The following is a 57,671-nucleotide window of genomic DNA, read 5'->3' as shown; positions in this document are numbered from 1 at the left end:
ACGTTGGCGGCGCCCTCCGCACCCATGACCGCGATCTCGTTGGTCGGCCAGGCGAACGTCAGGTCGGCGCCGATGGACTGGGAGTCCATGACGATGTACGCACCGCCGTACGCCTTGCGCAGGATGAGCGAGATCCGCGGGACGGTGGCGTTGCAGTACGCGTACAGGAGCTTCGCGCCGTGCCGGATGATCCCGCCGTGCTCCTGGTCCACGCCCGGCAGGAAGCCGGGGACGTCCAGCAGCGTGATGATCGGGATGTTGAACGCGTCGCACATCTGCACGAAGCGGGCGGCCTTCTCGGAGGCCTCGATGTCCAGCACGCCGGCCAGGGACTGCGGCTGGTTCGCCACGATGCCCACGACCTGGCCGTCCATCCGGGCCAGCGCGCAGATGATGTTCCGCGCCCAGCGCTCGTGGATCTCCAGGACGTCGCCGTCGTCGACGAGCTCCTCGATCACCTTGTGCATGTCGTACGGACGGTTGCCGTCGGCCGGGACCAGGTCGAGCAGCACGTCGGAGCGGCGGTCGGCCGGGTCGTCGGACTCGTGGACCGGCGGGTTCTCCCGGTTGTTCGACGGCAGCATCGAGATCAGGTAGCGGACCTCGGCGATGCAGGTCTCCTCGTCGTCGTACGCGAAGTGCGCGACGCCGGAGGTCTCGGCGTGCACGTCCGCGCCACCGAGGCCGTTCTGGGAGATCTCCTCACCGGTGACGGCGCGGACGACGTCGGGGCCGGTGATGAACATCTGCGAGGTCTCGCGGACCATGAACACGAAGTCCGTGAGGGCCGGGGAGTACGCGGCGCCGCCGGCGCAGGGGCCGAGCATCACGGAGATCTGCGGGATGACCCCGGAGGCCTTCGTGTTGCGCTGGAAGATGCCGCCGTAGCCGGCGAGCGCGGAGACGCCCTCCTGGATACGGGCGCCGGCGCCGTCGTTGAGGGAGACCAGCGGGGCACCGGCCGCGATGGCCATGTCCATGATCTTGTGGATCTTGGTGGCGTGGGCCTCGCCCAGGGCGCCGCCGAAGATCCGGAAGTCGTGCGCGTAGACGAAGACCGTGCGGCCGTCGACCGTGCCCCAGCCGGTGATCACACCGTCGGTGTACGGCTTGCGGGCCTCCAGGCCGAAGCCGGTCGCCCGGTGCCGGCGCAGCTGCTCGACCTCCCGGAAGGAGCCGGCGTCCAGCAGCAGCTCGATGCGCTCACGGGCGGTGAGCTTGCCCTTGGCGTGCTGGGCCTCGGTGGCGCGCTCACTGGGTCCGCGCCGCGCCTGCTCACGCAGGGCCAGCAGCTCGGCCACACGGCCGCGAGCGTCCGTCGGCTCGCCGGGGGTCTCATCCACAACGGTCATGTACTGACCTTACGAAAACGACCTAGAGAATCCCTCCGTCGACTCTGAACAGTCTCCGGCCCCGTCCGCTGTCCGGGCCGGACAGAACCCGCGGTCGGGACATGTGACCCGCCAGTTGGGACGGAGGTCCTTTGTGCGCCTCCGACAAATCTCGCGACACGCCGAACCAGAAGGTTGAAATTTGAACGGAATGGTTCTACTGTCGTTCTCGTTGAACATTCAACAACAGCGGTCCACCCCCCTCCGGACCGCCCACCCCACCAGGAGAACGTCATGGGCCTCTTCACCCGCCGCAGCAACGCCACCACCACCGCCACCACGGCCCCGGCCGCCGGCGCCGTCGCCACCCTGGAGGCGGACCCGGCGCTCGCCGCCCTGACCGGCGACTACACCATCGACGCCGCCCACAGCAGCATCGGCTTCACCGTGCGGCACGCGATGGTCACCAACGTCCGCGGCTCCTTCGGCGAGCACGAGGGCCTGCTGCACCTCGACGGCTCCGACCCGTCCCGCTCCACCGCCGCCATCGACCTGAAGATCGCCTCGATCGACACCGGCATCGCGGACCGCGACAACCACCTGCGCAGCGGCGACTTCTTCGACGCCGAGCAGTTCCCGGTGATGCGCTTCCGCTCCACCGAGGCCGCGCAGCTCGGCGGCACCGCGTACCGGGTCACCGGCGAGCTGACCATCAAGGACGTCACCCGCCCGCTCTCCATCGACCTGGAGTTCAACGGTTCCGCCAAGGACGTCTACGGCAACGAGCGCGTCGGCTTCGAGGGCAGCACCGAGATCCTGCGCTCCGACTGGGGCCTGACCTGGAACGCCGCGCTGGAGACCGGCGGCGTGATGGTCAGCGACAAGGTCAAGCTGACCTTCGACATCTCGGCCGTCAAGCAGGCCTGACCCGCACGGCACCGGCCCGGGGGCGGCTAGAAGCCGCCCCCGCCGTCGAAGCCGCCACCGCCGAGGTCACCGCCGCCGCCGAAGCCGCCGTCCCCGCCGAAACCGCCGTCGAAGCCGGACGTGTCGTAGTCGGCGCCGGAGAAGTCGCCGCCCTCGAACTCCGTCCCGGCCGCGCCGAAGTCCGACGCGTAGGCCGGGGTGCTCATCATCGAACCGAGCATCGTGCCCACCAGCAGCCCGGGCAGGATGCCGCCGCCGAAGTAGCCGCCGGCCCACGGGCCGTACGCCGGGCCCGCGTCGTAGTACGGGCGCGGCCCGTTCTCGGTGGCCACCGTGCGCACCAGCGGCTCGCCGCCCTCGCGCAGCCGCACCGCGTCCGCCGCGCACACCGGCACCGTACGGGCGGACCCGCCGGCCGGGGACCACGTCGCGTCCTCGGTGCCGGGACCGTGCCGTGGGTCGAAGAAGCAGGGCACGCGCCGCTCGGGCAACGGCCGGCCCTCCCGGCGGGCGGCCAGCACCGCGAGCGCGAAGCGGCCGTCCTCGAGCGCCTGGGTCACCCCCGTCACCTCGTCGGGCCGGGTCACCCGCCCCATCATCTGCTTGGCCCGGTCGTACGAGTCCAGGGCCCGCTCGTAGTCGGCGCGCATGGCGTCGTCCGCACCCGGCTCACCGGGGTGGAAGTCCAGCCGCTCCAGCTCCTCGCCGAAGGCCGTGATGTCCTCGTCGACGACCACCCGCAGCCGGTCCACGGCCTCCCGGGCCGCCTCCTCCTTCTGCCGCCGGCTGCGGCGCACCAGCAGGTACGCCCCGCCGCCGCCCACCGCGGCCACCGCGCCGAGCGCCACCAGGCCGCCGACCGGCACCCCGCTGCCCGGACCGTCGCCGCCGGTGGTGCCCCAGGAGGCCGGGGCGCCGCCCTCGGCCTGGGCGAGGGCCTGGTCGACGAAGGTGTTCAGCTGGGCCGGGGCGTCCTGCGGCGGGCCGGCCTTCACGGCGTCGGTCAGGTTCCGCACCGCGTTCACCGGCATCACGGCCGGGTCGGCGCCGGCATTGAAGCGGTCCCCGAGCCGGATCGCGTACACGCCGCTGATCCCGGTCTCGGTCCGCAGCGTCCGCAGGATGCTCGCGGCCGGGTACTCGGGCACGGCCGGCAGCACCGCGACGAACACCGGCTTGCCGGCGTCCTTGATCTTCCGGGCCAGTGCGTCCGCCTGCGCCGGGGGCAGCTGCGCCTCCGCGCGCGGATCGACGTAGACCGGGCCCTCCTTGAGGGCCTCGGCCACGGCGGCGGGCCCGGTGGCCGCCTGCGCCTGCGGCGCCGCCGTGAAGGCGGCCGCCGACAGGGCCAGCAGCAGACCGGCCAGTACGGACATCAGCCTGGTCCCCGTCCTCATGACCCCGCTCCTGCCCTCGCTCATACCTTCGACGCTACCCGAACCAGAACTTTCCGGGAGTGAAAGGGGCATAAGGGTCGACAGGGGGATCCGGGCGGCTACTCCAGCGCGTCCACGCCCGCGTGCAGCAGCCCGTACGTAAAGGCGTCCACGATGGCCTCCCAGGAGGCCGCGATGACGTTGCCCGCCACCCCCACCGTCGACCACTCGCGGTGGCCGTCCGTCGTGGAGATCAGGACCCGGGTGGTGGAGTCCGTGCCCTGCTTGCCTTCGAGGATGCGGACCCGGTAGTCCACCAGCTCGAACTTGGCGAGCTGCGGGTAGAACCGGTCCAGCGCCGTGCGCAGGGCCCGGTCGAGGGCGTTCACCGGGCCGTTGCCCTCGGCCGTGGCGACGATCCGCTCGCCCTTGGCCCACAGCTTCACGGTGGCCTCGTTGGCGTGCGTGCCGTCGGGCCGGGTCTCGGCGATGGTCCGCCAGGACTCCGAACGGAAGTACCGGCGCGCCCGGCCCTCCGCCTCGGCGCGCAGCAGCAGCTCGAAGGAGGCGTCGGCGGCTTCGTAGGTGTAGCCCTTGAGCTCGCGCTCCTTGACCCGCTCGACGACGCGCGAGATCAGTGCGCGGTCGCCGCCGAGGTCGACGCCCAGTTCCCGGCCCTTGAGCTCGATCGAGGCGCGGCCGGCCATGTCGGACACCAGCATCCGCATGGTGTTGCCGACCTTCTCCGGGTCGATGTGCTGGTAGAGGTCCGGGTCGACCTTGATCGCGGAGGCGTGCAGGCCGGCCTTGTGGGCGAAGGCGGAGACGCCGACGTACGGCTGGTGGGTGGAGGGGGTCAGGTTCACGACCTCGGCGATCGCGTGCGAGATGCGGGTCATCTCGGCCAGCGAGCCGGCGGGCAGCACCTTGCGGCCGTACTTGAGCTCCAGGGCCGCGACCACCGGGAAGAGGTTGGCGTTGCCGACCCGCTCGCCGTAGCCGTTGGCGGTGCACTGGACGTGGGTGGCGCCGGCGTCGACGGCGGCCAGGGTGTTGGCGACGGCGCAGCCGGTGTCGTCCTGGGCGTGGATGCCGAGGCGGGCGCCGGTGTCGGCGATGACGGTGGAGACGACGGCCTGGATCTGGGCGGGGAGCATGCCGCCGTTGGTGTCGCAGAGGATGACCACGTCGGCGCCGGCCTCGTGGGCGGTGCGTACGACGGACTTCGCGTACTCGGGGTTGGCCCGGTAGCCGTCGAAGAAGTGCTCGCAGTCGACGAACACCCGGCGGCCCTGCTCGCGCAGGTGGCTCACGGTGTCCCGGACCATGTCCAGGTTCTCTTCGAGGGTGGTCCGCAGGGCCAGCTCGACGTGCCGGTCGTGGGATTTGGCAACCAGGGTGATGACCGGGGCGCCGGATGCCAGGAGGGCCTTGACCTGCGGGTCCTCAGCGGCGGTGGCACCGGCCCGGCGGGTCGCACCGAAGGCCACGAGCTGGGCGTTCTTGAAGTCGATCTCGGCGCGCGCACGGGCGAAGAACTCGGTGTCGCGGGGGTTGGCACCCGGCCAGCCGCCCTCGATGAACCCGACCCCGAAGTCGTCCAGGTGACGGGCGATCGTCAGCTTGTCCGCGACCGTGAGGTTGATGCCTTCGCGCTGGGCGCCGTCGCGCAGCGTGGTGTCGAAGACATGGAAGCTGTCGTCGATGACCTCTGTCGTCATGCTGATCTGACTCCTGTCGGATGAGTGGCTCCGGATGCCCGGGATCCACCTGCCCCCATCATCTCCGCGCTCCCCGCCCCCGGCAGGATGGGCCGGGAAACGAAAAAACCCCTCGCGGGTGCGAGAGGTCTGCGCGCGGGTCTGGAGGCACGGTGGCCGCTGCCGCGGGGATCTTCCGCGGATCAGCGGTCACTGCGGACCGGCGCGCTGCTTCCCATAATCATGGTGAACGCATGCACGGTCCGCAGTCTGCCACACCGTCCACGGCGAACAGGGGCCGTCTCAGCATCCGGTCTCGCCATCCGGACTCAGGGGGCCGGCGGCGCGGTGTCCGGGCCGAGCGCCTCGGCGAGGAACTCCCGTACGTGGCCCAGGATCTGGTCCCGGCGCAGGCCCGGCAGGCCGACGGCGAGCTGGATGCTGAAGCCGTCGAGCAGGGCCCGGATCCGGGTGGCGCAGCGGTCCGCGTCCACGGGACGCAGTTCACCCTGTGAGATGCCCTCGGCGAGGAGGGCGACCAGGTCGCGGTGCCAGGCGCCTTCGATGGCGGACTGCCGGTCGCGTTCCTCGGGGCCGGCGTTCTGCGAGCGGTTCCAGACCTCCAGCCAGAGGGTCCAGTGCGGGTCGCGGGGGCCGTCGGGCACGTAGAGGTCGACGTAGGCGGCGAGGCGCTCCCGGACGGGGGCGCGGCGGGAGAGCAGGGCGCCCCGCTCGGCGCCGAGCCGGCCCTCGCTCCATTCCAGGGTCTGGAGGAGGAGTTCGTCCTTGCTGCGGAAGTAGTAGAGGAGGTGGCCGCTGCTCATGCCGACCTCGCGGCCCAGACCGGCCATGGTGAGCCCGTCGAGGCCGCGCTCGGCGATGGTGGCCATGGCGGCCGCGAGCACGTCCTCGCGCGGCGGCGCGTTCTTCCGCGCCCGCACGCCACCCGCCATGGCCTTCTCCTCCGTCTGTCAGACCTTCGGCTGCTGCTGGGTGATGCAGTGGATACCGCCACCCCCGGCAAAGATCGTACGTGCGTCCACGAGGGTCACCGTCCGGTCGGGGAACAGGCCGCGGAAGATCTCGGCGGCTTCCTCGTCGCGCGGGTCGTCGAAGGCGCACAGCACGACGCCGTCGTTGCACAGCAGGTGGTTGATGTACGAGTAGTCGACCCACTCGCCGTCCTCTTCGAGCACGGTCGGTGCGGGGATCTCGACGACCTCCAGCCGGCGGCCCTGCGCGTCGGTGGCGGCGCGCAGCAGGGCGGCGATGGACTTGCAGCGCTCGTGGTCGGGGTGGGCGGGGTCGGGCTGGGTGTGGACCATGACCACGCCGGGGCGGGCGAAGGCGGCGACGATGTCGACGTGGCCCTGGGTGCCGTAGGTGCCGTAGTCGCCGGCGAGGCCGTACGGGAGCCAGATGGCCTTGGTGGTGCCGAGGTGGGCGTGGATCTCGGCCTCGACCTGCCGGCGGGTCCAGCCGGGGTTGCGGCCTTCGCCGAGCTGGACGGTGTCGGTGAGGAGGACGGTGCCCTCGCCGTCGACGTGGATGGCGCCGCCCTCGTTGACCAGGCGGGTGCTGAAGGTGCGGGTGCCGACGAGGTCGGAGACGTGCCGGGCGATCTTGGAGTCGTTCTCCCAGCGGGCCCATTCCTGGGCGCCCCAGCCGTTGAAGGTCCAGTCGACGGCGGCCAGGCCGCCCTGTCCGTCGGTGACGAAGGTGGGGCCGATGTCGCGCATCCAGGCGTCGTCGAGTTCGCGTTCGACGACGGTGAGCGGGTGGCCGTCGCCGGCGCCGGCGAGGGCGCGGGCGCCGTCGGCGTCGCCGGGCGAGACGACCAGGGTGACCGGCTCGAAGGTGCGGACGGCGCGGGCGACGGCGGCCCAGGCCTCGCGGGCGGCGGCGAGTTCGGCGTCGTCGGTGAAGGTGGGGTTGGGGCTGGGCCAGGCCATCCAGGTGCGCTCGTGGGGAGCCCACTCGGGGGGCATGCGGAAGCCTTCGGCGGCGGGGGTGCCGGCGGGGTGGGTCATGGTCGCGGTCCTTACGGGATTCACAGGAAGTACAGGCGGTTCAGGCCATGTGCCCGGCGTGCCCGGGCCGGCTGGGCAGCACTGAAGAGCAGGAGCCGGTCGCGCTCCGTGGGGTCGGCCGCACGACGATCCACCACTCTTCCCGTCATCTGGTTAGAGCATCACTCTAACTCTTCATTTCCTTGCACGGAACGATTGACCGGGACCACCAGAACAGGTCACATTGAGTGTCACTCAAATCCCCGTTGCCCGGTAGGAGCCCCCTGTGCCCAGAGAACAGCGCGGAGTCGACGCGATCCCCGAGGCGGAGCGGACCAGCGGTCCGCGTGACCTGATATCGATCCTCCTCGGCTCCAACCTCTGTCTCGGAGTGATCGTCTTCGGCTGGCTGCCGCCCTCCTTCGGGCTCGGCCTGTGGCCCTCGGTCACCGCGATCGTCGCCGGAACGGTGGCGGGAATCGCGTTCACCGCGCCGCTCGCCCTCGTCTCCCTGCGCACGGCCACCAACCTCTCCACGTCCAGCGGAGCCCAGTTCGGCGTCCGCGGCCGGCTCGTCGGCTCGGTCGTCGGCCTGCTGCTCTCCCTCGGCTACACCGCGCTCACCTTGTGGATCGGCGGCGACGTGATGGCCGGCGTGCTGTCCCGGCTCACCGGCCTGCCGGACGACGCCACCACCCGCGGCGTGACGTACGGGCTGCTGGCGGCGTGCACCGTGGTCGGGGCGGTCTTCGGGTACGGGCTGCTGCTGCGGATGAGCCGGCTGCTGTCGGTGGCCATGCTGGTGCTGCTCGCCGTAGGCGTCTTCGCGTACGCCGGGGACTTCACCACGGCCGCCCCGCCGGACACCGGCGGCTACCTGCTCGGCTCGTTCTGGCCGACCTGGTTCCTCGCGGCCGTGGCCGCCGGGCTCAGCGGGCCGGTGGCGTTCATCACCCTGCTCGGCGACTACACGCGGTACGTCTCCCCGAAGGTGCACAGCCCCCGGAAGGTCTACCGGGCCACCTGCCTGGGCCTGCTGGTCGGCCTGCTGGTCCCGCAGCTGTTCGGCACGTACACCGCACTGGCCGCCGGCGCCGGGGCGGACTACGCGGGTCCGCTGGTGGCGGCCTCCCCCGGCTGGTACCTGCTGCCGCTGTTCCTCGCGGCCGCGGCCGGGTCGGTCGGCAACGCCGGGCTGATGCTCTACTCCATGGGCCTGGACCTGGACGCGATCCTCCCGCGCACCACCCGGACCCGTGCCACCGTCATCGCCGCCGCCGTGGCCACGGCGTTCGTCTTCCTCGGCTCGTTCGCCTGGGACGCCCAGTCGGCGATGACCTCGTTCGTGCTGCTGCTGACGGCCGTCGGCACCCCGTGGGCGGTCATCACCCTGATCGGGTACGTGCGCTGCGGCGGGAATTACGACGCGGAAGCGCTCCAGGTGTTCAACCGGAGGGCCCGCGGCGGCGTCTACTGGTACAGAGCCGGGTGGAACCTCCGCGCGACCGCGTCCTGGACGCTGGGCGCCGCGGTGGGCCTGGCCGCCGTGTCGACACCGCTGTACGAGGGGCCGCTGCTGGCCCTGACCGGCGGAGTGGACTGCAGCTTCATCCTGTCGGGGCTGTCGGGCGGTCTGGTCTACGCGGCACTGACCATCCGGCGGGGGGCGGCCACGGCTGCGGGGCCCACCGGGAAGATCGCGGCCGCCGTCGACTGACGCGGCCGGCACGGGGAGTGGAGTGGCATGGAAGAGGCAGCGTTGGTCCTGGGCAAGGTCGTGCGGGGGATCGCAGGCGTGATGTACCTGTGCAGCGACGCCGTGATGTCGGTGCTGACGGACGGCAGCGGCCGGGGCGGCGCCCGCAAGCGCCGCGACCGCAGGCGCTGAGCGGTCCGGCGCACGGCGCCGGCAGGCCTCGGGCCACGAACGGGAAGGGCCCCGCGCACGGTGCGCGGGGCCCTTCCCGTCGTCGTCGGTGCCGCAGGGGCTCAGCCCAGCGGGTGCATCCAGCCGTGGGCGTCCTCGGAGCGGCCGGTCTGGAGGTCGAGGAGCGCCTTGCGGAGCTTCATGGTGACCTCGCCGGGCTCGCCGTTGCCCTGGGTCCAGTCGGCGCCCTTGGACTTGACCGAGCCGACCGGGGTGATGACGGCGGCGGTGCCGCAGGCGAAGACCTCGGTCAGGGTGCCGTTCTCGTTGTCGCGCTTCCAGTCCTCGGTGGAGATGCGGCCCTCCTCGGCGGTGTAGCCGAGGTCGCGGGCGATCGTCAGCAGCGAGTCGCGGGTGATGCCGGGGAGCAGCGAGCCGGTGAGGGACGGGGTGACGATGCGGTCGCCGTACACGAAGTACAGGTTCATGCCGCCCATCTCCTCGATCCAGCGGTGCTCGACGGCGTCCAGCCAGACGACCTGGTCGCAGCCGTGCGAGGCGGCCTCGGCCTGGGCGACCAGGGAGGCCGCGTAGTTGCCGCCGGTCTTGGCCGCGCCGGTGCCGCCCTTGACCGCGCGGACGTAGTCCTCGGACAGCCAGACGGAGACCGGCTTGACGCCACCCGGGAAGTACGCTCCGGCCGGGGAGGCGATCACCATGAAGAGGAACTCGTTGGCCGGGCGGACGCCCAGGCCGACCTCGCTGGCGAACATGAAGGGCCGCAGGTAGAGGGAGGCCTCGCCGGAGGAGGGCACCCAGGCGCGGTCCTGCTCGACCAGGGCGTCGCAGGCGGCGATGAACAGCTCGGTGGGCAGCTCGGGCATCGCCATCCGGCGGGCGGAGGCCTGGAAGCGCTCGGCGTTGGCCTCGGGGCGGAAGGTCGCGACCGTGCCGTCGGGCTGGCGGTACGCCTTGAGGCCCTCGAAGATCGTCTGCGAGTAGTGCAGGGTCATGTTCGCCGGGTCGATCGACAGCGGCGCGTAGGGGACCAGCTCGGCGTCGTGCCAGCCGCGGCCCTCGGTCCACTTGATCGTGACCATGTGGTCGGTGAAGTGGCGGCCGAATCCCGGGCTGGTCAGGATCGCCTCGCGCTCCGCGGCGGCGAGCGGGTTCGCGGACGGCTTGAGCTCGATCGTGGGCGTCGTCATGAGTGCATGTCCTTCACCGGTTGTGTGGAGTGGACCGCGCTCGACGGCGTGCGTACCGGGACGTCCGAGCTTCCCCGCATTCCGCGGCCCCGCGTTCGATTATCGCGCGGGAGCGGGCTCCGGAGAAACGGGGGCGGGGTGCGGCCCACGGAGATGGTGGCACCCGGGAGCCGCACAAGAGAAGCCGCCGGGTACCCGAAGGGGCAGAGCCGGCGGCTTTCCGGGATGAACCGGGAGGAGCTGCCGGGGTCAGCCGGCCACCCGCGCGGCGAGCGCGTCGCCGATCTGGTCGGTGCTGCGGAACGTACCGTCGCGCTCGGCGAGGTCGGCGGAGACCGCGTCCTCGATCCGGGCGGCCTGCTCCTCGTAGCCGAGGTGGCGCAGCAGCAGGGCGACCGAGAGGACCGTCGCGGTCGGGTCGGCCTTGCCGGTGCCCGCGATGTCCGGGGCCGAGCCGTGGACCGGCTCGAACATGGACGGGAAGGCGCCGGTCGGGTTGATGTTGCCCGAGGCGGCCAGGCCGATGCCGCCGGTCACAGCCGCGGCGAGGTCGGTGAGGATGTCGCCGAACAGGTTGTCGGTGACGATGACGTCGAAGCGCTCGGGCTGGGTGACGAAGAAGATCGTCGCCGCGTCGACGTGCAGGTAGTCGGTGGTGACCTCGGGGTACTCCTGGCCGACCCGGTCGAAGATGTTCTTCCACAGGTGGCCCGCGTACACGAGCACGTTGTTCTTGTGGACGAGCGTCAGCTTCTTGCGGCGGCGGGCGTTGGCCCGCTCGAACGCGTCGCGGACCACGCGCTCGACGCCGTAGGCGGTGTTGACGCTGACCTCGGTGGCCACCTCGGCCGGGGTGCCGGTGCGCAGCGAGCCGCCGTTGCCGGTGTAGGGGCCTTCGGTGCCTTCGCGTACGACGACGAAGTCGATGTCCGGACGGCCGGCGAGCGGGGTGGCCGTGTTCGGGAACAGCTTCGACGGGCGCAGGTTGATGAAGTGGTCGAAGGCGAAGCGGAGCTTCAGCAGCAGGCCGCGCTCCAGGACGCCGGAGGGCACCGACGGGTCGCCGATGGCGCCGAGCAGGATCGCGTCGTGCTGCTTGAGCGCGTCCAGGTCCGCGTCCGGGAGGGTCTCCCCGGTCCGGTGCCAGCGGCGGGCGCCGAGGTCGTATTCCTTGGTCTCCAGCTTCACGTCCTGGGGCAGGACCGCGGTCAGGACCTTGAGGCCCTGTGCCACGACTTCCCGACCGATGCCGTCACCGGGGATCACTGCGAGATTGATGCTGGTCGACATGACGGCACCGTACTCCCTGTCCCATCCGTTGACACGTCCCGTCCAATATCCGGACAGGACGTGTCAGCGGGACGTCAGCGTGGCTCAGCGGCCGCGCGCTCAGTGGCCGGTGGCGCCGCCGTTGTCGCGGCGGTCCAGGGCGCGCTGCAGGGCGGCGGCGGCGTTCTTGCGCTCGGCTCCCGCGGAGTGGGCGGAGCGGCGGACACGGCGGGCGGGGGCGTTCTTGGTCATGGTGATCGACTCCTTGAGATCACGGGCGGCCGCGCACGGGAGGGCGCGGCTGCTGATGAGAGGGGTTCTTCAAGGCGCCGGAAGGGGCGGGGAGCGAGGGCCCGCAGGGGTTGCCTGCACGGGGGCGCATGCTCACGGCCGCCATTCGCCGGATCGGCGAGACGTTCGGCTCCTACAAAGCTAGGCCAGTTCCCGCTGTATGTCTCCGCAATTACTCGGACTTCCTAGTATCTGAGACGCCCTTCACCCGCCCGGGGTCGCCGGGCTTGCCGCAGTTCCCTTACGAGGGCCTGCACGGACCGGGTGGCGGCCTGCTCCGGGGTGGTGACGTATCCCACGGAGCGGACGGGTCCGCCGGGGCCCAGCCGGGTGACGCCCACGGTGTCGGGCGCGCCGGTCAGCGAGAGGGCCGGCAGCACCGCCATGCCGAGGCCGCGCCCGACCATCGTGACCACCATCGCGTCGTCCTCGGCCTGCACGGTGGCCCGCGGGATCCAGTCCTGGGCCCGCCACCAGTCGCGGGTGTACGAGCCGCAGTTCTCGTCCCAGTCCAGCAGCGGCAGGCTGCGCGGGTCGAGGTGCCCGGCCGGGTGCACCAGGGCGTACTCCTCCTCCAGGAGGGCGCCGCCGACCAGGCCGGGCGGGATGCCGTCGGGCCCGTCGAGGGTGGCGATGCCGAGGTCGGCGCGGCCGGCCAGCACCTCCCCCGCGGTGCCCGCGCCGAGTTCGCGCACCACCCGGACCTCCGGCCGCAGGGCGGGGTGGCGGGTCCGCAGCCGTTCCAGGACCGGGGGCAGCAGGTGCAGGGCCGCGCTGCGGAAGGCGGCGATGCGGACCGTCCCGTCGACGGGACACCCGTCGCCCCCTTCGGCGCGGCCCGCCGCGCGGGCCTCCTCGGCCATGACGGCGAGCAGGCGCAGGATCCGGCGGGCGTGCCCGACGGCCCGCTCGCCGGCGGGGGTGGGCCGGGCGCCGCGACGGCCGCGGTCGAAGAGGACCGCGCCGATCCGGGCCTCGCTGGCGCGGACCGAGTGCGAGACGGCCGACTGGGTCAGGCCCAGCCTCCCGGCCGCGGCGGAGAAGCCGCCGGCATCCGCCACGGCCACCAGGATCCTCAGTTCCTGCGGTCCCAGATCCGCCATCGGACCCTCCCACCTCGTCGTATGAGCAGCATTCATGGAACGGCCGCCGCCATGAACCCAACCCTCTGCCGGGCCGCCGGATTCCCTCCTAGCGTCCTGGCCATGAGCACGCAGACCGGCTACGCCGTCCACCAGACCGCCCGCCCCACCGGCTTCCCCACCGAGGACCTGTTCCGCTGCGTCGAGGTGCCGGTCCCCGCCCCGGCCCCCGGCACCGCCCTGGTGGAGAACCTCTACCTGTCCGTCGACCCGTACCACCGGCAGCTGATGGACGGCGGCCCGGACGGCTTCGCGCTGCACGCGCCGCTGGAGGGCCGGGCGCTGGGGCGCGTGGTGCGGTCCGCGGACCCGGGACTGGCCGAGGGGGACCTGGTCTTCCACCGGCAGGGCTGGCGGACCCATGCGCTGGTCACGGCCGGCACGGACGGGGCCCGCCGGGTGCGCGCGTACGACGGGGTGCCGCTCGCCGCCCACCTGGGGATCCTCGGCGGGACCGGGCTGACGGCGTACGCGGCGCTGACCCGTACGGCCGGGCTGCGGACGGGCGAGGACGTGTTCGTGTCGGCGGCCGCGGGCGGGGTGGGGACCGCCACCGCGCGGATCGCCCGGCTGCTCGGGGCCCGCCGGATCGTCGGCAGCACCGGCTCGGCGGCCAAGGCGGCCCACCTGACCGCGCACGTCGGCTTCGACGCGGCCTTCGACTACCACGACGGGCCGGTGGCCGAGCAGCTGGCCGCGGCGGCGCCCGACGGGATCGACGTGTACGTGGACAACGTCGGCGGCGACCACCTGGAGGGCGCGCTGGCGAACCTGCGGGAGCGCGGGCGGGTCGCCGCCGTCGGGGCGGTCGCCTCGTACCACCGGGGCGGCAGCGCGCCGGGCCCGCGGAACCTGCTGGAGATCGTGGAGAAGTCCCTGCGCCTGGAAGGGGTATTGGTCCGCCACCACACCAATCTCCAGGCGGAGCTGGAGGAGTTCCTGGTGCCGCATCTGCGCAGCGGGGCGATCGTCTCGGACGACACCGTGATCACGGGTTTCGGCAGGACTGTCGAGGCCTTCCTCACCATGATGCGCGGCGGCAACACCGGCAAAATGCTCGTCCGGGTACAGGACTGACCGAAGTCCCGTTGCACCAACAGAAGTTGACCGGTGCCTTACTGCACGGATCTAGACCTTTGAGCTCCGCTCCCCCACCCTGTCCACGTCGTGCCGCCGGGGCACGGACGGGACTGGAGAGGCGGGGCATGACTCCCATCAGCCGCAGGGGATTCGTCGGCATCGGGGCCGGGCTGGTGGCGGGGGCGGCCCTCCCGGCCGCCCCGGCCTCCGCGGCGGCGGCCGCCGCGACCGGCACCCTCGCCGACGTACGGCACGTCGTGGTCCTCATGCAGGAGAACCGCAGCTTCGACCACTACTTCGGCCGCCTCAAGGGGGTCCGCGGCTTCGGCGACCGGGCCGCGGGCAACCTCCCCGGCGGCTGGGGCATGTTCCACCAGCCCCACCTCGCCGCCCGGCAGTACCCGTGGAAGCTCAGCGACACCCCGCCCGCGGGCGGCGCCGACGGCAGGACGCTGGCCCAGTGCACCGGCGACCTGCCGCACAGCTGGACCTCCCAGCACGCCGCCTGGAACAAGGGCCGCATGGACAACTGGGTCACCGGCGTCGGCAGCGTCCGCACCCTCGGCCACCTCGACCGCGAGGACATCCCGTTCCACTACGCGCTCGCCGACCACTACACGGTCTGCGACGCCTACTTCTGCTCCGCGCTCAGCGCCACCGGCCCCAACCGCACCTTCCTGTGGAGCGGGAAGATCGACGCGGCCAGCAAGGACGGCGGGGAGGAGTCCGGGCTCACCTGGGAGACGTACGCGGAGGCCCTCCAGCGGGCCGGCGTGACCTGGAAGGTCTACCAGAACGCGCAGGACAACTACGGGGACAACGGGCTCGCCTACTTCAGGAAGTTCACCGAAGCCCGCCCCGGCGACCCCCTGTACGACCGGGGCATGGCCTCGGTGCCCCGGGTCACCGGCTCCACCCCCGACGACATCGCGGCCGCCATCCGGGCCGACGCCGTCGCCGGCACCCTCCCCCAGGTGTCCTGGGTGGTGGCGAACGAGGCCTTCTCCGAGCACCCGTACGCCCCGCCCGGCGACGGCGCGCACTTCGTCGACCTCGTCCACCGGGCACTCGCCGCGAATCCGGAGGTCTTCGACTCCACCGTCCTCTTCCTCAACTACGACGAGAACGACGGGTTCTTCGACCACGTGCCGCCGCCCGTGGCGCCGCCCGGAACACCCGGCGAGTACCTCGACGGGGTGCCGATCGGGCTCGGCTTCCGGGTGCCGATGCTGGTCATGTCCCCCTGGACGCGCGGCGGCTGGGTCAGCTCCGAGGTCTTCGACCACACGAGCGTGCTGCGCTTCCTGGAGAAGTGGACGGAGGCCATCGGCACGCCGGCCGCCTGCCCGCACATCAGCGCCTGGCGGCGGAAGGTGACCGGCGACCTGACCGGCGTCTTCGACTTCGCCAACCCGGTGTACGGGGTGCCGGCGGGCCTCCCGTCGACCGCGAAGGTGATCGGTCAGGCCACCTGCGCACCGCTGCCCAACCCGGCCCCGCAGGACAACGCCCTGCCGGCGCAGGAGCCCGGCACCCGGCCGGCCCGTGCGCTGCCGTACCAGCCGAACGGCAACCTGACCCGGCTGGAGTTCGGCCCCGCAGGCAAGATCCTCGCCTGGTTCGACATGAGCAACCTGGGGACGGAGGCCCGGCAGGCGGCCCACTTCTCGATCCACCCGCACCAGCACCGCAACACCGAGGCCTGGCAGTACACGGTCGACCCGGGCACCACGGCCTCCGACTGGTTCAGCATCGGCCTGGGCGCCGGCGCCGGCAGGTACGACATCTCCATGCACGGCCCCAACCGGTTCCTGCGGCGCTTCACCGGGGATGCGACCAAGCCCGGCAAGTCCCTCGAGGTGTCGGCCCGTTACGCCGTCGAACCGGGCACGGGCAAGGTGGCGGTCTGGTTCAGGATGACCAACTCCTCCGCCGCCCCGGCCACGTTCACCATCCGCTCCAACGCCTACCGCACCGACGGCCCCTGGACGTACGCCGTTCCCGCGAACTCCTCCCGCGAGGACTTCTTCAACGCCGTCGCCTACACCAAGGGCTGGTACGACTTCACCGTCCTCACCGCGGCCGACCCGACCTGGTCCCGCCGCTACACGGGCCACATCGAAACGGGCGCCCCGAGCGTCACCGGCTGAACAGGCTCCCGCCACCGGCCCGGCAGCGGAAAGGCCGGAACCGGGCGGGTGTTCCGGCAGCCGGAGCGCCCGCCGCCCGCCCCGGCCGCCCCCCGTACCCGGGGCGGCCCCGGTCCACTCGCAGGTGGCGGCCCGCACCCCGGCGCGGGCCGCCTTCCCGGCCCGGCCCCGGCTTCCCCGCACCCCGGAAACCGAAACCCGTCCGCCGCGCAAGGAATCGGCTGGCATGCGCGTCGGTCATAGTCCCCCTGTCGGTACACACCGGACACCCCCCGAGGACCCGCGGGTGGTCAACGGGGTTGCAGGACGGAAGACTTCGGCATATGTCGTCTCCCACTCAGCCGTGGGCCCCGGTTCACGGCCAGCCCTACCGCCCCGTCCCCTACCGGCCCGTGCGGATGCCGGCGCAGGAGTCGCTCGACCGCTCCGCCGAGCTGCGCGCCCGCATGGACGAGCGGCGCACGGTGCGCCGCTTCGCCACCGACCCGGTGCCCGAGCAGGTGATCCTCGACGCGGTGGCCTGCGCCGCCACCGCCCCCTCCGGCGCCCACCAGCAGCCGTGGACGTTCGTCCTGGTGAAGGACCCGGAGATCCGGCAGCAGATCCGGGCCGCCGCCGAGCAGGAGGAGCAGATCTCCTACGACGGCCGGCTCGGCGACGAGTGGCTCGCCGCACTGCGCCCGCTGGGCACGGACTCCGTGAAGACGCACCTGACGGACGCGCCCGCCCTGCTGGTGGTCTTCCAGCAGCGCTACTGGCTCGGCCCGGACGGCACCAAGCGCAAGCACTACTACGTCGACGAGTCCGTCGGCATCGCGGTCGGCATGCTGCTCAGCGCCCTGCACCTGAGCGGGCTGGCGGCCCTGGTGCACACGCCGAGCCCGATGCGCTTCCTGGGCCACGTGCTGAACCGGCCGGAGAACGAGAAGGCCTTCGCCGTGATCCCGGTCGGCTATCCGGCCGCCGACTGCGAGGTCCCGGACCTGGTCCGCAAGTCCCTCGACCAGGTGATCGTCGAGGTCTGAGCCGGCGGCCCCGGACACGGGCCCGCAATGGAGACCGCCCCCGCTCCGGACTTGGGGGTACCGGAACGGGGGCGGGGTTCACAGGGGCCCGCGGCGGGCCCGTGGGCGTCAGCCCATGTGCGGGTAGCCGTACTCGGTCGGCGGGACCAGCGTCTCCTTGATGGAGCGGGTCGAGGTCCAGCGCAGCAGGTTGGACGCGGCACCGGCCTTGTCGTTGGTGCCGGAGGCGCGGCCGCCGCCGAAGGGCTGCTGGCCGACGACGGCGCCGGTCGACTTGTCGTTGATGTAGAAGTTGCCCGCGGCGAAGCGGAGCTTCTCCATCGTGTGCGCGGCCGCGTAGCGGTCGGCGGCGATGACCGAGCCGGTCAGGGCGTACGCCGAGACGGACTCCATCTGCTCCAGCATCTCGTCGTACTTCTCGTCCTCGTAGACGTACACGGCGAGGATCGGGCCGAAGTACTCGGTCGTGAAGACCTCGTTCTCCGGGTCGGTGCACGCGATGACGGTCGGGCGCACGAAGTAGCCCTCGGAGTCGTCGTACGTGCCGCCGGCGACGATCGTGCAGGTCGGGTCGGCCTTGGCGCGGTCGATCGCGGCCTTGTTCTTCGCGAACGACCGCTCGTCGATGACGGCGCCGATGAAGTTCGACAGGTCGGTGACCGGGCCCATGGTGATGCCGTCGACCTCGGCCGCGAACTGCTCCTTGAACCCGTCGTTCCAGATGGACGCCGGGACGTAGGCGCGCGAGGACGCCGAGCACTTCTGGCCCTGGAACTCGAAGGAGCCGCGGGTCAGGGCGGTCTTCAGGACGGCGCGGTCCGCGGACGGGTGCGCCACGACGAAGTCCTTGCCGCCGGTCTCGCCGACCAGGCGCGGGTAGGACTTGTACTTCTCGATGTTGTTGCCGACCGTCTTCCACAGGTACTGGAAGGTCTTGGTCGAGCCGGTGAAGTGGATGCCGGCCAGCTCCGGGTGCTCCAGGGCGACCTCGGAGACCGCGATGCCGTCGCCGGTGACCAGGTTGATGACGCCCTTGGGCAGGCCGGCCTCCTCCAGCAGCTCCATGAGCAGCACGGCGGCGTGGGTCTGCGTCGGGGACGGCTTCCACACGACGACGTTGCCCATCAGGGCCGGGGCGGTCGGCAGGTTGCCGGCGATGGCCGTGAAGTTGAACGGCGTGATCGCGTAGACGAAGCCCTCCAGCGGGCGGTGGTCGCTGCGGTTCCACACGCCGGCGGAGTTCGCCATCGGCTGCTCGGCCAGGATCTGGCGGGCGAAGTGCACGTTGAAGCGCCAGAAGTCGACAAGCTCGCACGGGGTGTCGATCTCGGCCTGCTGGGCGGTCTTCGACTGGCCGAGCATGGTGGAAGCGGCGAGCTTCTCGCGCCACGGGCCGGACAGCAGCTCGGCGGCGCGCAGGATGATCGCGGCGCGGTCGTCGAAGGACATCGAGCGCCAGGCCGGGGCGGCGGCCAGGGCGGCGTCGATGGCGTCCTGGGCGTCCTGCTGCGTGGCGTTCGCGTAGGTGCCGAGGACCGACTTGTGCGCGTGCGGCTGGACCACGTCGAAGCGGTCGCCGGCGCCCATGCGCTTCACGCCGCCGATGGTCATCGGCAGCTCGATCGGGTTCTCCGCCAGCTGCTTGAGCTGCGCTTCGAGCCGCGCGCGCTCCGGGCTGCCCGGGGCGTACGAGTGGACCGGCTCGTTGACCGGCGCGGGGACCTGGGTCACAGCGTCCATGAGGGGTGCAACTCCTTGATGAGGGGTGTTCTGCCGACCGGGGGTGGTGCTCGGCCCTGAAGCTAGTTCTTGGTGATCAAAGATCGGACGAAGAAGAGCAGATTCGCCGGCTTCTCGGCCAGACGGCGCATGAAGTAGCCGTACCAGTCGGTGCCGTACGCCGTGTAGACGCGCATCCGGTGGCCCTCGGCGGCGAGCCGGACGTGCTCCTCGCTGCGGATGCCGTACAGCATCTGGAACTCGTACTCGTCCAGCTTGCGGCCGGCCTTGCGGGCCAGCTCCTGGGTGATCGCGATCAGGCGCGGGTCGTGGGACCCGATCATCGGGTAGCCCTGGCCCTCCATGAGGATCTTCAGGATCCGTACGTACGCCTTGTCGATCTCGGCCTTGTCCTGGAACGCGACCTCGGCGGGCTCCTTGTACGCGCCCTTCACGATGCGGACGCGGCTGCCGTTGGCGGCGAGGCGGCGGGCGTCCTCCTCGGTGCGGAACAGGTAGGCCTGGATCACGCAGCCGGTCTGCGGGAAGTCCTTCCGCAGCTCCTCGTGGATGGCGAACATCGAGTCGAGGGTGGTGTGGTCCTCGGCGTCCAGGGTGACCGTGGTGCCGATGGCGGCGGCAGCCTCGACGACCGGGCGGACGTTCGCGAGGGCCAGCTCGTGGCCGCCCTCCAGCGCCTGGCCGAACATGGACAGCTTGACGGACATCTCGGCCCTGGTGCCCAGGCCCAGGTCCTTGAGGCGGTCGATGAGCTCCAGGTAGGCGTCCCGGGCGGCGTACGACTGCTCGACGGTCGTGATGTCCTCGCCGACCACGTCGAGGGTGACCTCGAGGCCCTTGCCGGTCAGCTCCGTGACGATCGGAATGACCTGACCGACGGTCTCGCCGGGGATGAACCGGTTCACCACGGGCTTGGTCACCGGGGCAGCAGAGACGATCTTGCGCATCTTGTCGCTGCGCGAAGCGGCGAGGATCACGGGACCCAGCACGGGGGCACCTCCAACGAGTGGCAGAAAAGCAGTGAAGAAAGCGCCACGAACGTCATCAAGATGAACGAATCATCTTTATCCCGTCGCGACACGGAGAACCACCGTGAAACCTAAGGATCGATCCGATCCTCTGCCATCGACAGCTGTCACGCATCCGTGGCCGCGATCTCAGACAGATGTCTGAGGGGGTGGGAGAATGCCGGAGTGAAAGGCGATTACCAGGACCTGGTCGACGAGATCTCGGCGCTGCTGGGCGCGCCCGCGACCCTGGAGAACCGCGACTTCCGGCTGATCGCCTTCGGGGCCCACGACAGCGACGGCGAGACCGGCGAGCTGGCCCTGGACCCGGTCCGGACCCGCTCGATCATGACCCGGCAGTCCACCGCGGCCGTCCGCAGCTGGTTCGAGGGCTTCGGCATCGCGCGGGCCACGGGACCGGTGCGCATCCCGGCGGCCCCGGACGCCGGGGTCTACCGCGGTCGGATCTGCCTGCCGGTACGGCACCGGGGCATCGTGCAGGGGTACGTGTGGCTGCTGGACAGCGAGCCGGGCCCGGCGCCGGGACAGCTGGACGCGGCGATGGAGGTGGCCGCGCGGATCGGGGTCCTGATGGCCGGCGAGGCCCAGGCGGGGGCCGACCTGTCGCGCGAGTTCCGGGCGGTGCTGACCGCGGACCGCGGCTGGCAGCGGGACATGGCGGTGACCGCGCTGCGGGCCGCGCTCGGCGAGGGCGCCGACGGGCTGCACACGGTCGTGTGCGCGGGTCCGTGGCGCACGGAGCCCCCGCAGTCGGTGCCGGGGACGGCGGCGGTGTGCCTGGCGCCGTGGCAGCCGGAGGGCGCGCAGGCGCTGGCGGTGCTGGTCCGGCTGCGCTCGGCGGACGCCCCCGCGCCGGCCGCCACGGCGGCGGCCCGGCTGCTGGGTGACGGCGGCGGCACGGAGCCGGCCCGCACCTGCGGGATCGCCACGCCCCGCCGGGGCCTGGCCGACCTGGGGTCCGCCTGGGCCGAGGCCGCGGCGGCGGCCCGCGCGGCGGCGGCCCAGCCGCGGCTGGGGCCGGTGGCGCACTGGTCGGACATCGGGCCGTACCGGATGCTGGCGGCCCTGCCGGCGGAGCGGGCCGGGGATCCGGCGACGCGGGTGCTGCTCTCGCCCGCGCATGCCGAACTCGCCCGTACGGCGGAGGTGTTCCTCGACTGTGCCGGGCAGGCGGGCCGGGCGGCGGCGGCCCTGGGCATCCACCGCCAGACGCTCTACTACCGCCTGTCCCGCGTGGAGCAGCTCACCGGCCTGGACCTGGCCGAAGGCGAGGACCGCCTCCTCCTCCACATGTCCCTGAAAACGTCCCGCCTGTCCCCCTGACGAACGCCGCCGACGGACCGGACCGGGCCTTTCCGGCCCCGCCGGACCCTCCGGCCCGGCCAGACCGCTTCACGCCCCATCGGCACTCGATGCGAACCGGGGCCAACTCCAGCCCCGCCGGCGCTTGAGGCGCGGGGGCCAACTCCAGCCCCGCCGGCGTTTGAGGCGCGGGGGCCCGGGGGCGGAGCCCCCGACACCCCGGACCCTGCGGGGCCATTCCCCCACCCCGCCCCTTCCCGAACCGGGGCTTCGCCCCAGACCCCGCGCCTCAAACTCCCCCAGCCCCAGGGGGCTGGGGGGTACCCCCTGGCGAGGCTGAAAGGCGCCGGCGAGGCCGGGCAGGGGGCACGATCCAGCCCGTCCGGCGATTGAGGACCGGGGGCGGGGCGGAGTCCCGGGATCAGCCGGTCAGGTTGACCGAGCGGGCCGAGGCCGCGCCGATCTCGACCGAGATCTCCGTCAGCACGGCCGCCGGCACGGTGTCGTCCACCGTCAGAACGGCGAGCGCCTCCCCGTGCTCCTCGGCCCGCGCCACCTGCATGCCCGCGATGTTCAGACCGGCCTCGCCGAGGATCCGCCCGACCGTGCCGACGACACCCGGCCGGTCCGCGTACCGCAGCACGACCATGTGGTCGGCGAGCGCCAGGTCCACGTCGTACTCACCGACGCCGACGATCTTCTGAAGGTGCTTCGGCCCGACGAGCGTGCCGGATACCGCCACTTCCTGACCGTCCGACAGCGTGCCCCGCACCGTCACCACGTTGCGGTGGTCCGGCGACTCCGAGCTGGTGGTCAGCCGGACCTCGACGCCGCGCTCCTGCGCGAACAGCGGGGCGTTCACGTACGACACCGTCTCGTCGACGACGTCCTGGAACACGCCCTTGAGCGCGGAGAGTTCGAGCACCTTCACATCGTGCTGGGTGATCTCGCCGCAGACCTCGACGTCGAGCCGGACCGCGACCTCGCCCGCGAGGGCGGTGAAGATCCGGCCCAGCTTCTCGGCGAGCGGCAGCCCCGGCCGTACGTCCTCGGCGATGACCCCGCCCTGCACGTTGACCGCGTCCGGCACCAGCTCGCCGGCCAGCGCGAGCCGCACCGACTTGGCGACGGCGATGCCCGCCTTCTCCTGGGCCTCGTCCGTGGACGCGCCGAGGTGCGGCGTGCAGACGACCTGGTCGAGCTCGAACAGCGGGGAGTCCGTGCACGGCTCCTTCGCGTACACGTCGAGGCCCGCGCCGGCGACCCGGCCCTCCTTGAGCGCCGAGTAGAGCGCGGCCTCGTCCACGATCCCGCCGCGCGCGGCGTTGACGATGCGGACGCTCGGCTTGACCTTGTGCAGGGCCTCGTCGCCGATGAGCCCGAGGGTCTCGGGGGTCTTGGGCAGGTGCACCGTGATGAAGTCGGCGACCTCCAGCAGCTCGTCCAGCGAGAGCATCTTGACGCCCATCTGGGCGGCGCGCGCGGGCTGCACGTACGGGTCGTACGCGACGATCTTCATGCCGAAGGCGGACATCCGCTGGGCGACCAGGACGCCGATGCGGCCGAGGCCGACGACGCCGAGGGTCTTCTCGCTCAGCTCGACGCCCGTGTACTTGTTCCGCTTCCACTCGCCGTTCTTCAGCGCGGTGTTGGCCTGCGGGATGTTGCGCGCGGTGGCGACGAGGAGGCCGCAGGCGAGTTCGGCGGCGGTGACGATGTTGGAGGTCGGCGCGTTGACGACCATCACGCCGGCCTTGGTGGCGGCGGAGACGTCGACGTTGTCCAGACCGACGCCGGCGCGGGCGACGACCTTCAGCTTCTTCGCCGCGGCGATGGCCTCGGCGTCGACCTTGGTGGCCGAGCGGACCAGGATCGCGTCGACGTCGGTGATCGCGGGCAGCAGCTCCGCGCGGTCGGCTCCGTTGCAGTGCCGGATCTCGAAGTCCGGGCCGAGCGCCTCGACGGTGGCGGGCGACAGCTCTTCGGCGATGAGTACGACAGGTTTCGAGCTCACGTGGGTCCTCACGATTCCAGTGCGGACGGCCGTCCCGACGGCCGCAGGCGGTGGAGGGGGTAGCCGCGTGGAAGACGCACGACACTGTGGGCCTGACGCGTATGTGTTGAGCAGTGTAGTGGCGCGGGGGCGGCGGTTTTCCGCCTCCCCGGAAGGATCACCCGTCCGGGGTTGGCCGGGGTGGACAAGCGGGGGCCGGCCGGATGCGCGCGGGGGCCGGGACCGCAGTCCCGGCCCCCGCGCCGGAGATCAGCTCTCCTCGGAGTCGACCCAGCTCATCAGCTTGCGCAGCTTCTTGCCGGTGGTCTCCAGCAGGTGCTCCGAGTCGGCCTTCTTGTACTCGTTGTACTTCGGCAGACCGGCCTTGTACTCGGCCATCCAGGTGTTGGCGAACTCGCCGCTCTGGATCTCCGCGAGGACCTTCTTCATCTCGGCCTTGGTGGCGTCGGTGATGACGCGCGGGCCGGTGATGTAGTCGCCCCACTCGGCGGTCTCGGAGACCGACCAGCGCATCTTCTCCAGGCCGCCCTCGTACATGAGGTCGACGATGAGCTTCAGCTCGTGCAGGCACTCGAAGTACGCGATCTCCGGCTGGTAGCCGGCCTCGGTCAGGGTCTCGAAGCCGGCCTTGACAAGAGCCGACGCTCCGCCGCAGAGGACGGCCTGCTCACCGAACAGGTCGGTCTCGGTCTCCTCGGTGAAGGTGGTCTTGATGACGCCGGCGCGGGTGCCGCCGATGCCGGCCGCGTACGAGAGGGCGAGCTGGAAGGCGCTGCCGGTGAAGTCCTGCTCCACGGCGGCGATGCACGGAACGCCGCGGCCCTCCTCGTACTGGCGGCGGACCAGGTGGCCCGGGCCCTTCGGGGCGACGAGGGCGACGTCCACGTTGGCCGGGGGCTTGATGAAGCCGTAGCGGACGTTGAAGCCGTGGCCGAAGAAGAGCGCGTCGCCCTCCTCGAGGTGCTCCTTGACGGACTCCTCGTAGATCTCGGCCTGGAGCGGGTCCGGGGTGAGGATCATGATGACGTTCGCCCACGCGGCGGCCTCGGCCACCGGCACGACCTTCAGGCCCTGCTCCTCGGCCTTGGCCTTGGACTTCGAGCCCTCCTTCAGGCCGACGACGACGTCGACGCCGGAGTCACGGAGCGACAGCGCGTGGGCGTGGCCCTGGCTGCCGTAGCCGATGACCGCGACCTTGCGGCCCTGGATGATGGACAGGTCGGCGTCGTTCTCGTAGAACAGCTCGGCCACTGGGATATCTCCTTGGTGCGCTGGTGTTGCTCCCACCGTACGGCGGGGGACGGAAGTGACGACTTGCGGTCTCGGTATACGAGCGGTGGCCGGTCAAGCGCGCGGGGCGCGCCGGAGGCCGGCGACCGGTCAGGCGCTGCGGTCGAGCGCCCGCAGGCTGCGGTCGGTGATGGACCGTCCGCCACGCCCTATGGCGATGGTGCCGGACTGGACGAGCTCCTTGATGCCGAACGGCTCCAGCATCTTGAGCATGGCCTCCAGCTTGTCTGCGCCGCCGGTGGCCTCGATGGTGACGGCCTCCGGGGAGACGTCGACGGTCTTGGCGCGGAACAGCTTGACGATCTCGACGATCTGCGAGCGGGTCTCGTTGTCGGCGCGGACCTTCACCAGGACGAGTTCGCGCTGGATGGCGGAGGCCGGCTCCAGCTCGACGATCTTGAGCACGTTGACCAGCTTGTTGAGCTGCTTGGTCACCTGCTCCAGCGGCAGGTCCTCGACGTTCACGACGATCGTGATGCGCGAGATGTCGGGGTGTTCGGTGACGCCGACCGCGAGGGAGTCGATGTTGAACCCGCGGCGGGAGAACAGGGCGGCGATCCGGGCCAGGATGCCGGGCGTGTTCTCGACCAGGACGGAGAGCGTGTGCTTGGACATGTGAGTCGGTCTCTCTCTGCGCTCTGCGCTCAGTCGTCTTCGTTGTCGCCGAAGTCGGGGCGGACCCCGCGGGCGGCCATGACCTCGTCGTTGGAGGTGCCGGCGGCGACCATCGGCCACACCATGGCGTCCTCGTGGACGATGAAGTCGATGACGACCGGGCGGTCGTTGATGGCGTTGGCCTCGGCGATGACCTTGTCCAGATCGGCCGGGTCCTCGCAGCGCAGGGCGACGCAGCCCATGGCCTCGGACAGCTTGACGAAGTCCGGGACGCGGGTGCCCTTGCGGGGGGCGGTGGACTCGCCGAGCTGGGAGCCGACGGTGCCGTGGCCGGTCTCGTCCGCGTGCAGAACGGTGTTGGAGTACCGCTGGTTGTAGAACAGGGTCTGCCACTGGCGGACCATGCCCAGCGCACCGTTGTTGATGATCGCGACCTTGATCGGGATGTTGTTCAGTGCGCAGGTGACGAGTTCCTGGTTCGTCATCTGGAAGCAGCCGTCGCCGTCGATCGCCCAGACGGTGCGCTCCGGCATGCCGACCTTGGCGCCCATCGCGGCCGGGACCGCGTAGCCCATGGTGCCCGCGCCGCCGGAGTTCAGCCAGGTGCGGGGCTCTTCGTAGTCGACGAAGTGGGAGGCCCACATCTGGTGCTGGCCGACGCCGGCCGCGTAGATGGTGTGCTCCGGGGCCAGCTGTCCGATCCGCTCGATGACCTGCTGAGGCGAGAGCATGCCGTCCTCGGGCAGGTCGTAGCCGAGCGGGTAGGTCTCGCGCCAGCGGTTGAGGTCGTTCCACCAGGCGGTGTAGTCGCCGGTGTGGCCCTCGTTGTGCTCGGCCTGGACGGCCTGGACCAGGTCGGCGATGACCTCGCGGGCGTCGCCGACGATCGGGACGTCCACGGCGCGGTTCTTGCCGATCTCGGCGGGGTCGATGTCCGCGTGGATGACCTTGGCGTGCGGGGCGAAGCTGTCGAGCTTGCCGGTGACGCGGTCGTCGAAGCGGGTGCCGAGCGCGATCAGCAGGTCGGCCTTCTGGAGGGCGGTGACGGCCGTGACCGCGCCGTGCATGCCCGGCATGCCGACGTGCTGCGGGTGGCTGTCGGGGAACGAGCCCAGGGCCATCAGGGTGGTGGAGACCGGGACGCCGGTCAGCTCCGCCAGGACCCTCAGCTCGGCGGTCGCGCCGGACTTCATGACGCCGCCGCCGACGTACAGGACGGGGCGCTTGGACTGGACGATCAGCTTCGCGGCCTCGCGGATCTGCTTGGCGTGCGGCTTGGTGACCGGCCGGTAGCCGGGCAGGTCCTGGACCGGCGGCCAGCTGAAGGTGGTCCGGGCCTGGAGGGCGTCCTTGGCGATGTCGACGAGGACCGGGCCGGGGCGGCCGGTGGAGGCGATGTGGAAGGCCTCCGCGATCGTCCGCGGGATGTCCTCGGCCTTGGTGACCAGGAAGTTGTGCTTGGTGATCGGCATCGTGATGCCGACGATGTCCGCCTCCTGGAAGGCGTCGGTGCCGATGGCCTTCGACGAGACCTGGCCGGTGATGGCGACGAGCGGGACGGAGTCCATGTGCGCGTCGGCGATCGGGGTGACCAGGTTGGTGGCGCCCGGGCCGGAGGTGGCCATGCAGACGCCGACCTTGCCGGTGGCCTGCGCATAGCCGGTGGCGGCGTGGCCGGCCCCCTGCTCGTGGCGGACCAGGATGTGGCGGACCTTGCTCGAGTCCATCATCGGGTCGTACGCGGGGAGGATCGCGCCGCCGGGAATGCCGAAGACGGTGTCGCACCCCACCTCTTCGAGAGAACGGATGAGGGACTGCGCACCCGTGACGTGCTCGATCGCAGCGGTCTGCTGTCCTCCGGTACGGGCCCGCGGCTGCGGATGGTGGGCCCCGGTGGCCTGCTCGGTCATCGGCATTCTCTTCTCGAAGCTGAGGGTTTTAGCGAGGTTTCGGTTTTGCCAGAGCAACAAAAAACCCCTCGTGCCGGCAGGCAAGCGAGGGGAGCGCGTCGGGTTCGATCTGCGGGGTCGTGACTGACCCGGCTTCAGCCGACGCGCTTTCCAAGTACGAGAATTCGGGTGCGCATGGCACTGACCCTCCCTCCGGCGGGAGGTCGGTGTCAAGTGGGTGGGATGGACGTCTCATTATTTGAGCCCCTACGGCCCCCCAATGAACCGCCTGCCAGAACCGCCATGGCGTTTCCTCCAGGTACTGGGAACGTACCGCGCGCGAGCGCGCGCCGCAGCCGGTACTCGTCGAGCGGGCCGGAAAACGCCATGCCCTGGCCGTGCGTGCAGCCCATCGCGCGCAGGGCCGTCACCTGTTCGGGGAGGTCCACTCCGTCGGCCACGGACTGCATGCCCAGGTCATTTGCAATGCGCAACAGACCGGCCGTGATCTTGTGCAGTCTGGCCGATTCCACGACCCCTTCGACCAGACCCCGGTCGATCTTCAAGGTGTCCACGGGGAGCCTTCGCAGGGCGCTGATGGCCGCGTAGCCGCTCCCGAAGCCGTCCAGGGCGATCCGTACGCCGAGCCGCCGCAGGGCCGCCAGACGGCGCTCCAGCTCGTCGAAGGGCACCCTGGGGTCGCTGACGGCGAGCTCCAGCACCAGGGACCCGGCGGGCAGACCGTGCCGGGCCAGCAGCGCCTCCACGGAGTCCTGCGGACCCTGGTCGAGCAGCCGGTGCGCGGAGATCCGTACGGCCACGGGCACGCCCCGGCCGGCCCGGTGCCGCTCCGCGGCCTGGGCCACGGCCTCGTCGAGCAGCCGGCGGGCCAGCTCCTCCGCACGGGTGGCGCCGGCGGCCGGCGCCCCGCGGCCGCCGCCGTGGTCCGGGCCGTCGACGGCCCGGAGCAGCTCGGCGGGGGTGAACAGGATCCCCTGGGCGGAGCGCCAGCGGGCCTGCGCGGCCACGGCGGTGACGGCACCGCCGGCGAGGGCGACCACGGGCTGGTGCAGCAGGGTGAAGTCGCCCTCGCGGACGGCCGTGCGCAGCCGCCCGGTGGCCTCGGCCCGGCGGACCACCTCGGACTGCATCTGGGGGGCGTACATCTCCACCCGGTCCTTGCCTCCGGCCTTGGCCCGGTACATCGCGAGGTCCGCGTTGCGCATCAGGTCCGAGGGGGTGATGCCGGGGTCCGCGAAGGCGACGCCGATGCTGGCCGCGACCCGGACCTCGCTGCCGGCGATGCGGTACGGCCGGGAGAGGGTGGCGCGCAGCCGTTCGGCGATCTCGCGGACGAGGTGTTCACGGGCCGAGCGGTCGCGGCTGCCGTCGCCGAGGATCAGGGCGGCGAACTCGTCGCCGCCGAGGCGGGCCGCGGTGTCCCCGGCCCGCACCGCCTCCTGGAGCCGGCGGGCGGCCTCGACGAGGAGTTCGTCGCCGCCCTGGTGGCCGATGGTGTCGTTGACCGCTTTGAAGCCGTCGAGGTCGATGAAGAGCACGGCGCTGCTGTGGTCCCCGGCCCGGCGGCCGCCGAGGGCGTTGCGGACCCGGCGGGTGAACAGGGCCCGGTTGGGCAGGTCGGTGAGCGGGTCGTGCTCGGCGCTGTGCTGGAGCTGAGCCTGGAGGCGGACCCGCTCGGTGACGTCCCGGCTGTTGAGGATCAGCCCGCCCTGGTGCCGGTTGACGGTGGACTCGACGTTGAGCCAGTCCCCGGCGCCGGAGGCGAAGCGGCACTCGATCCGGGTGGTGGGCTCCTCGGCGGGCGGGGCGGCCAGGAAGCGGCGCACCTCGTGCACCACCCGGCCCAGGTCGTCCGGGTGGATCAGGGCGGCCAGCTCGGTGCCCTCCAGCTCCTCGGCCCGGCGGCCGTAGACCCCGGCGGCGGCGGGGCTGACGTAGTTCAGCACGCCGCTCGGCGCGGCGATCATGATGACGTCGCTGGAGCCCTGGACCAGGGACCGGAAGTGGTTCTCCTTCTGGGCCAGCTCGGCGGTGAGGGCCAGGTTGTCGAGCAGCATGATGCCCTGGCGGACCACCAGCGCCAGGACCACGGTGCAGCCGGTGAACACGACGACCCGGTCGACCCGGCGGCCTTCGACCACGTTGTACAGGATCCCGAGGGTGCAGACCGCTGCCGCGAGGTACGGGGTGAGCGCGGCCAGCGAGCCGGCGAGGGGGCGGCTGTGCGGGCGCGGGGCCGGTGGCCGGGCGGGCCGCGCGGGCTCGGGCGGCCCGTACATCCGGCGGGCCCCCCAGGGCGCGTACGCGAGGAGCAGCGAGCCGGCGAACCAGCCGGCGTCGAGGAGCTGCCCGGACTGGTAGCTGGCGCGCAGCAGCGGCGAGGTGAACAGGGCGTCGCTGAGGACGGTCAGGGCGAGGGCGGCGACGGCGGTGTTGACCGCGGAGCGGTTGCCGGCGGTGCGCCGGAAGTGGAGCACCAGGACGATCGAGACGAGGGCGATGTCCAGCAGCGGGTAGGCGAGCGAGAGGGCCGCCCGGGGGACGCTGCCGGTGCCGTCGGAGGAGACCGTCTCGGTGGTGTGGGCGAGTGCGAGGCTCCAGGAGAGCGTGAGCAGCGAACCGCCGATCAGCCAGGAGTCGAGGGCCAGGCAGACCCAGCCGGCCCGGTGCACCGGGCGTTTGGCGAGGACGAGGAGGCCGACGATGGCGGGCGGGGCGAAGCAGAGGAAGAAGAAGTCGGCGAGCGAGGGCTCGGGCACCGGGCGGCCGAGCACGACCTCGTACCAGCCCCAGACGGCGTTGCCGCAGGCGCCCATGAGGGAGGAGAAGGCGAAGAGCAGCCATGCGGGCCGCTCGCGGCTCGCATGGCTGCGTGCGTACGAATAGCAGGCGACGGCGGCGAGGAGGCCCGCGGCGCTCAGTCCGAAGTCGCCCATGAAGAGGGCGACTTCCTCCGATCCCCAGCCGAGGGCGGCGCCGACGGCGTATCCGCCGCACACCACGGCGAGGAGGAGCTGAGCGGCAAGGCCCCGGCCGCCGCCGGAGACCTGCTGCCGGGTCAGGAGCGCCCCGGGGGCACTCACCGGGGCTCCCTGGCTGAAACCGGCGCCTCCAGGCGCCGCCTGCGGCGCCCTCGCCGCCTCGGATTCTTCGTCCATTGGCCGTGCATCGCCCGTCGCCCCCCAAAGTGTCCGATCACTCCCCAGCGCCGTACGTTCGCGGCGCAGCCCCTTGTTCCGGACGATACACCAGTTTCGTCACTCAGGGACATAGTGCCTCTACGCTGCGTGACCAGGGCGGATATACGGACACGGAGTGCGCACGTTCCGCTCCGGAGCGTGCACAAGCGGACTCATTCCGTGATCAAAACGGTGTTGTCCACAGGCTCGCCGGCGGCGAAGCGGGTCAGCTGGCGGGCGAGCAGGCGCTTGGCGCGCGGCATGAACGCGGAGGTGCTGCCGCCGACATGCGGCGTGATCAGGACACCCGGGGCGTGCCAGAGCGGATGGCCCGCGGGCAGCGGTTCCGGGTCCGTGACGTCGAGCGCGGCGCGCAGCCGGCCCGTCTCCAGTTCGGCGAGGAGCGCCTTGGTGTCGACGACCGGGCCGCGGGCCACGTTCACGAGCAGCGCCCCGTCCTTCATGCGGGCCAGGAAGGCGGCGTCCGCCAGGCCCCGGGTCTGCTCGGTGAGCGGGGTGGAGAGGATCACGACGTCGGCGGCGGGCAGCAGGGCCGGCAGGTCGGCCAGCGGGTGCACCGGGCCGTGGGCGGCGGTGCGGGCCGTGCGGGCGACGCGGGTGATCCGGGCGCATTCGAAGGGGGCGAGGCGGTCCTCGATGGCGGCGCCGATGGAGCCGTAGCCGACGATCAGGACGGACTTGTCGGCGAGGGCCGGGTAGAAGCCGTCCCGCCACTCCTCGCGGTCCTGGCCGCGGACGAAGCCGGGGACGCCGCGCAGCGAGGACAGCACCAGGGCCAGGGTCAGCTCGGCGGTGCTGGCCTCGTGGACGCCGCGGGCGTTGCACAGCCGGACGCCCGGGCGCAGCAGGCCCAGGCCCGGCTGCACGTGGTCGATCCCCGCGGAGAGGGTCTGGACGACCTCGACGCCGGCCATGCCGGCCAGCGGCCGGGTCGCGACCTCGGGGCCCTTCATGTACGGGACCACGTAGTACGCGCAGTCCGCGGGGTCGGCGGGGAATTCCGGGCCGCCGTTCCAGAAGCGGTAGTGCAGGCCCTCGGGGAGGCCTTCGATCTCGTCGGCCGCTATCGGCAGCCACACGTCTTTCGTCATGCCAGGAGGCTATGCCAACCGCCGATGATCAAGTCGGCGGCGGAGACGTTAGTTTGAGGAGCGGGAGAGGGAGGGGTACGAGCAGGTGGAGCGCAGGACTATCGGCGCGGCGGCTCTGGAGGTCGGTGCGGTCGGACTCGGCTGCATGCCGATGAGCTGGGCGTACACCGCTTCGCAGCGGCGCGGGGAGGAGTCGCTCCGCGCGGTGCACACGGCGCTGGACCTCGGGGCGAGCCTGCTGGACACGGCGGACATGTACGGGCCGTTCACGAACGAGCTGCTGCTCGGCCGGGTGCTGAAGGCGCGGCGGGCCGAGGCGTTCGTGTCCACGAAGGTCGGGCTGCAGGTGGGCGACCAGCACGTGGTGACCAACGGCCGGCCCGGATACGTGCGGCGGGCCTGCGACGCCTCGCTGCGGCGGCTCCGGACCGGGGTGATCGACCTGTACCAGCTGCACCGGCCGGACCCGGACGTCCCGGTCGAGGAGACCTGGGGGGCGATGGCGGAGCTGGTGACCGCGGGGAAGGTCCGGGCGCTGGGCTTCTGTGCGGTGGGAGCCGCGGCCCGGCGCGGGGCGGGCCCCTACGACGCGGGGCGGTACGACGCGGTGCTCGGGCAGCTGGAGCGGGTGCAGCAGGTGTTCCCGGTGAGCGCGGTGCAGGCGGAGCTGTCGGTGTGGTCGCCGGGGGCGCTGTGGGGGCTGCTGCCGTGGTGCGCGGCCCGCGGGGTGGGGTTCCTGGCGGCGATGCCGCTGGGCAGCGGGTTCCTGTCGGGGACGCTGACGCCCGGGGAGGGTTTCGAGCCGGAGGACGCGCGGGCCCGGCATCCGCGGTTCACGGCGTACGCGATGGCGTCGAACCAGGCGCTGGTGGTGGGGCTGCGGCAGATCGCGCGGCGGCACGGGCCGCAGGTCACGGCGGCCCAGGTGGCGCTGGCGTGGGTGCTGGCGCAGGGGCCGCACGTGGTGCCGGTGCCGGGGACGAAGCGGGAGCGGTGGGCGGCGGAGAACGCACGGGCGGCCGGGGTGCTGCTGACGGCCGACGACCTGGCCGAGATCGCGGCGCTGCCGGCGGCGGTGGGGTCCTGGGACTGAGGGGGCGGAGCCGGGGCCGCGAACCACTCGATCGGGTGTACGAAGGGTGGAACTTCGGGGGGCGGGGGTGGGGTTGGTAGGGGTGTAGGCGGATGGCGGAGCCGTACGGGGGAAGGAGCAGGGCCATGGGTGTGCGGATGCGGGGTGCGGGGGCGGCTGCGGTGCTGGCCGGGGTGCTGCTGACGGCGTGCTCGGGGGGTGGTGCGGGGCTGCCGGAGCTGTCGGCGAGCGGCTCGCCGCCGAAGTCGTCGGCGGGGGCGTCGCCGCGTGCCTCCGCCGCGGAGCCGGGTGGTTCGCGGGCGCCGGCCAAGGGGTCGGCGACGGTCACCGGGGTGGTGGCCGAGGGGCTGAAGAGCCCGTGGGGGCTGGCCCCGCTGCCGGACGGCGACCTGCTGGTCGCGTCCCGGGACGAGGGCACGATCAGCCGGATCGACGCGGACCGCGGCACGGTGGCGGTGGTCGGCGAGGTGTCGGGGGTGTCACCGGGCGGCGAGGGCGGTCTGCTGGGGCTGGCGCTGTCCCCGGACTTCGCCTCGGACCGGCTGGTGTACGCGTACTTCACGACGGAGTCGGACAACCGGATCGCCCGCATGCGGTACGACGAGAAGCGGCCGGCCGGTCAGCAGCTGGGGGCACCGGACACGGTGCTCCGGGGCATTCCGAAGGGCCTCGTCCACAACGGCGGGCGGATCGCGTTCGGCCCGGACCGGATGCTGTACGCGGGGACGGGTGAGACGGGTGACCGCTCGCTGTCGCAGGACAGGAAGTCGCTGGGCGGCAAGATCCTGCGGATGACGCCGGACGGGGAGCCGGTGCACGGCAATCCGGAGGCGGATTCGGTCGTGTACTCGTACGGGCACCGCAATGTGCAGGGGCTGGCCTGGGACGCGGAGAAGCGGCTGTGGGCGGCCGAGTTCGGGCAGAACACGTGGGATGAGCTGAACCGGATCGAGCCGGGCGGGAACTACGGCTGGCCGGTGGCCGAGGGGAAGGCCGGCAAGGCGGGCTTCAGGGACCCGGTCGCGCAGTGGCGCACGGAAGAGGCGTCTCCCAGCGGGATCGCCTTCGCGGCGGGCTCGGTGTGGATGGCCGGGCTGCGGGGGGAGCGGCTGTGGCGCATACCGCTGGACGGGACCCGGCCGGCTGCCGATCCGGAGGCGTTCCTCACGGAGAAGTACGGCCGGCTGCGCACGGTCGTCGCCGTCGCCCCCGGCCGGCTGCTCCTGCTCACCAGCGAAACGGACGGCCGCGGCACCCCGACCCCCGCCGACGACCGCCTCCTGGCCGTCACGGTCCGCTGACCGGGGTTTGCCCGCGGGCCGGATGCTGCCGGGCAAGTCCAGCCCCGCAGGCGTTGGGGGCGCGGGAGTCCGGTGGCGGGGCCACCGGTCTTGCAGCCCCGCCGGCGTTCGGGCGCGGGGTTCGGGGCGGCGCCCCGGTCTTGCGGCTTCGCCGGGTCAGGGGAAGAGGCGGAGGCGGTGGGAGAGGGCAGCGGCTTCGCCCCGGCCGGACACGCCGAGTTTGGCCAGGATGTTGGAGACGTGGACGCTCGCCGTCTTCGGCGAGATGAACAGCTCCCCGGCTATCTGCCGGTTGCTCAGGCCCGCCGCGACCAGCTGCAGGACATCCCGTTCGCGGCTCGTCAGCCCCAGCGCCTCGACCGTGTCCACCGGCCCGCCCGCCGGATCGGACGCATCGTCGGGCGAGGACAGCGACAGCCGCGCGCGCTGCGCCAGCAGCGACAGGTCCTCGCGCAGCCGCCGGCAGCCCAGCCGTTCGGCCGTCCCCACCGCGTCCCGCAGCAGCGAAACGACCCGCTCCCGCTCACCGCCGCCCGCCAGCAGCGCCTCGCCGAGCCGGTGCCGGACCCGGGCCAGCAGGTACGGCCGGTGCAGCGGCCGTACCGCCGCCTCGGTCTCCTCCCAGTCGGCGACCGTGTCGATGCCCTCGGCCCGCCGCAGCTCGGCCCGTACGAAGGCGGAGTGCGCCTCCCACACCGGCACCGGAGTCGGGAGCCGCCGTGCCTCGGCCCGGATCAGGCCGACCGCCTCGGCCCGCCCCGCCTCGGCCACCGGAAGCCCCCGTGCGTCCGCCTCCGCGGTCGCGGCCGCGAGCAGCAGCGGCCAGACGTAGCGGTGCTGCCCCAGCGGGAAGCCGAACTCCGCGGCCCGCACCAGCTCCGCGCGCGCGTCGAGGAGCCGGCCCTCCCCCGCCGCGATGCCCAGGGCCAGGCGGAACAGCGGGATGCGGTGCTGCGGGGAGGTCTCCTGCGGTCCGAAGTGGCCAACTGCCGCGTCGAGTTGGGTGGCCGCCTCGGCCAGTTCACCGCGGGCGAGGGCGAGATGGGCGAGGCGGGCGGCCCCGGAGCCGCGGGGCTTGGCGCTCTGCGCGGCCCGCAGCGCCCGCTGGGCCCCGGCCGCGGCCTCTTCCCAGCGGCCCAGGCTGTACAGGGACTCGGCCATGTTGCCGCAGACCCATGCCTCGGAGTCGTACAGGCGGTAGGAGCGGACCCGTTCCACGCCCTGTGCGGCGAGTTCCACGGCTTCCTGGGAACGGCCGGCGTTCTCCAGCTGGGAGGAGATGTTGATGTGGGCGCGGCCTTCGAGCATGGCGAGGCCGAGCTGCCGGGCGCGTTCCTTGACCGCCCGCATCTCGGCGAGACCGCGGTCGACGTCCGTGTCGGCGAGCAGACTGCCCACGGTCAGGCGGGCGTTGAGTTCGACGTCCTCGGCGCCGATCATCCGCGCATACTCGACGGCGCGTTCGGCGGTGGCGAGGTTGTCGGGGCCGGGCCGGTTGAGCATGCCCCAGCCGGCGACGAGGACCAGCACCTCGGCGTGCACCTGGGACGGCGGCAGCCCGCGCACCAGGTCCTGGGCGATGGCGAGTTCCTCCCAGCCGTCGCCCCGGGAGAGGGCGGACACCAGGCGGGAGCGTTCGGTCCAGAACCAGGCCGCACGCAGCGGGTCGTGGCCGTCGTCCAGCATGCGCAGCGCCGTCTTGGTGAGCTTCAGGGCGCGTTCGCGTTCGCCGCCGAAGCGGGCGGCGACGCTGGCTTCGGCGAGCAGGTCGAGGCGGCGCAGCGGGGTGGTTTCGGGGTCGCAGCCGCACGGCGGGTAGACGGCCGCGTCGTCGGCGGGGCGCAGGGCTTCGCGGACCTCGTCCGGTGCGTCGTCCCACAGGTCCAGGGCGCGTTCCAGCAGGGACAGCTGCTCGGAGTAGGCGTGCCGGCGGCGGGCGGCGACGGCGGCCTCCAGGACGGCGGGCAGGGCCTTGGCCGGTTCGTGGGCGTAGTACCAGTAGCTGGCGAGCCGGATGATCCGCTCCTCGGCGCGGACGAGCGAGTCGTCGGCTTCGAGGGCTTCGGCGTAGCGGCGGTTGACGCGGGAGCGTTCGCCGGGGAGGAGGTCGTCGCTGACGGCCTCGCGGACCAGGGAGTGCCGGAAGCGGTAGCCGTCGCCGTCGGGGGTGGCGAGGAGGATGTTGGCGCCGACCGCGGCGCGGAGGGCCTCGATCAGTTCGTCTTCGGTGAGCTGGGCGACGGCGAGCAGCAGCGGGTACTCGACGGTGGAGCCGCCTTCGGCGACGAGCCGGACCACGCGCTGGGCGGCTTCGGGCAGCACCTCGACGCGGACCAGCAGGAGGTCGCGGAGGGATTCGGTGAGTCCGGTGCGGCAGCCGCTCTCCATGGAGGCGACGAGTTCCTCGACGAAGAAGGCGTTGCCGTCGGAGCGGGTGAAGACGGTCTCGACGAGGGCTTCGTCGGGGGCGCTGGAGAGGATGCCGGCGAGCTGGCGGCGGACCTCGGCGCGGGTGAAGCGGGAGAGTTCGACGCGCTGGACGGTGCGCAGCCGGTCGAGTTCGGCGAGCAGGGGGCGCAGCGGGTGGCGGCGGTGGACGTCGTCGGCGCGGTAGGTGGCGACGAGGACGAGGCGTCCGCTGGCGAGGGTGCGGAAGAGGTACGAGAGGAGGTGGCGGGTGGAGGTGTCCGCCCAGTGTAGGTCTTCCAGCACGATGACGACGGTGCGGTCGGCGGCGAGCTTCTCCAGCAGGCGGGCGGTCAGTTCGAAGAGGCGTGCGGTGCTCTCCTCGTCGTGCGGGCCCTTGGGGGTGTCGCCGAGTTCGGGGAGGATGCGGGCGAGTTCGTCCTCCTGGCCGGCGGCCGCGGCGGCGAGTTCCCCGGGCAGCATCCGGCGCAGGGCGCGCAGGGCCGTGGAGAAGGGGGCGAAGGGAAGGCCCTCCGCCCCGATCTCGACGCAGCCGCCGACGGCCACGACGGCGTCGCGCCGGGCGGCCTCGGCGAGGAATTCCTCGGTGAGCCGGGTCTTGCCGACGCCGGCCTCGCCGCCGATCAGCAGGGCCTGGGGCTCCTGCCGGGCGGCGCGGGCGAGGGCATCGGTGAGCCGGGCCAGTTCGTCGGCTCGGCCGACGAACACCGGGCTGACGGACTTGGTTTCCACGCCGCCGAGCATCGCACAGAGATCCGCTCGGACGGCAGTCGTTATCACTGCTGGGCTCCTGGTCGACCGGGAATCGTCCCTGGCAGGACGGTTACGCGGCCTTGGCGAACCAGTGCCGGCCGTCCTTCACCCGCCCTTCGGTTTCATGGCTTCCGGAGGTGGCGGTGGCGGCGTGGGCGAGCTGCTGGATCTGGCGGTAGGCGTCGGCCTCGCGGATCAGGTCGGCGCTGCGCATCGTGGCGATCTCGTACTCGAACATCTCGGGCTCCTGGGTTGTTCTCGGCGTTCTCGGCACCGGTCGGTGTGATCCAAGATTCGTTTGCCAGGGGGCTTTGGCGCATCGGGCGGGTGCCGCATGTCCGGTGCCGGGGGGTCCTTAGGCCGGTCTGAGGGTGTCCCTAGACGGTCCCCGTCCGGGGCTCCGCCCCCGTCCCGGTCCTCGGTCGCCGGACGGGCTCGGTCTCCCTCGCCGGGTCGGCTTGCCGGCGGGCCCTCCTTGCAGGGGCTCCGCCCCCGCACCCCCGCGCCTCAATCGCCGGCGGGGCTCGATTCCGGGGCTCCGCCCCCGCGCCCCGGTCCTCAATCGCCGGACGGGCTTGCTTTCGGGGCTCCGCCCCGGACCCCGGTCCTCAAACGCCGGACGGGCTGGAATGTGCCCCCCCTCGCCCGGACTCCGGCCGTGGGCGGGAATGCGCCCCTCGCCCGGACTCCGGCTGCGGATGGAATGTGCCCCTTGCCCGGACTCCGGCTGCGGGCGGGGTGTGCCCGTCGTGCCCGGACGTCGGCCGAGGGGTGGGAATGTGCCCTCGGCCGGACTCCGGCCGCGGGGTGGGAATGCGCCCTCGGCCGGACTCCGGCTACGGGATGGAATGTGCCTCTCGTGCCCGGACTTCGGCTGCGGGGTGGGATGCGCCCCTGCCCAGGCTTCGGTCGCGGGGTGGAATGCGCCCCCTGCCCAGGCTTCGGTCGCGGGGTGGAATGCGCCCCCTGCCCAGGCTTCGGTCGCGGGGTGGGATGGGCCCCCTCTGCCCGGACTTGGGCTGTGGGGCGGAGCGCGGCGTGGTCATGGCTGGGTGGGGATGCGGCTCAGGGGCCGGATGCTGCGGGGCAGATTTCAGCCCCGCCGGCGATTGAGGCGCGGGGTCCGGGGCGGAGCCCCGGCAGGAACCGGTGCACGGGGGCGGCGCGGGCACCACCCAGCCCCGCCGGCGATTGAGGCGCGGGGTCCGGGCAGGAACGGGTGCGCGAAGAACGCGGCCGCGCCGCGATTGCGGCCTGGGGAGGCCGGGGCGGAGGCCCGGGAGGCCGGGGCAGAGGCCCGGGAGGCCGGGGCAGAGGCCCGGGAGGCCGGGGCAGAGGCCCGGGGAGGCCGGGGCAGAGGCCCGGGAGGCCGGGGCAGAGGCCCGGGAGGCCGGGGCAGAGGCCCGGGAGGCCGGGGCAGAGGCCCGGGGGTGGGGCTGCGGGACCGCCCGCGGACCCGCTCGGGTCAGTGAGTCGCCGGGGCGCGGTGGGACGCGGTGTCGGGGCTGGGACGTTGGGCCGGGAGGGCGACGGGCAGGTCCGGCGGTTCGATGCTGAGGCGGGGCAGGCGGCGGTCCAGCCAGGCCGGCAGCCACCAGTTGGCGCCGCCGAGCATGTGCATGAGGGCCGGCACGAGCAGGGTCCGCAGGACGAAGGCGTCCAGGGCGACGGCCGCGGCGAGCGCGATGCCGAACATGGCGATGATCCGGTCACCGCTGAGCACGAACGCGAGGAAGACCGAGATCATGATCACCGCGGCCGAGTTGATCACCCGGCTGGTCTCGGCGAGGCCGACCCGTACCGCCCGGGTGTTGTCCCCGGTCTCCAGCCACTCCTCGTACATCCGGCTGACCAGGAAGACCTGGTAGTCCATGGACAGCCCGAAGAGCACCGAGACCATGATCACGGGGAGGAAGGGCTCGATGGGCCCGGCGCTGCCGAGGCCGAGCAGCTCGCTGCCCCAGCCCCACTGGAAGATCGCGACGACGATGCCGAACGAGGAGGCGACGGCGGCCACGTTCATGGCGGCGGCCTTGAGCGGGATGCCGATCGACCGGAAGGCGAGCAGCAGCAGCGCGCTGCCGAGGGTGATGACCACGCCGACGAACAGCGGCAGTTTGCCGATGATGACCTCGGCGAAGTCGTCGTATCCGGCCGTGACGCCGCCGACGTGCACCTGCATCGTGGTGCCGTGCTCGGCCTCGGGGATCACGCTGTGGCGCAGCCGGTCCACGAGGGCGCTGGTGTCGCGGGACTGCGGGGCGGACTCCGGGATGACGGTGAGGACGGCCGTGTCGCCGCTGCGGTTGGCGGCGGCGGGTCCGGTCGCGGCCACCCCCGGGGTGGAGCGGAGGGTTTCGGCGAGCCGGTCGAGGGCGACCCGGTCGCCGGCGCCGTCGAGGGTGGCGACCAGCGCGAGGGGGCCGTTGACACCGGGTCCGAAGCCGTCGGCGAGCAGGTCGTACGCCTGCCGGGTGGTCGAGGCGGCCGGGTTGTTGCCCTGGTCGGAGGTGCCGAGATGGAGGGAGAGGGTGGGCAGCGCGAGGACGGCCATGACCACGGCGGCGACGGCGCCCAGCAGCTTGGGGTGGCGCTCGACGAAGGCGGACCAGCGGGCGGCGAACCCGGTCATGCCCTCCCGCTCCGGGCCGTGCTCGGCGAGCCGGCGGCGCTCGCGCCGGGACAGGGCGCGCATGCCGATGAAGGAGAGCAGCGCCGGCAGCAGGGTCACCGAGGCGGCGACGGTGAGCACGACGGTGAGGGAGGCGGCGAGCGCGACGCCGTTCAGGAAGTTCAGCCGCAGGATCAGCATGCCGAGGAGGGCGATGCAGACGGTGGCGCCGGCGAAGACCACGGCCCGGCCGGTGGTCGCGACGGCGTTCCGCGCGGCCTCCTCGACGCTCAGGCCGCGTTTGAGGCCCTTGCGGTGGCGGGTGACGATGAACAGCGCGTAGTCGATGCCGACGCCGAGGCCGATGAGCATGCCCAGCATGGGGGCGAAGTCGGCGACGGGCATGGCGTGGCCGAGCAGCACGATGCCCGCGTACGCGGTGCCGACGCTGACCAGGGCGGTGGCGATGGGCAGCAGGCTGGCGGCCAGCGAGCCGAAGGCGAGGAAGAGCACCACGGCGGCGACGGCCACGCCGATCACCTCGGCGAGGTGGGCGGTGGGGGCCTCGGTCAGCCCGATGGCCCGGCCGCCGAGTTCGACCCGCAGCCCGTCCCCTTCGGCGGCCTTGGCGGTGTCGACGACGGCCCGGGCATGGCCCGTGGGCACCTCGTCGGCCTGGTGGTCGAACGTGACCACGGCGTAGGCGGTACGGCCGTCGGGGCTGATCTGGCCGGCGCCTTCGGGGGCGTACGGTCCGGCCACCGAGCCGACGCCGGGGAGGCCGGCGATCCGGTCGAGCACGCGGCTCATGCGCTGCTCGACCTCGGGCGTACGGGCGCTCTGGCCGGCGGGGGCCTGCCACACGACGGTGTCGGTGTCGCCGCCCTGGCCGGGGAAGCCGGCCCGGAGCAGCTCGGTGGCGCGGCCGGACTCGGTCCCGGGGACCTCGTAGTTGTTGGAGTACGCGGTGCCGGCGGCCACGGCGGCTCCGGCGGTGCCGCCGAGGGCGAGCAGCCAGATGAGGACGGCGGCGAGGCGGTGCCTGATGCACCACCGTGCGATAGCTGCCAACGGACGTGCTCCCTGGCGGTTCGGGTCTTTACCGGGGCACACCCGACGCAAAGAACGCTGTACCTGATCACCTGACGGTCACACCGGACCACCGACACCATTGCAGCGATTGATGATCGTTGGTCCGTTTCGTGCGCATCGTCACAGGAAGGTCCGGCGGGCCGGGACCTCCGCCCCGGGACGGACGCCCCCGGTGTGTACCAACCCGCGGGACGTCCGTCCGTTGCGGGTGCGGAGGAGACCGGCTGCGGACCGTCAGCCGCCGTCCGCGGCCCCGTCGGGCGGCACCTGGTAACCCGGGACCGAGGGCCAGCGGACGGTGAGCACCACCGAGTCCTCCTCGGCGTACCAGGAGTGGTCGGTCCCGCGGCCCCACACCACGTAGTCGCCCTGCTCGGCCAGGACCACGCTGCGGTCCGGGAGTTCGACCCGGAACCGGCCGGAGACCAGCACCTGGAGCGTGGTGCGCGACTCGCCCCGGACCCATTGGGCCCGCCGGTCGCCGCGCGGGTGGGCGCCCCACTTGATCTCGACGTCCGTGCTGTGGCGGGGATCACCCGGCTCCTTGAAGTGGCCGAGCAACCAGCCGTGGTCGAGGGGGGCGTCCCGGCCGGCGTTGCCGGCGTACACGGAGGGGCCGGCGGGGGTGCCGGGGTGGGGTGTCATGCAGGTGAGCGTAGACGGGGGCAATCCGCTTGCCTCGGGGGCGGCGGGCTGCTGGGGTGGGGCTATGGATCATGCTTTGGTGCGCGCCCTGTACGACCGCGAGATGCGGTGGAACGCCCAGCCCGACGGCCCGGGGGCCCGGGTGGAACGGGTGGGGGGCGTGGTGCGCCAGAGCGCGCCGCCGCTGGGATTCAACGGGGTCCTGTGGTCGGACCTGGACGAGTCCACCGCCGATGCCGCGATCGCCGCACAGCTCGCGCACTTCGCCGGGCTGGAGGGCGGCCGGACCTGGGAGTGGAAGCTCTACCTGCACGACGCCCCGGCGGACCTGGGGGCGCGTCTGCTGGCGGCCGGTCTGGAGCCGGAGGACCCGGAGACGCTGATGGTCGCCCCGGTGGACCGGCTGTCCACGGAGGTGGCGCCGCCGCCCGGCATCGCGCTGGTGCCGGTGGTGGACGCGGCCGGGGTGGACCTGATGATGGCGGTCCACGACCGGGCGTTCGGCGGCCGGCCTCGGCCGGAGCTGCGGCAGCAGTTGCTGGACCTGGTCACCGGCGAGCCGGAGCGGGTCGCCGCGGTGGTCGCGATGGCCGGGGACGTGCCGGTCAGCTCGGCGCGGCTGGAGGTGCGGCCGGGGGCGCCGTTCGCGGGGCTGTGGGGCGGGGGCACCGTGCCGGAATGGCGGGGACGGGGCATCTACCGGGCGCTGGTGGCGTACCGGGCCGGGCAGGCGGCCGCGGCCGGGATTCCGTACCTGCAGGTCGACGCCTCGGATCAGAGCCGGCCCATCCTGGAGCGGCTCGGGTTCGAGCGGGTCGGCGTGACCGTGCCGTACGTGTGGCCGGGGCTGCGACCGGAGGCGGGGCGTTGAGCGGGATTCCCTCTTCGCGCCTGCCGGTGCGGGCCGTCGCCGCGGCGGGGCTGGGGCGGGCGGGGCCGGTCCGGGTGCTGGAGAGCAGCCCGCGGTCCCGGGTGTGGCGGGTGGAGACGGACGGCGGGGCGGTGGTCGTCAAGCGGAGCGTGGGCGGGGCGGATGCGGCGGAGCGGTTCGTACGGGAGGTTTCCGCGCTGCGGGTCGCGGCGCGGGCGGAACACGGTCCCGGCGGGGCTTCGGGGCTCCGCCCCGGACCCCGCGCCTCGAACGCCGACGGGGCAGGAATCGCCCCGGGTGTCCCCGTGGCCCCGCGTCTGATCTGGGATGACGCCGACGAGCGGGTGCTCGTGCTGGAGTGGGTGGAGCACCGGCCGGCGGAGGACGGGTGGCAGGTCGGGTATGCGACGGCCCTGGCACGGCTGCATGCCACGGCGGTCCCCGGGGACGCCGGGGCGCTGCCGCGGCAGGAGGGGCCCGGGGAGCGGGATGTGGAGGCGTTTCTCGCACTCGCCGACGCGCTCGGGGCGGATGTGCCGGCCGGGGCGGCCGGGGAGCTGTCCGCGCTGGTCGGTCGACTGGCGGGGCAGCCGGGGAACGCCCTGCTGCACGGCGACCCGTGCCCGGGGAACGATCTGCACACGGCCGGCGGGATCCGGTTCGTGGACTTCGAGCAGGCCTGTCTCGGCAGCGGGGTGACCGAGCTCGCCTACCTCCGGATCGGCTTCCCGACCTGCTGGTGCTCGACCGGGCCCGCCGCGGAGCTGCTCACCCGCGCGGAGGCCGCGTACGCCGACACGTGGCGTGCGGAGACCGGTACGGAGGCCACGGGCAGCCTCGCCGACGCCTGCGCGGGCTGGCTGATCCGCGGTGACGCGCTGGTCCCGCGGGACCGGCGCGACGGCACCGACCACCTGGCCCGGATGCGCCGGCGGGACTGGACCTGGGGCACCGCCACCGCCCGCGGGCGCCTCGCCCACCGGCTGGGCGTGGTCGCGGCGCTGTGCACGGACCACGAGGGCCTGCACGCCGTCGGCGAGCTGGCGGCTTCCCTGCGCGCCCGGATGCGGGCCCGGTGGCCGGAGGTCCGGCCGCTGCCGGGGCGGCGCCCGGCCGGGTGGTGAACGGAAGCCGGACGCTCGCGCGGGGCGGGTGGGGTGCGGGGTGACCTGCACCACCCGCCATGCGTAGACTTAGGGCAGCCTAACCTAAATGTTCGGGGAGCAGTGTGAGTACCGAGGTCTACCGGGACGCCTGGGGCGTTCCGCATCTGCGTGCCGGCGACGCCCGGGAGCTGGCCTTCGCCCAGGGGCGGGTCACCGCCGGCGACCGTGCCTGGCAGCTGGAGGTGGAGCGGCGGCGCTCCCAGGGTTCCACCGCCGCCTTCCTCGGGCCGGAGTCCGTGACCTGGGACACCTTCGCCCGGCAGTCCCGGCTCGACGACACGGCCAGGCGCTGCTTCGAGGCCCTGGACCCGGAGACCGCCGACTGGGTGCGCGCGTACGTGGACGGGGTCAACGCGGGCATGCCCGCGGGCGCCGCCCGCGACCCGCGGTTCGCGGACACCGGGCTCGCGGTGACGCCGTGGGAGCCGTGGGTGCCGCTCGGCATCTGGATCTCCACGCACATCCTGTTCGCCGGCTTCCCCACCAAGATCTGGCGCGAGCAGGTGGCCCGGGCCCTCGGCGACGAGGCGATCACCCTGTTCGCCACCGACGGCCCCGGCACCTCCGGCAGCAACGGCTGGATGGTCCCCGGCGACCGCACCACGACCGGCGCCGCCCTGATCGCCGGCGACCCGCACCGGTTCATCGAGGACCCGGGCATCTACCAGCAGATACGGCTCTCCTGCCCGGAGTTCGACGTCCTGGGCATGGCCGTCCCCGGCATCCCCGGCCTCGCCCACTTCGGCCACACCGGCAGCGCCGCCTGGGCCATCACCAACGCCATGGCCGACTACCACGACCTCTACCGCGAGCGGCTGCGCACCGCTCCCGGCGGCGGCACCGAGGCGCTCGGCCCGGACGGTACCTGGGAGCCGGTGGCCCGGCACACCGAGACCGTCGAGGTGGCGGGCGGCGACCCGGTGCAGGTCGAGATCGTGGAGACGGCCCGCGGCCCGGTGATCGCCGGCCACCTCGCGGGCATCGCCGCCCCGGATGGCGACCGGCCCGAGGAGTGCGTCAGCCTCCGCTACCCGCCGCGGGTCCGCGCGGACCTCGGCTTCGCCGTGCTCCCCGCGCTGCTGCGGGCCCGTACGGTCGGCGACATCGACCGGGCCCTCGACGGCTGGGCCGAGCCCGTGAACGTCGTGCACGCCGCCGACACGCAGGGCGGCCTGCTGCACCGGGTGGCCGGTGTCGTCCCGGAGCGCGCCCGCGCCAACAAGCTGCGCCTGGTGCCCGCCTGGGAGCCCGGTCACGAGTGGCGGGGCTGGGCGCAGACCACCGCCGAGCCGGTCCAGGGCTTCGCGGTGATGGCCAACGCCCGTGGCATCGCCTCCCCGTTCGGCATCGAGTTCGCGCCCCCGCACCGGGCCGACCGGATCCGCGAACTGCTCAGCGGCTCCGCCGACTGGACCGCCAAGGGCATGGCCTCGGTCCACACCGACACCTTCCTCGCCTCCGCGGGCCCGCTGCTCGACGTCCTCGCACCGCTCGACGGCCTCTCCCCCGCCGCCGCCGCGCTGCGCACCCGGCTGCTGGCCTGGGACCGGCACATGGCCGCCGACAGCACCGACGCGACCCTGTTCGCGGGGCTGCGGCACGCCGTGGTCCGGGGCATCGCCGCCGACCCGGCGTTCGCCGCCCTCACCGGCACCCCCGGCGCGCCCGCGGTGTTCCACCCCTGGCTGTACCTGCTGCCGAAGGTGGGCTACGCCCTGGAGGGCATCCTCACCACCTCGCTGCTGCCGGGCCTGGACCGGGCCGGCCTGGTCCGCACCGCCCTGGAGGAGGTCGCGGCCGGGGCCGGCGAGCCGGCCCGCTGGGCGGACGTGCACCGCCTCGCGCCCTGGCAGGCCGTGCCCGACCCGGACGCCGAGTGGCCCGGCCTGGGCGGCGACCACGACTGCGTGCTCGCCACGTCCAGCGTGCCCGGCTTCACCGACCTCACCGCCCGCGGCCCGTCCGCCCGCTACGTCTGGGACCTGGCTTCCCGCGAGGACAGCCTGTGGGTGGTGCCGCTGGGCGCCGACGGGGTCACCGGCTCGGCCCACCACCGCGACCAGCTCGCCCTGTGGGCCCGCGGCGAACTCGTCCCGGTCGTCACCGACTGGGCCCGGCTCGACAAGGAGGACAGCGTATGAGCGCGCACGCACCCCGTCCGCCCGTGCACACCGAGGAGGTGCCCGGCTTCGGCACCGTCACCCTCACCCCGGTGGACCCGGCGGCCGACGCCGGGCTGATCCACCGCTGGGTGTCCGAGGAGCGGGCCCGCTTCTGGGGCATGGGCGGGGCCGGCGAGGAGCTGGTCCGGGAGATCTACGAGGACGTGGACCGGCGCACCACCCACCACGCGTTCCTGGCCCGCCGCGACGGGGTGCCGGTGGCCCTGTTCCAGTCGTACGAGCCGGCCGAGGACCGGGTCGGCGAGTGCTACGCCGTGCAGCCCGGTGACACCGGGGTGCACCTGCTGATCGGCCCGGCGGCCGGACCCGGCGAGCGCGGTTTCACCCGCACCCTGCTGGGCGTGTTCCACCGCTTCCTGTTCGGCGCCGGGGCGGCCCGGCTGGTGGCCGAGCCGGACGCGGCGAACGAGAAGGCGATCGGCCTGCTGGAGCGGGCCGGCTACGGGCTGGGCCCGGAGGTCGGGCTGCCGGAGATCGACCTCCCCGAGGTGTACCTCGCGCCCAAGCGCGCCCGGCTGCTCTTCCTGCCGGCGCCGGAACACCGCGGCTGACCGCACCGGCCCGGGCAGCCCGTACGCCCGAACGCGCACAGGAGCCCCCGCCGGCCGGCGGGGGCTCCTGTGCACACGGTGCGGGACTCAGCCCTCGGAGACGCCCAGCTTCTCCAGGATGAGCTCCTTGACGCGGGCCGCGTCGGCCTGGCCGCGGGTGGTCTTCATGACCGCGCCGACCAGGGCGCCGACGGCCGCGACCTTGCCGCCGCGGATCTTGTCCGCGATGGCCGCGTTGCCGGCGATGGCCTCGTCGACGGCCGCGCCGAGCGCGCCCTCGTCCGAGACGACCTTCAGGCCGCGCTTCTCGACGACCTCGTCCGGCGAGCCCTCGCCGGCGAGGACGCCTTCGAGGACCTGGCGGGCCAGCTTGTCGTTCAGGTCACCGGACGCCACCAGCTCCGCCACCCGGGCCACCTGGGCCGGAGTGATCGCGAGCTCGTCGACGCCGACGCCCTGCTCGTTGGCGTTGCGGGCCAGCTCGCCCATCCACCACTTGCGCGCGGCGACCGAGTCGGCGCCCGCCTCGATGGTGGCGACGATGGAGTCCACGGCGCCCGCGTTGAGCATCGACTGCATGTCGAACTCGCTGACGCCCCACTCCTCGCGGAGCCGGTTGCGGCGCACCCGCGGCATCTCGGGCAGACCGGCGCGCAGCTCCTCGACCCAGGCGCGGGCCGGGGCGACGGGGACCAGGTCGGGCTCCGGGAAGTACCGGTAGTCCTCGGCGTTGTCCTTGATGCGGCCGGAGGTGGTGGAGCCGTCGTCCTCGTGGAAGTGACGGGTCTCCTGCACGATCGAGCCGCCGGACTGCAGGACGGCCGCGTGCCGCTGGATCTCGAAGCGGGCCGCGCGCTCGACGGACCGGAGCGAGTTGACGTTCTTCGTCTCGCTGCGGGTGCCGAACTTCTCGGTGCCGTGCGGGCGCAGCGACAGGTTCACGTCGCAGCGCATCTGGCCCTTGTCCATGCGGGCCTCGGACACGCCGAGGGCCTTGATGACCTCGCGCAGCTCGGCCACGTACGCCTTGGCGACCTCGGGGGCCCGGGTGCCCGCACCCTCGATCGGCTTGGTGACGATCTCGATGAGCGGGATGCCGGCGCGGTTGTAGTCGAGCAGGGAGTGGGACGCACCGTGGATGCGGCCGGTGGCGCCGCCGACGTGCGTCGACTTGCCGGTGTCCTCCTCCATGTGGGCGCGCTCGATCTCCACGCGGAAGATCTCGCCGTCCTCCAGCTGGACGTCCAGGTAGCCGTTGAAGGCGATCGGTTCGTCGTACTGGGAGGTCTGGAAGTTCTTCGGCATGTCCGGATAGAAGTAGTTCTTCCGGGCGAAGCGGCACCACTCGGCGATCTCGCAGTTCAGCGCGAGGCCGATCTTGACGGCGGACTCGACGCCGATCGCGTTGACGACCGGGAGCGCGCCGGGCAGGCCCAGGCAGACCGGGCAGGTCTGCGAGTTGGGCTCGGCGCCCAGCTCGGTGGAGCAGCCGCAGAACATCTTGGTACGGGTGCCGAGCTCGACATGGACTTCGAGGCCCATGACGGGGTCGTACGCCGCGAGGGCCGCGTCGTACGACAGGAGTTCGGTGACGGTCACTTTGAGACTTTCCCTCTCAGCCCAGCAGGACGTCGTCGTCGCCGAGGCGCTTGAGCTCGCGGTACAGGATCGCGAGGCCGGTGACGATGGCGGCGGCGGACACAACGGCGTCGACCAGCTGCAGCGTGTCGTTCTCGGTGCGGGCCTTGCGGGCCTGCTTGATCACGCTGATGGCACCGAAGGCGGTGGTGCCGATCGACAGGTACGTACCGGACTTGGACTTCTTGAAGCCCTTGGCCTTGGTCAGTGCACTCACAGGGACGGAGCCTCCTCCAGCAGCGGGTGACCCCAGCGCGCGACGAAGGCGGCCTCGACGGCGGCACCGACCTTGTAGAGACGGTCGTCCTTCATCGCCGGGGCGATGATCTGCAGACCGACCGGGAGACCGTCCTCGGGTGCCAGGCCGCACGGGAGCGACATGGCCGAGTTGCCGGCCAGGTTGGTCGGGATGGTGCACAGGTCCGCGAGGTACATCGCCATCGGGTCGTCGGCGCGCTCGCCGATCGCGAAGGCGGTGGTCGGAGTGGTCGGGGAGACGATCACGTCGACCTGCTCGAAGGACTTCTCGAAGTCCTGCGTGATGAGCGTGCGGACCTTCTGGGCCGAGCCGTAGTACGCGTCGTAGTAGCCGGAGCTGAGCGCGTACGTGCCGAGGATGATGCGGCGCTTGACCTCGTCGCCGAAGCCGGCCTCGCGGGTCAGCGCGGTGACGTCCTCGGCGGACTTGGTGCCGTCGTCGCCGACCCGCAGGCCGTAGCGCATGGCGTCGAACCGGGCCAGGTTCGAGGAGCACTCGGACGGCGCGATCAGGTAGTACGCGGCGAGCGCCAGGTCGAAGGACGGGCAGTCCAGCTCGACGATCTCGGCGCCGAGCTCCTTGAGCAGCTCGACCGACTCGTCGAAGCGCTGCACGACGCCGGCCTGGTAGCCCTCGCCGCGGAACTGCTTGACGACGCCGACGCGCATGCCGGCGACCGAGCCGTTGCGGGCGGCCTCGACGACCGGCGGGACCGGGGCGTCGATGGAGGTGGAGTCCATCGGGTCGTGGCCGGCGATGACCTCGTGCAGCAGGGCCGCGTCCAGGACCGTGCGGGCGCACGGGCCGCCCTGGTCGAGGGAGGAGGAGAAGGCGACCATGCCGTAGCGGGAGACGCCGCCGTAGGTCGGCTTGACGCCGACGGTGGCGGTGACGGCCGCGGGCTGGCGGATCGAGCCGCCGGTGTCGGTGCCGATGGCCAGCGGGGCCTCGTAGGCGGCGAGGGCCGCGGAGGAGCCGCCGCCGGAGCCGCCGGGGATCCGGGTGAGGTCCCACGGGTTGCCGGTGGGGCCGTAGGCGCTGTTCTCGGTGGAGGACCCCATGGCGAACTCGTCCATGTTGGTCTTGCCGAGGATGACGACGTCGGCTTCCTTCAGCCTGCGCGTCAGGGTGGCGTCGTACGGCGGGATCCAGCCTTCGAGGATCTTCGATCCCACCGTGGTCGGGATGCCCTTGGTGGTGAAGATGTCCTTGAGCGCGAGCGGGACGCCGGCCAGCGGGCCGAGCTTCTCGCCGGCGGCGCGCTTCGCGTCGACGGCGCGGGCCTGGGCCAGCGCGCCCTCGGTGTCGACGTGCAGGAAGGCGTGCACCTTCTCGTCGACGGCGGCGATGCGGGCCAGGTGGGCTTCGGTGACCTCGACGGCGGTCAGTTCACCGGAGGCGATCTTCTCCGCGATCTCGGCGGCCGTGAGCTTGATGATCTCGGTCATGACGGGTTAGTCCTCCCCCAGGATCTGCGGCACCTTGAAACGCTGCTGCTCCTGGGCGGGGGCTCCGGAGAGCGCCTGCTCGGGGGTGAGCGACGGGCGGACCTCGTCCGCGCGCATGACGTTCGTCAGCGGCAGCGGGTGGGAGGTCGGCGGGACGTCTTGGTCGGCGACCTCGGAGACGCGGGCGACCGCGCCGATGATGTCGTCCAGCTGTCCGGCGAAGTGATCCAGCTCCGCGGGCTTCAGCTCCAGACGCGCCAGCCGAGCGAGGTGGGCGACCTCCTCGCGCGTGATGCCAGGCATGCAGCGATCCTCTGAGGGTGGTGTGTGTGTAGGTTTCGGGCCCAATCCTATGGGGCGGGGCCCGCACTCCACGAAACGGTTTGGCGGGAGCCGTGGGCACGGCCCCCGCCGGACCGCTTCCGGACCACTTCCGGATCGCCCGGCCGGCAGGTGGATCACCGGTCCGGGAGGGGCCGTCGGTCAGCGGCGGGTGCCGAAGTTCTGGACCCACCAGGGACCGTTGCCCTTGAGGTTGACGCCCACGCCGATGTCCTTGTAGCGGCAGTTCAGGATGTTGGCGCGGTGGCCGGGGCTGTCCATCCAGCCGGCCATCGCCCTGGCCGGGGTGCGGGGGCTCTTGTAGATGTTCTCGCCCCAGGACGACCAGCGGTAGCCGGCCTTGGTCATGCGGTCGCCCGCGCTGCGGCCCTCGGGGCTGGTGTGGGAGTAGTAGTTGCGCCTGGCCATGTCGTCGGCGTGCGCCTGGGCGGCCTTCATCAGGCGCTTGTCGGCGCGCAGCGGGGCGCAGCCGGCCCGGCGCCGCTCGGCGTTGGCGAGCTCGACGACCTTCTTGGCGTACCGCTCGGCCTTGGTGGCGGGGGCGGCCGGGGCCGCGGGTATCGCGGCCGGGCGGCCGGCGGGCCGGTCGGCGGCGGTGCCCGCGTGGCCGGCGGCGGGCCACAGGAACGCGGCCGCGGTGGCGGCCGAGGCGACGGCGGCCACGGAGAGGAGGGTCGTACGGCCCCGGGAGCGGCGGTGGCGGGCGGGGGCGGGGTGGCGGTCGTCGTGCTGGGGCATGGGACTCCGTTCTCTGGTTCCACCGGGGTGTCCGGCTACAGAGGGAGACCCGCCCCAGGCGTGCAGACAACACTTTTTTCGTATGTATTTCTCGATACGGGCCTCCCGGCACGGGCCGGGCCCGCCCCGGGAGGCACCGCAGGACTGCGGCCGGACCTACGGCAGGGCCCGCCGGACCCGGTCGGCGGTTTCGGCGGCGGAGGAGGCGGCCAGTTCGGCGGTGACGTCGGCGGGGCGGCGCCAGCCGCGTTCGCCGCGGGCCAGCAGCCAGGCGGTGGCCTCGGCCGGCGGCATGGCGGCGGCCACCAGCCAGCCCTGTACGGCGTCGCAGCCGAGGTCGCGCAGCCGCTCCCAGGTCTCGTCGTCCTCGACGCCCTCGGCGACGACGAGCAGGCCCAGCGAGTGGGCCAGGTCGACGGTGCAGCGGACGATCTCCGCGTCCTGGGCGTCCACGGCGAGCCGGGCCACGAACGAGCGGTCGATCTTCAGCTCGCTGACCGGCAGCCGGCGCAGGTGCACCAGGGAGGAGTAGCCGGTGCCGAAGTCGTCGAGGGACATCTTCACGCCGTGGCCGGTGAGCCCGGCCATGGTGTCGGCGGCCCGCTGCGGGTCCTCCAGCAGGACGTGCTCGGTTATCTCCAGCTGGAGGGCGCCCGCGGGCACCCCGTGGCGGGCCAGCCGGGCGGCGACCGCGCCGGCGAAGCCCGGGGTGTGGACGTCCCGCGGGGACACGTTGACGGCGACCGGCACCTTCAGGCCCTGGGCGCGCCAGCGGGCGACCTGGGCGAGGGCGGTCTCCAGGACGTACTCGGTCAGGTGCGGCATCAGGCCGGAGGTCTCGGCGATGGCGATGAACTCGTCCGGGGGGACCCGGCCGCGCTCCGGGTGCACCCAGCGGACCAGCGCCTCCAGCCCGGCGACCTGCCCGTCGAAGCGGACCTTGGGCTGGTAGTGGAGTTCCACCTCGGAGGCGTCGAGGGCGCGGCGCAGGTCGCCGAGGAGGCCGAGCCGGTCGGGCGTGTTGCTGTCCCGCTTGGACTCGTACACCTCGACTCCGGTGCGGTCCCGCTTGGCCTGGTACATGGCCACGTCCGCGCGGCGCAGCAGGCCTTCGGCGTCGAGGGCGTGGTCGGGGAAGACGGCGAGGCCGGCGCTGGCCTCCAGGACGAGGGTGAGGCCGTCGAGGTCGAGCGGGGAGCTGAGTTCGGCGACGAGGTGGCGGGCGACCCGCTGGGCGCTGGTCGTGGAGTCGGCGACGGGCAGCAGGACGGCGAACTCGTCGCCGCCGAGCCGGGCCGCCTCGGCGTGCCGGGGCAGGGCGAGGCGGAGCCGTTCGGCGATCTGGAGCAGCAGCCGGTCGCCGGCCAGGTGGCCGAGGGTGTCGTTGACGGCGCGGAAGCGGTCCAGGTCGATGAGGACGAGGGCGGACCGGGTGCCGATACGTTCAGCCTCGTCCAGGGCGGTCCAGGCGCGCTCCAGCAGCCAGGACCGGTTGGGCAGGCCGGTGAGCGGGTCGCGCAGCTGCTCCTCGGCGCGGGCCCGGGCGATCCACAGGGTGGAGTCGAGGGCGATGAGGGGGACGGCGAACAGCGGCAGCAGCACCGGCAGGGTGACGGCGACGACGCAGATCAGCGGGGCGATGCCGAGCAGGGCGACGGCGACGAGGGCCTGGCGGAGCATCGCGGTGCGGGCGACGGTGGGCAGCCCGCCGCGGCGCGGGGCGAGGGTGCACCAGAGCAGGGCGCGGGTGACGAGGAGGTAGGCGAGGGCGACGAGCACCACCTCGGGTGCGGCGGCCGGTTCCCAGCCGGTGGGCAGCCAGGGTTCCTCGACGGTCGGGGTGTCGCCGAAGGCGGCGAGGACGAGGGCGCCCGCGCCGATGCCGAGGACGTCGACGGCGCCGTGCAGAAGGCCCTGCCGCCAGCGGTGCCGGCGGGCCGCGCCGACCAGGGAGACCACGGAGAGGCTGACCAGCCCGGCGGGTACCCAGCCGTAGAGGAGCAGGACGCCGAGGGTGAGGGCGGCGCCGGATCCGGTGCCGCCCCACCAGCGGTCGCGGCCGAGGGCCACGAGGTGGCCGACGATGATGCCGGTGAGCAGGGCCAGGGACCAGCCGACGGTGGCGCCGGGGAACAGGGCCCGGCCGTCGCCGATCGCGCGGACGACTCCGGCGACCAGGACGACCACGGCGGCGGCGATGACGGCGACCGGCAGCACGGCGCTGCGCCCGGTCCCCGTGTCGAGCGGGTGGGCGTCGGGTGCCTTCGGCCCCAGCACGCCGAGCCGTCCGCCCCGCAGGAACGGGAGCCCCCCGCCGAAATCAGGTGACGGGTCGGCGTTTTCGGTCGGTTTCATGCCCGTCCCTCTCACAGCCGGCAATGCCGATGCCCACGCGATGGCCCGATGTCATGCCATCACGGCCGGATTTGCACCTCGCAGCCGTGCACGACAGGCGCACCCCTCAACAGTAGGCCGCAGCAGGCTCCCAGGGGCAGCGGTCGGCAGTGGTTGCCCGAATGCGACCCAGCCATCCTCATCAGTACGGTATCCGCCGAACGGGTGAGGGCGGACCAGGACCCCCCTGTCACCCATCTGATGATCCGACAGCTAAGGGGTGCCTGGCCAGTCCCGTGCGGGCACTATTCCCCCTCAACCGGAAGGGCGGCTTCGCGGGCGGCGTCCGGTCCCTGCTCCAGCAGCACGGCGAAGCCGGCGTCGTCGAGCACGGGCAGCTTCAGCTGCATCGCCTTGTCGTACTTGGAGCCGGGGTTGTCGCCGACGACCACGAAGGACGTCTTCTTGGAGACCGAACCGGTGACCTTGGCGCCCCGGCTCTGCAGGGCCTCCTTGGCGCCGTCGCGGGTGTGGTCCTGCAGGGTTCCGGTGACCACGACGGTCAGCCCCTCCAGCGGCCGCGGGCCCTCCTCCTCGGCGGAACCTTCCTCCTCCATCCGGACGCCGGCCGCGCGCCACTTGCGCAGGATCTCCTGGTGCCAGTCCACGGCGAACCACTCCTTGAGAGAGGCCGCGATGATGGCGCCCACGCCCTCGGTGGCGGTGAGTTCCTCCTCGGTGGCCTGCTCGATCCGCTCGATGGAGCGGAACTCGCGGGCCAGCGCCTCGGCGGCGACCGGGCCGACGTGCCGGATGGACAGGCCGTTGATGATGCGGGCCAGCGGGCGGTCCTTGGCCGCCTCGATGTTCGCGAGCATCGCCAGGGTGTTCTTCTTCGGCTCGCCGTCCTGGGTGGCGAAGACCGTGACGATCTTCTCCTCGCCGGTCTTCGGGTCCCTCTTGGGCAGCCCGCTGTCCGGATCGAGCACGTACGCCTTGATGGGCAGCAGCTGTTCGACCGTCAGATCGAACAGGTCGCCCTCGTCGCGCACCGGCGGCACCGCCGGCTCCAGCGGGCGGGTGAGCGCGGCCGCGGCCACCGCGCCGAAGTTCTCGATGTCCAGGGACTGCCGGCCGCCGAGGTAGAACAGCCGCTCGCGCAGCTGGGCGGGGCAGGTCTGCCCGTTGGGGCACCGCAGGTCGATGTCCCCCTCCTTCATGGCCCGCAGCGGGGTCCCGCACTCCGGGCACTCGGCGGGCATCACGAACTCCCGCTCGGTGCCGTCGCGCAGGTCGACCACCGGGCCGAGGATCTCGGGGATGACGTCACCGGCCTTGCGCAGCACGACGGTGTCGCCGATCAGCACGCCCTTGGCCTTGACCACCTCCTGGTTGTGCAGGGTGGCGAACTCGACCTCGGAGCCGGCCACCTGCACCGGCTCCACCTGCGCGTACGGGGTGACCCGGCCGGTGCGGCCGACGCCGACCTTGATGTCGACCAGCCGGGTGTTGACCTCCTCCGGCGCGTACTTCCAGGCGATCGCCCAGCGCGGGGCGCGCGCCGTGGAGCCGAGCCGGCCCTGGAGCGGGATCTCGTCGAGCTTGACGACCACGCCGTCGATCTCGTGCTCGACCGAGTGCCGGTTCTCGCCGAAGTACGCGATGAACTCCCGGACCTCGCCGAGGGAGCCGACCACCCGGTTGTGCCGGGCGGTGGGCAGTCCCCACTCGTGCAGCAGCTCGTACGCCTGCGACAGCCGGTCGATGACCAGGCCGTCGCGGGCGCCGATGCCGTGCACCACCATGTGCAGCGGGCGGGTGGCGGTGACCTTCGGGTCCTTCTGGCGCAGCGATCCGGCGGCCGCGTTGCGCGGGTTGGCGAACGGCTTGTCGCCGGCCTCCACCAGACGGGCGTTCAGCTCCTCGAACTTCTCCATCGGGAAGAAGACCTCGCCGCGGATCTCGACGAGGGCCGGGACGCGGTCGCCCGTGAGCCGGTCGGGGATCTCGGCGATCGTCCGCACGTTCGGCGTGATGTCCTCGCCGGTGCGGCCGTCGCCGCGGGTGGCGGCCCGGACCAGCCGGCCGTTCTCGTACGTCAGGTTGACCGCGAGGCCGTCCACCTTCAGCTCGCACAGGTAGTGGAAGGCGCCGCCCGCGTCCCGTGCCACCCGCTCGGCCCAGGCGGACAGCTCCTCGTCGTCGAAGGCGTTGTCGAGGGAGAGCATCCGCTCGCGGTGCTCGACGGCCGCGAAGTCCGTCGCGTACGCCCCCGCCACCTTCTGGGTGGGCGAGTCGGGGGTGCGCAGCTCGGGGAACTCCTCTTCCAGCGCCTCCAGGGAGCGCAGCAGCCGGTCGAACTCGGCGTCGCTGACCACCGGCTGGTCGCTCACGTAGTACCGGAAGCGGTGCTCCTCGACCTGTTCGGCGAGCAGGGCGTGCCGCTCACGCGCCTCCACCGGTACCGCGTCGCCCTGCTGCTGTTCGGCTGCCATGCCCGTCCTCCCGTTGAACCGTCACTCAGGGTTGTCGGCGAGCGACCTCGCCGCCCGGACGCAATGGGCCTGTACCGCACGCGCGTAGGCGGGCGAAGCACCCGCCAGACCGCACGACGGGGTGACCACCACGGACTCCGCGAGGGTCCCCGGGGACAGTCCCAGCCTGCGCCAGAGCTTCCTGACACCCATGACGCTACCGGCCGGGTCCGACAACGGGCCGTCGGTGCCGGGGACCACACCGGCGAAGAGCCGCGTGCCGCCTTCGACGGCTTCGCCGATCGCCTCGTCCTCGCGCTCCGTGAGCAGTGCGAAATCGAACGAGATGCCCGTGGCGCCGGCCCGGCGCAGCAGGGCGAACGGCACGGCGGGCGCGCACGAGTGCACGGTCACCGGGCCGTCGTGGACGGCGAACAGGTCCCGCAGGGTGCCCTCCACGACCTGCCGGTCCACCGCCCGGTGGGTCCGGTAGCCGCTGGCGGTCTTCACCTGGCCGCGCAGCACCGCGGTCAGCGAGGGCTCGTCGAACTGGAGCACGATCTCGGCGCCGGGGATCCGCTTGCGGACGTCGGCGAGGTGGCCGTGCAGGCCCTCGGCGAGCGAGCCGGCCAGGTCGCGGCAGGCCCCGGCGTCCTGGAGCACGGCCTCGCCGCCGCGCAGTTCGAGGGCGGCGGCCAGCGTCCACGGGCCGACGGCCTGCACCTTGAGCGGGCCGCTGTAGCCCTGGGTGAACTCCTCCAGCGCGTCGAGGTCCTCGCCGAGCCAGGACCGGGCCCGCCGGGTGTCCCGGCCGGGCCGGTCGCTGATCCGCCAGCCGCTCGGCTCGACGTGCGCGTACATGTCGACGAGCAGCCCGAGGGAGCGGCCGATCATGTCGGCGCCGGGGCCGCGGGCGGGCAGTTCGGCAAGGTACGGGAACTCCTCGAAGGTCCCCGTCACGGTCTTGGCGGCCTCGCGCGCGTCCCCGCCGGGCAGCGAGCCGACTCCGGTGGCGGTCATCGGCTCAGCGCCCCGGCCGTACGGTCAGGTCGTTGACCTCGGCGTCGCGCGGCAGGTCGATGGCCATCACGACGGTGGTGGCCACGGACTCGGGGTCGATCCAGGCCGCCGGGTCGTACTCCCTGCCCTCCTGGGAGTGCACCTTGGCCTGCATCGGGGTGGCGGTGCGGCCCGGGTAGACGGAGGTGACGCGGACGCCGTTGGGCTTCTCCTCGTGGCGCAGCGAGTCGGCGAGGGCCTTGAGGCCGTGCTTGGAGGCGGCGTACGCGCTCCACTCGGCGTGCGCGTTGAGGCCGGCGCCGGAGTTGACGTAGACGACGTGGCCCTGGGCGGCGCGCAGCGAGGGCAGCAGCAGCCGGGTGAGTTCGGCGGGGGCGATCAGGTTCACGTTGAGCTGCTGGTGCCAGGTCTTGGGGCGGAGTTCGCCGACCGGGCCGAGGTCGACGATGCCGGCGACGTGCAGCAGGGAGTCGAGCCGGTCGGGCAGCGCCTGGTGGGAGAACGCCCAGGAGATCCGGTCCGGGTCGGCGAGGTCGGCGACGAGCGCCCGGGAGCCGGGGAAGCGGGCGGTGAGCTCCTTGCCGCGGGCGGCGTCGCGGGCGAGCAGCACCAGGTCGTCGCCGCGCTCGTGCAGCCGGCGCGCGACGGCGGCGCCGATGCCCGAGCCGGCACCGGTGATCAGATGAGTAGCCATGCCCCCATGCTCGCACCCCGGGCGGGCCCGGCCGGCCGGGGTGCGAGCACCGGCCGGCCCGGGTCAGCCCTGCTGCGCCGTCGCCCGCAGTGCGGCGGCCCGCCGGGCCGGGTCGTAGCCGGCGGGGACGCCCTCGACGAGGACGGCCTCGGCGGCCATGTGCCGGGTGCGCAGCGGCAGGATCTCCTGGTAGGCCGGGGAGGCGTACCAGGCGCGGGCGGCTTCGATGTCAGGGAAGGCGATGACGACCACGGTGCCCTCCCAGGGGCCTTCGACCACCTCGACCTCGGCGCCGTGCACCAGGAAGCGGCCGCCGAACGGGTCGAGGGTGGCCTGGATCCGCTCGATGTACTCGATGATCTCGGCGTGCGGCTGCCGGGGGCGCAGGTGGGCGATCGCGTAGGCGGGCATGCGTCTCTCCTCGGTTGCGGTGGCACCGTCCCGCGCGGTCCGCGGGGCGTACGCC

At 72.8% G+C, this 57,671-nt stretch carries 44 protein-coding genes (1 of these 44 only partly in view); 13 read left to right on the top strand and 31 right to left on the bottom strand.

Translation table 11 applies throughout. The annotated features are described in order from the left end of the window. Window positions 1-1,352 carry the 5' portion of an acyl-CoA carboxylase subunit beta gene (locus tag LG634_RS17695; protein ID WP_226734809.1) on the bottom strand. It extends 232 nt beyond the left edge of the window, so 1,352 of the gene's 1,584 nt are visible here — the first part of the coding sequence; the start codon lies at window positions 1,350-1,352; its stop codon lies off the left edge, out of view. A 273-nt stretch (window positions 1,353-1,625) separates the two neighbouring features. On the opposite strand from LG634_RS17695, the gene LG634_RS17690 reads away from it, so the two are divergent. Then, window positions 1,626-2,258, top strand: a complete 633-nt coding sequence (locus LG634_RS17690; RefSeq protein ID WP_226734808.1) for a YceI family protein — start codon at window positions 1,626-1,628, stop codon at window positions 2,256-2,258. A 26-nt stretch (window positions 2,259-2,284) separates the two neighbouring features. On the opposite strand, the gene LG634_RS17685 is transcribed toward LG634_RS17690, so the two are convergent. From LG634_RS17685 to LG634_RS17670, 4 genes are all read right to left on the bottom strand, one after another. Continuing rightward, window positions 2,285-3,655 (bottom strand): hypothetical protein, encoded by a 1,371-nt coding sequence (locus LG634_RS17685; protein WP_226734807.1) that lies wholly within the window; start codon window positions 3,653-3,655, stop codon window positions 2,285-2,287. A gap of 98 nt (window positions 3,656-3,753) precedes the next feature. Continuing rightward, on the bottom strand, window positions 3,754-5,355 hold the full coding sequence (cimA, locus tag LG634_RS17680) for a citramalate synthase (RefSeq protein ID WP_226734806.1): 1,602 nt from the start codon (window positions 5,353-5,355) through the stop codon (window positions 3,754-3,756). Between the two features lie 308 nt (window positions 5,356-5,663). Next, on the bottom strand, window positions 5,664-6,287 hold the full coding sequence (locus tag LG634_RS17675) for a TetR/AcrR family transcriptional regulator (RefSeq protein WP_226734805.1): 624 nt from the start codon (window positions 6,285-6,287) through the stop codon (window positions 5,664-5,666). A gap of 18 nt (window positions 6,288-6,305) precedes the next feature. Further along, a complete protein-coding gene (locus tag LG634_RS17670; RefSeq protein WP_226734804.1) occupies window positions 6,306-7,364 on the bottom strand; it encodes an agmatine deiminase family protein in 1,059 nt (352 codons plus the stop codon). Between the two features lie 265 nt (window positions 7,365-7,629). On the opposite strand from LG634_RS17670, the gene LG634_RS17665 reads away from it, so the two are divergent. Beyond that, window positions 7,630-9,060 (top strand): cytosine permease, encoded by a 1,431-nt coding sequence (locus LG634_RS17665; protein ID WP_226734803.1) that lies wholly within the window; start codon window positions 7,630-7,632, stop codon window positions 9,058-9,060. Window positions 9,061-9,087: 27 nt separating this feature from the next. Further along, window positions 9,088-9,231, top strand: a complete 144-nt coding sequence (locus LG634_RS17660) for a hypothetical protein (protein WP_226734802.1) — start codon at window positions 9,088-9,090, stop codon at window positions 9,229-9,231. A 101-nt stretch (window positions 9,232-9,332) separates the two neighbouring features. Here LG634_RS17660 and LG634_RS17655 read toward each other — a convergent pair whose 3' ends face one another. From LG634_RS17655 to LG634_RS17645, 4 genes are all read right to left on the bottom strand, one after another. Beyond that, complete coding sequence (locus tag LG634_RS17655) at window positions 9,333-10,418, bottom strand: branched-chain amino acid aminotransferase (RefSeq protein ID WP_226734801.1); 1,086 nt, start codon at window positions 10,416-10,418, stop codon at window positions 9,333-9,335. Window positions 10,419-10,667: 249 nt separating this feature from the next. Beyond that, window positions 10,668-11,708, bottom strand: a complete 1,041-nt coding sequence (locus LG634_RS17650; protein WP_226734800.1) for a 3-isopropylmalate dehydrogenase — start codon at window positions 11,706-11,708, stop codon at window positions 10,668-10,670. A gap of 99 nt (window positions 11,709-11,807) precedes the next feature. After that, entirely contained in the window at window positions 11,808-11,939 is a 132-nt protein-coding gene (locus LG634_RS37895) for a hypothetical protein (protein WP_264203242.1), read from the bottom strand. Between the two features lie 224 nt (window positions 11,940-12,163). Further along, window positions 12,164-13,081: a LysR family transcriptional regulator gene (locus LG634_RS17645; RefSeq protein WP_226734799.1), complete on the bottom strand. Its 918-nt coding sequence runs from the start codon at window positions 13,079-13,081 to the stop codon at window positions 12,164-12,166. A 102-nt stretch (window positions 13,082-13,183) separates the two neighbouring features. Between LG634_RS17645 and LG634_RS17640 the strand changes: the two genes are divergently transcribed. The 3 genes from LG634_RS17640 (at window position 13,184) to LG634_RS17630 (ending at window position 17,375) form a co-directional block, all read left to right on the top strand. Further along, on the top strand, window positions 13,184-14,197 hold the full coding sequence (locus LG634_RS17640) for an NADP-dependent oxidoreductase (RefSeq protein ID WP_226734798.1): 1,014 nt from the start codon (window positions 13,184-13,186) through the stop codon (window positions 14,195-14,197). A 128-nt stretch (window positions 14,198-14,325) separates the two neighbouring features. Beyond that, on the top strand, window positions 14,326-16,350 hold the full coding sequence (locus tag LG634_RS17635; protein WP_226734797.1) for a phosphocholine-specific phospholipase C: 2,025 nt from the start codon (window positions 14,326-14,328) through the stop codon (window positions 16,348-16,350). A gap of 323 nt (window positions 16,351-16,673) precedes the next feature. Next, window positions 16,674-17,375, top strand: coding sequence for a nitroreductase family protein (locus LG634_RS17630; protein WP_226734796.1), 702 nt, complete (start codon window positions 16,674-16,676; stop codon window positions 17,373-17,375). A gap of 108 nt (window positions 17,376-17,483) precedes the next feature. Here LG634_RS17630 and pruA read toward each other — a convergent pair whose 3' ends face one another. Both pruA and LG634_RS17620 read right to left on the bottom strand, forming a co-directional pair. Continuing rightward, window positions 17,484-19,115 carry an L-glutamate gamma-semialdehyde dehydrogenase gene (gene pruA / locus LG634_RS17625; RefSeq protein WP_226734795.1) on the bottom strand — a complete coding sequence of 544 codons (1,632 nt, stop codon included), beginning with the start codon at window positions 19,113-19,115 and terminating at the stop codon, window positions 17,484-17,486. Window positions 19,116-19,177: 62 nt separating this feature from the next. Beyond that, window positions 19,178-20,104 carry a proline dehydrogenase family protein gene (locus tag LG634_RS17620; protein ID WP_226734794.1) on the bottom strand — a complete coding sequence of 309 codons (927 nt, stop codon included), beginning with the start codon at window positions 20,102-20,104 and terminating at the stop codon, window positions 19,178-19,180. 204 nt (window positions 20,105-20,308) lie between these two features. Here LG634_RS17620 and LG634_RS17615 point away from each other — a divergent pair, with 204 nt between their 5' ends. Next, on the top strand, window positions 20,309-21,466 hold the full coding sequence (locus tag LG634_RS17615) for a PucR family transcriptional regulator (protein WP_226734793.1): 1,158 nt from the start codon (window positions 20,309-20,311) through the stop codon (window positions 21,464-21,466). A 400-nt stretch (window positions 21,467-21,866) separates the two neighbouring features. Here the strand turns inward: LG634_RS17615 and serA are convergent, their stop codons facing one another. The 6 genes from serA to LG634_RS17585 form a co-directional block, all read right to left on the bottom strand. Next, on the bottom strand, window positions 21,867-23,459 hold the full coding sequence (gene serA, locus LG634_RS17610) for a phosphoglycerate dehydrogenase (RefSeq protein ID WP_226734792.1): 1,593 nt from the start codon (window positions 23,457-23,459) through the stop codon (window positions 21,867-21,869). Between the two features lie 249 nt (window positions 23,460-23,708). Next, window positions 23,709-24,710, bottom strand: a complete 1,002-nt coding sequence (ilvC, locus tag LG634_RS17605; RefSeq protein ID WP_226734791.1) for a ketol-acid reductoisomerase — start codon at window positions 24,708-24,710, stop codon at window positions 23,709-23,711. A gap of 129 nt (window positions 24,711-24,839) precedes the next feature. Then, entirely contained in the window at window positions 24,840-25,364 is a 525-nt protein-coding gene (gene ilvN / locus LG634_RS17600; RefSeq protein WP_226734790.1) for an acetolactate synthase small subunit, read from the bottom strand. A gap of 29 nt (window positions 25,365-25,393) precedes the next feature. Further along, a complete protein-coding gene (locus LG634_RS17595) occupies window positions 25,394-27,280 on the bottom strand; it encodes an acetolactate synthase large subunit (RefSeq protein ID WP_226734789.1) in 1,887 nt (628 codons plus the stop codon). 203 nt (window positions 27,281-27,483) lie between these two features. Then, window positions 27,484-30,357: a putative bifunctional diguanylate cyclase/phosphodiesterase gene (locus tag LG634_RS17590; protein ID WP_226734788.1), complete on the bottom strand. Its 2,874-nt coding sequence runs from the start codon at window positions 30,355-30,357 to the stop codon at window positions 27,484-27,486. A 269-nt stretch (window positions 30,358-30,626) separates the two neighbouring features. Further along, window positions 30,627-31,565: a 2-hydroxyacid dehydrogenase gene (locus tag LG634_RS17585; protein WP_226734787.1), complete on the bottom strand. Its 939-nt coding sequence runs from the start codon at window positions 31,563-31,565 to the stop codon at window positions 30,627-30,629. An 85-nt stretch (window positions 31,566-31,650) separates the two neighbouring features. Between LG634_RS17585 and LG634_RS17580 the strand changes: the two genes are divergently transcribed. Further along, entirely contained in the window at window positions 31,651-32,658 is a 1,008-nt protein-coding gene (locus LG634_RS17580; RefSeq protein ID WP_226734786.1) for an aldo/keto reductase, read from the top strand. 125 nt (window positions 32,659-32,783) lie between these two features. Beyond that, window positions 32,784-33,959: a PQQ-dependent sugar dehydrogenase gene (locus LG634_RS17575; RefSeq protein ID WP_226734785.1), complete on the top strand. Its 1,176-nt coding sequence runs from the start codon at window positions 32,784-32,786 to the stop codon at window positions 33,957-33,959. Between the two features lie 156 nt (window positions 33,960-34,115). Here LG634_RS17575 and LG634_RS17570 read toward each other — a convergent pair whose 3' ends face one another. The 4 genes from LG634_RS17570 to LG634_RS17555 all read right to left on the bottom strand — a co-directional run bounded on the left by LG634_RS17570 (window position 34,116) and on the right by LG634_RS17555 (window position 41,487). Then, window positions 34,116-37,130, bottom strand: a complete 3,015-nt coding sequence (locus LG634_RS17570) for a helix-turn-helix transcriptional regulator (RefSeq protein WP_226734816.1) — start codon at window positions 37,128-37,130, stop codon at window positions 34,116-34,118. A gap of 79 nt (window positions 37,131-37,209) precedes the next feature. Beyond that, window positions 37,210-37,377, bottom strand: coding sequence for a hypothetical protein (locus LG634_RS17565; RefSeq protein ID WP_226734784.1), 168 nt, complete (start codon window positions 37,375-37,377; stop codon window positions 37,210-37,212). Between the two features lie 1,227 nt (window positions 37,378-38,604). After that, a complete protein-coding gene (locus tag LG634_RS17560; protein ID WP_226734783.1) occupies window positions 38,605-40,821 on the bottom strand; it encodes an MMPL family transporter in 2,217 nt (738 codons plus the stop codon). A 255-nt stretch (window positions 40,822-41,076) separates the two neighbouring features. Then, window positions 41,077-41,487 carry a cupin domain-containing protein gene (locus LG634_RS17555; RefSeq protein WP_226734782.1) on the bottom strand — a complete coding sequence of 137 codons (411 nt, stop codon included), beginning with the start codon at window positions 41,485-41,487 and terminating at the stop codon, window positions 41,077-41,079. A gap of 64 nt (window positions 41,488-41,551) precedes the next feature. Between LG634_RS17555 and LG634_RS17550 the strand changes: the two genes are divergently transcribed. From LG634_RS17550 to LG634_RS17535, 4 genes are all read left to right on the top strand, one after another. Continuing rightward, the gene (locus LG634_RS17550) at window positions 41,552-42,358 is read left to right on the top strand and encodes a GNAT family N-acetyltransferase (RefSeq protein WP_226734781.1); all 807 of its coding nucleotides are present in this window, start codon (window positions 41,552-41,554) and stop codon (window positions 42,356-42,358) included. 5 nt (window positions 42,359-42,363) lie between these two features. After that, window positions 42,364-43,482, top strand: a complete 1,119-nt coding sequence (locus LG634_RS17545) for a phosphotransferase family protein (RefSeq protein WP_372482441.1) — start codon at window positions 42,364-42,366, stop codon at window positions 43,480-43,482. Window positions 43,483-43,586: 104 nt separating this feature from the next. Further along, window positions 43,587-45,665, top strand: a complete 2,079-nt coding sequence (locus LG634_RS17540; protein ID WP_226734780.1) for a penicillin acylase family protein — start codon at window positions 43,587-43,589, stop codon at window positions 45,663-45,665. Next, window positions 45,662-46,258, top strand: coding sequence for a GNAT family N-acetyltransferase (locus LG634_RS17535; protein ID WP_226734779.1), 597 nt, complete (start codon window positions 45,662-45,664; stop codon window positions 46,256-46,258). The genes LG634_RS17540 and LG634_RS17535 overlap by 4 nt, the downstream gene beginning before the upstream one ends. A gap of 87 nt (window positions 46,259-46,345) precedes the next feature. Here the strand turns inward: LG634_RS17535 and gatB are convergent, their stop codons facing one another. From gatB to LG634_RS17485, 10 genes are all read right to left on the bottom strand, one after another. Beyond that, entirely contained in the window at window positions 46,346-47,800 is a 1,455-nt protein-coding gene (gene gatB / locus LG634_RS17530) for an Asp-tRNA(Asn)/Glu-tRNA(Gln) amidotransferase subunit GatB (protein ID WP_372482440.1), read from the bottom strand. Between the two features lie 73 nt (window positions 47,801-47,873). Beyond that, entirely contained in the window at window positions 47,874-48,113 is a 240-nt protein-coding gene (locus tag LG634_RS17525) for a hypothetical protein (protein WP_226734777.1), read from the bottom strand. Continuing rightward, the gene (gene gatA, locus LG634_RS17520) at window positions 48,110-49,603 is read right to left on the bottom strand and encodes an Asp-tRNA(Asn)/Glu-tRNA(Gln) amidotransferase subunit GatA (protein ID WP_226734776.1); all 1,494 of its coding nucleotides are present in this window, start codon (window positions 49,601-49,603) and stop codon (window positions 48,110-48,112) included. The genes LG634_RS17525 and gatA overlap by 4 nt, the downstream gene beginning before the upstream one ends. Before the next feature lie 6 nt (window positions 49,604-49,609). Further along, a complete protein-coding gene (gatC, locus tag LG634_RS17515; RefSeq protein ID WP_226734775.1) occupies window positions 49,610-49,906 on the bottom strand; it encodes an Asp-tRNA(Asn)/Glu-tRNA(Gln) amidotransferase subunit GatC in 297 nt (98 codons plus the stop codon). A 180-nt stretch (window positions 49,907-50,086) separates the two neighbouring features. Beyond that, window positions 50,087-50,683: a CAP domain-containing protein gene (locus tag LG634_RS17510; protein ID WP_226734774.1), complete on the bottom strand. Its 597-nt coding sequence runs from the start codon at window positions 50,681-50,683 to the stop codon at window positions 50,087-50,089. Window positions 50,684-50,839: 156 nt separating this feature from the next. Further along, the gene (locus tag LG634_RS17505; RefSeq protein ID WP_372482439.1) at window positions 50,840-52,957 is read right to left on the bottom strand and encodes a putative bifunctional diguanylate cyclase/phosphodiesterase; all 2,118 of its coding nucleotides are present in this window, start codon (window positions 52,955-52,957) and stop codon (window positions 50,840-50,842) included. Window positions 52,958-53,322: 365 nt separating this feature from the next. Beyond that, window positions 53,323-55,512 (bottom strand): NAD-dependent DNA ligase LigA, encoded by a 2,190-nt coding sequence (gene ligA, locus LG634_RS17500; RefSeq protein WP_226734772.1) that lies wholly within the window; start codon window positions 55,510-55,512, stop codon window positions 53,323-53,325. Between the two features lie 21 nt (window positions 55,513-55,533). Beyond that, entirely contained in the window at window positions 55,534-56,511 is a 978-nt protein-coding gene (locus tag LG634_RS17495; RefSeq protein ID WP_226734771.1) for a methionine synthase, read from the bottom strand. 4 nt (window positions 56,512-56,515) lie between these two features. Continuing rightward, the gene (locus LG634_RS17490) at window positions 56,516-57,205 is read right to left on the bottom strand and encodes an SDR family oxidoreductase (protein WP_226734770.1); all 690 of its coding nucleotides are present in this window, start codon (window positions 57,203-57,205) and stop codon (window positions 56,516-56,518) included. 63 nt (window positions 57,206-57,268) lie between these two features. Continuing rightward, on the bottom strand, window positions 57,269-57,616 hold the full coding sequence (locus LG634_RS17485; RefSeq protein ID WP_226734769.1) for a DUF1330 domain-containing protein: 348 nt from the start codon (window positions 57,614-57,616) through the stop codon (window positions 57,269-57,271). Window positions 57,617-57,671 lie beyond the last annotated feature (55 nt).

The sequence above is a fragment of the Streptomyces bambusae genome, assembly GCF_020532645.1.
Taxonomy (GTDB): Bacteria; Actinomycetota; Actinomycetes; order Streptomycetales; family Streptomycetaceae; genus Streptomyces; species Streptomyces bambusae.
This window is presented reverse-complemented; position numbering and strand designations above follow the sequence as displayed.

Bases quoted from the DNA above. Each gene is read 5' to 3' on its own strand.
- LG634_RS17690 (WP_226734808.1), top strand. From the start codon at position 1,626: ATGGGCCTCTTCACCCGCCGCAGCAACGCCACCACCACCGCCACCACG.
- LG634_RS17685 (WP_226734807.1), bottom strand. From the start codon at position 3,655: ATGAGGACGGGGACCAGGCTGATGTCCGTACTGGCCGGTCTGCTGCTG.
- cimA (WP_226734806.1), bottom strand. From the start codon at position 5,355: ATGACGACAGAGGTCATCGACGACAGCTTCCATGTCTTCGACACCACG.
- LG634_RS17675 (WP_226734805.1), bottom strand. From the start codon at position 6,287: ATGGCGGGTGGCGTGCGGGCGCGGAAGAACGCGCCGCCGCGCGAGGAC.
- LG634_RS17670 (WP_226734804.1), bottom strand. From the start codon at position 7,364: ATGACCCACCCCGCCGGCACCCCCGCCGCCGAAGGCTTCCGCATGCCC.
- LG634_RS17660 (WP_226734802.1), top strand. From the start codon at position 9,088: ATGGAAGAGGCAGCGTTGGTCCTGGGCAAGGTCGTGCGGGGGATCGCA.
- LG634_RS17655 (WP_226734801.1), bottom strand. From the start codon at position 10,418: ATGACGACGCCCACGATCGAGCTCAAGCCGTCCGCGAACCCGCTCGCC.
- LG634_RS17650 (WP_226734800.1), bottom strand. From the start codon at position 11,708: ATGTCGACCAGCATCAATCTCGCAGTGATCCCCGGTGACGGCATCGGT.
- LG634_RS37895 (WP_264203242.1), bottom strand. From the start codon at position 11,939: ATGACCAAGAACGCCCCCGCCCGCCGTGTCCGCCGCTCCGCCCACTCC.
- LG634_RS17645 (WP_226734799.1), bottom strand. From the start codon at position 13,081: ATGGCGGATCTGGGACCGCAGGAACTGAGGATCCTGGTGGCCGTGGCG.
- LG634_RS17640 (WP_226734798.1), top strand. From the start codon at position 13,184: ATGAGCACGCAGACCGGCTACGCCGTCCACCAGACCGCCCGCCCCACC.
- LG634_RS17635 (WP_226734797.1), top strand. From the start codon at position 14,326: ATGACTCCCATCAGCCGCAGGGGATTCGTCGGCATCGGGGCCGGGCTG.
- LG634_RS17630 (WP_226734796.1), top strand. From the start codon at position 16,674: ATGTCGTCTCCCACTCAGCCGTGGGCCCCGGTTCACGGCCAGCCCTAC.
- pruA (WP_226734795.1), bottom strand. From the start codon at position 19,115: ATGGACGCTGTGACCCAGGTCCCCGCGCCGGTCAACGAGCCGGTCCAC.
- ilvN (WP_226734790.1), bottom strand. From the start codon at position 25,364: ATGTCCAAGCACACGCTCTCCGTCCTGGTCGAGAACACGCCCGGCATC.
- LG634_RS17595 (WP_226734789.1), bottom strand. From the start codon at position 27,280: ATGCCGATGACCGAGCAGGCCACCGGGGCCCACCATCCGCAGCCGCGG.
- LG634_RS17585 (WP_226734787.1), bottom strand. From the start codon at position 31,565: ATGACGAAAGACGTGTGGCTGCCGATAGCGGCCGACGAGATCGAAGGC.
- LG634_RS17575 (WP_226734785.1), top strand. From the start codon at position 32,784: ATGGGTGTGCGGATGCGGGGTGCGGGGGCGGCTGCGGTGCTGGCCGGG.
- LG634_RS17570 (WP_226734816.1), bottom strand. From the start codon at position 37,130: ATGCTCGGCGGCGTGGAAACCAAGTCCGTCAGCCCGGTGTTCGTCGGC.
- LG634_RS17565 (WP_226734784.1), bottom strand. From the start codon at position 37,377: ATGTTCGAGTACGAGATCGCCACGATGCGCAGCGCCGACCTGATCCGC.
- LG634_RS17555 (WP_226734782.1), bottom strand. From the start codon at position 41,487: ATGACACCCCACCCCGGCACCCCCGCCGGCCCCTCCGTGTACGCCGGC.
- LG634_RS17550 (WP_226734781.1), top strand. From the start codon at position 41,552: ATGGATCATGCTTTGGTGCGCGCCCTGTACGACCGCGAGATGCGGTGG.
- LG634_RS17535 (WP_226734779.1), top strand. From the start codon at position 45,662: ATGAGCGCGCACGCACCCCGTCCGCCCGTGCACACCGAGGAGGTGCCC.
- gatB (WP_372482440.1), bottom strand. From the start codon at position 47,800: ATGGGCCTCGAAGTCCATGTCGAGCTCGGCACCCGTACCAAGATGTTC.
- gatA (WP_226734776.1), bottom strand. From the start codon at position 49,603: ATGACCGAGATCATCAAGCTCACGGCCGCCGAGATCGCGGAGAAGATC.
- gatC (WP_226734775.1), bottom strand. From the start codon at position 49,906: ATGCCTGGCATCACGCGCGAGGAGGTCGCCCACCTCGCTCGGCTGGCG.
- LG634_RS17510 (WP_226734774.1), bottom strand. From the start codon at position 50,683: ATGCCCCAGCACGACGACCGCCACCCCGCCCCCGCCCGCCACCGCCGC.
- ligA (WP_226734772.1), bottom strand. From the start codon at position 55,512: ATGGCAGCCGAACAGCAGCAGGGCGACGCGGTACCGGTGGAGGCGCGT.
- LG634_RS17495 (WP_226734771.1), bottom strand. From the start codon at position 56,511: ATGACCGCCACCGGAGTCGGCTCGCTGCCCGGCGGGGACGCGCGCGAG.
- LG634_RS17490 (WP_226734770.1), bottom strand. From the start codon at position 57,205: ATGGCTACTCATCTGATCACCGGTGCCGGCTCGGGCATCGGCGCCGCC.
- LG634_RS17485 (WP_226734769.1), bottom strand. From the start codon at position 57,616: ATGCCCGCCTACGCGATCGCCCACCTGCGCCCCCGGCAGCCGCACGCC.